Here is a 50,857-nt window from a genome sequence, read left to right on the forward strand (position 1 = left end):
CCCGGCCTGGAACCCTTCGAGCAAAAGCAACTCGAACAAACCCTGCACGCCGCTACGCGATGCGCAGGGTTTGTTCGAGTTGCTTTTGCTCGAAGGGTTCCAGGCCGGGCTGTCGTGGATCACCGTGTTGCGTAAACGCGAGCGCTATCGCGAGGTGTTGTTCGGCTTCGACGTACAGCGCGTGGCGCAGATGAGCGACGCCGAAATCGACGAATTGATGCTCGATCCGGGGATCATCCGCAACCGTCTGAAACTCAACGCCGCCCGGCGCAATGCCCAGGCCTGGCTGGCGCTGGAGGATCCGGTGGCGTTGCTCTGGTCGTTCGTCGGCGACCGACCGATCATCAATCATTTCAAGGATCGCAGCGAAGTCCCGGCGATCACCCCCGAAGCTGTGGCGATGAGCAAAGGCCTGAAAAAGGCTGGCTTCACGTTCGTCGGTCCGACCATTTGCTACGCGTTGATGCAGGCCTCGGGCATGGTCATGGATCACACGCAGGATTGCGACCGCTACGCGCAGCTCGCCAACGGCGGTTAGAATGCCCGCCTCGCGCACCGCACAAGATCAGGAGTGACCTGTGGAAAAGTTTAAAGGCGCCTTGCTGGTAGGCGCTCTGCGGCTGTTTGCCCTGCTGCCATGGCGAGCCGTACAGGCCGTGGGTTCGGCGATCGGCTGGATCATGTGGAAAACCCCCAACCGCTCCCGCGACGTGGTGCGGATCAACCTCGCCAAATGTTTTCCACAGATGGACCCGGTCGAGCGTGAACGTCTGGTCGGGCAGAGCCTGAAAGACATCGGCAAGTCGCTGACCGAAAGCGCCTGCGCGTGGATCTGGCCGGCACAGCGCTCGATCGATCTGGTGCGCGAAGTCGAAGGCCTCGACATCCTCAAGGATGCGCTGGCCTCGGGCAAAGGCGTAGTCGGCATCACCAGCCACCTGGGCAACTGGGAAGTGCTCAACCACTTCTATTGCAGCCAGTGCAAACCGATCATTTTCTATCGCCCGCCAAAGTTGAAGGCTGTGGATGAATTGCTGCGCAAACAGCGCGTGCAACTGGGCAACAAAGTCGCTGCCTCCACCAAGGAAGGCATCCTCAGCGTCATCAAGGAAGTGCGCAAAGGTGGTGCAGTGGGCATTCCCGCTGACCCGGAACCGGCCGAATCCGCCGGGATCTTCGTGCCGTTCTTCGCCACTCAGGCACTGACCAGCAAATTCGTGCCGAACATGTTGGCCGGTGGCAAAGCCGTCGGCGTGTTCCTGCATGCCCTGCGCCTGCCCGATGGTTCCGGCTACAAAGTGATCCTCGAAGCGGCGCCCGAGGCCATGTACAGCACCGATACCGCCGAATCCTGCGCCTCGATGAGTAAAGTCGTCGAGCGCTATGTGGCGGCATATCCGAGCCAGTACATGTGGAGCATGAAGCGCTTCAAGAAACGGCCGCCGGGCGAAGAGCGCTGGTACTGACCCACTTGGCACACTCTGTGGATAACTTGTAGGAGCTGCCGCAGGCCGCGATCTTTTGATCTGGCTTCTGCGGTTATTCACACCCCGTTCATCGAAGGGCGCAGAAAGATGTCCGAACAACGCAAATCCTTCCGCATCAAGATCAGCCACGACAGCTTCGGCGAATGTCTCGGGCAGACGCGTAATCTGACGCCTGTCGGGGTATATGTGCAGCACCCGCGTCTGGCGTCGTTGCCCAAGGGCGCAGTGGTTTATGGCCAGGTGCAGGGTTTACCCACAGGTGCGCCACGGGTGCGGATGGAAGTGGTGACGGTGGATGTCGACGGCATCGGTCTTCGCTACCTTTGACTTACTGCGCCTGACGCTCGAGCTTCTTCAGAAACACCGTCATTTCCTTTTCGGCCTGCTTGTCGCCATGGGCGCGCGCGGCTTCCAGACCGTGTTCCCATGCCTGCCGTGCGGCGGCGTGATCGCCCAGCGCGAGTTGCGCCTTGCCCAACAATTTCCACGCCGCTGAATACTTCGGATCAAAACCGACACAGCGTTCGAAGTGCTCGGCGGCCTTGGCGTTTTCGCCCAGATCCAGATAACCCTTGCCGAGGCCGAAGCGCAGCAGGGAGTTATCCACACCCTTGGCGAGCATTTTTTCCAGGGATTCGAGCATCGGTGGATTCCTTTTCTGGTGTTTCAGGGAAAATCTGTGGCGCCGCCATCGCTGGCAAGCCAGCTCCCACAGGGATCTTTGGTGTGCATCACATCTTTGAACAACCAAAAAAACTGTGGGAGCTGGCTTGCCAGCGATGGGGCCAGTGCAGGCACTGAAAAATCCGGATCAGAAGAAGCTCAACCCAACATGGAACAGCTTCTCCACATCGCGAATATGCTTTTTATCCACAAGGAACAGAATCACATGGTCGCCCGCTTCGATCACCGTGTCGTCATGGGCGATGATCACTTGTGCATTGCGGATCACCGCGCCAATCGTGGTGCCCGGCGGCAAACCGATCTTCTCGATCGGCTTGCCGATGACCTTGCTCGATTTCGCATCACCGTGGGCAATCGCCTCGATGGCCTCCGCCGCGCCGCGGCGCAATGAGTGCACGCTGACGATATCGCCCCGACGCACGTGGGCCAGCAGCGTGCCGATGGTCGCCAGTTGCGGGCTGATGGCGATGTCGATGTCGCCGCCCTGGATCAGGTCGACGTAGGCCGGGTTGTTGATGATCGTCATGACCTTCTTCGCCCCCAGCCGTTTCGCCAGCAGCGACGACATGATGTTGGCTTCGTCATCGTTGGTCAGGGCGAGGAAGATGTCGGCATCGGCGATGTTCTCTTCCAGCAGCAGATCGCGATCCGAAGCGCTGCCCTGCAACACCACGGTGCTGTCGAGGGTATCGGAGAGATAGCGGCAACGTGCCGGGTTCATCTCGATGATTTTCACCTGGTAGCGACTTTCGATGGCCTCGGCCAGACGTTCGCCGATCTGCCCGCCGCCAGCGATGACGATGCGCTTGTAGGTCTCGTCGAGACGACGCATTTCGCTCATGACCGCGCGAATATTCTCACGGGCAGCGATGAAGAAGACTTCGTCATCAGCCTCGATCACCGTGTCGCCCTGCGGCAGGATCGGCCGGTCGCGGCGGAAAATCGCGGCGACGCGGGTCTCGACATTCGGCATGTGCTCGCGTAGCTGGCGCAGTTGCTGGCCTACAAGCGGCCCGCCGTAATAGGCGCGCACTGCCACCAGTTGCGCCGCACCGTCGGCGAAGTCGATCACCTGCAAGGCGCCGGGATGCTGGATCAGGCGCTTGATGTAGTTGGTAACAACCTGCTCGGGACTGATCAGCACGTCGACCGGAATCGCTTCGTTCTGGAACAGCTGCTCTTCGCGATTGAGGTAGGACGCTTCGCGCACGCGGGCGATCTTGGTCGGCGTGTGGAAAAGCGTGTGGGCAACCTGGCAGGCGACCATGTTGGTCTCGTCGCTGTTGGTCACCGCGACCAGCATGTCGGCGTCGTCGGCGCCGGCCTGACGCAGCACCGATGGCAGCGAGCCACGGCCCTGCACGGTGCGGATATCGAGGCGGTCGCCGAGGTCGCGCAGGCGCTCGCCGTCGGTGTCGACCACGGTGATGTCGTTCGCTTCGCTGGCCAGATGTTCCGCCAGCGAACCGCCGACCTGCCCTGCACCGAGGATGATGATTTTCATCCAGTCACTCCATTGAATCCGTTTAGCCGCGCGCGGCAGCGATCTTGATCAGCTTGGCGTAATAGAACCCGTCATGCCCGCCCTGCTGGGCCAGCAATTGGCGACCGTGGGGCTGTTTGATTCCGGCAGTCGTGGCCAGATCCAGCTCCCGGGCTCCTGGCGTGCGCTCAAGGAACGCGGCAATCACCTCGGTGTTCTCGGTCGGCAGCGTCGAGCAGGTGGCGTAAAGCAGGATGCCGCCCACTTCGAGGGTTTTCCACATGGCGTCGAGCAGATCGCCTTGCAGTTGTGCGAGGGCGACGATGTCGTCTGGCTGACGGGTCAGCTTGATGTCCGGATGGCGTCGGATCACGCCAGTGGCCGAGCACGGCGCGTCAAGCAGGATGCGCTGGAACGGTTTGCCGTCCCACCACTTTTCAGTATCGCGACCGTCGGCGGCGATCAGTTCGGCGTTGAGGCCGAGGCGCTCGAGGTTTTCCTTCACGCGCACCAGACGCTTGGCTTCCAGATCTACTGCCACCACACCGGCCAGCGCCGTTTCGGCTTCGAGGATGTGGCAGGTTTTGCCACCCGGCGCGCAGCAGGCGTCGAGCACGCGTTGCCCTGGCGCCAGATCGAGCAGGTCGGCGGCCAGTTGCGCGGCTTCGTCCTGCACGCTGATCCAGCCTTCGGCAAAACCCGGCAGGCTGCGCACATCGGCAGCGGCTTCGAGAATGATGCCGTCGCGGCTGTAGACACATGGCGTTGCGGCGATTCCGGCGTCGGTCAGCAGACCGAGGTAGGCGTCGCGGCTGTGATGGCGGCGGTTGACCCGCAGGATCATTGGTGGATGCGCGTTATTCGCCGCGCAAATGGCTTCCCATTGCTCGGGCCAGAAGGCTTTTAGGGATTTTTGCAGCCAGCGGGGGTGGGCGGTGCGCACTACCGGATCGCGCTCCAGCTCGGCGAAAATCGTTTCGCTTTCGCGCTGGGCGTTGCGCAGCACGGCATTGAGCAGACCCTTGGCCCAGGGCTTTTTCAGCTTGTCGGCGCAACCCACGGTTTCGCCGATGGCGGCGTGGGCTGGCACGCGGGTGTAGAGCAACTGGTAGAGGCCGACCAGCAGCAGCGCCTCGACATCGGCGTCAGCTGCCTTGAACGGCTTCTGCAGGAGTTTTTCTGCCAGTGCCGACAGGCGTGGCTGCCAGCGGGCGGTGCCGAACGCCAGATCCTGAGTGAAGCCGCGATCGCGGTCCTCGACCTTGTCCAGTTGCGTCGGCAGGGAGCTGTTCAGCGAGGCTTTGCCGCTGAGCACGGCGGCGAGTGCCTTGGCGGCGGCCAGACGCGGATTCATTGCGCGTCCACCGCTGCGCCGAGGACGGTGCCAACAGCGAATTTCTCGCGACGGCTGTTGAACAGGTCGCTGAAGTTCAGCGCCTTGCCGCCGGGCAATTGCAGGCGAGTCAGGCAAAGTGCTTGTTCGCCGCAGGCGACGATAAGGCCGTCCTTGCTGGCGCTGAGGATGGTGCCCGGCGCGCCTTTACCGTCGGCGATTGTCGCCGCCAGCACTTTCAGCGCCTCACCGTTGAGGGTGCTGTGGGTAATCGGCCATGGATTGAAGGCGCGGACCAGGCGTTCCAGCTCAACCGCCGGACGGCTCCAGTCGATGCGTGCTTCGTCTTTATTCAATTTGTGCGCGTAGGTCGCGAGTTCGTCATTCTGCACTTCGCCTTCCAGCGTCCCGGCTGCGAGGCCCGCAATCGCTTGCACCACGGCTGGCGGACCCATCTCGGCGAGACGGTCATGCAGGCTTCCGCCGGTATCTTCGGCACTGATTGGCGTAACGACTTTGAGCAGCATCGGCCCGGTGTCGAGACCGGCCTCCATGCGCATCACGGTCACGCCGCTTTCGGCGTCACCGTGTTCCACGGCGCGCTGGATCGGCGCCGCACCGCGCCAGCGCGGTAGCAACGACGCGTGGCTGTTGATGCAGCCCAGGCGCGGAATATCCAGCACCACTTGCGGCAGGATCAGGCCGTAGGCGACCACCACCATCAAATCCGGCTTCAGCGCAGCGAGCTCGGCTTGAGCGTCAGCGTTGCGCAGCGTCGGTGGCTGCAACACCTGGATATTATTTTCCAGCGCCAGCTGTTTAACCGGGCTCGGCATCAGTTTTTGTCCGCGACCGGCCGGACGATCCGGTTGGGTGTAGACCGCAACGATCTCGTAAGGGCTGTTCAGCAGGGCCTTGAGGTGTTCGGCGGCGAATTCCGGGGTGCCGGCAAAAACGATGCGCAGTGGCTCAGTCATGAAGGGGTCTCATAAAAAGAAAAAGGCTTGCCGCAGCAAGCCTTTGAAGGAGGGCATCAAGCGTTCTGGCGATGCAGCTTTTCCAGTTTCTTCTTGATCCGGTCGCGTTTGAGCGTGGACAGGTAATCGACGAACAGTTTGCCGTTGAGGTGGTCGCATTCGTGCTGGATGCACACCGCGAGCAGGCCTTCGGCGATCAGCTCGTAGGGCTTGCCGTCGCGGTCCAGCGCCTTGATCCTGACCTTCTGCGGGCGGTCGACGTTTTCGTAGAAACCCGGCACCGAGAGGCAGCCTTCCTGGTACTGATCCATCTCGTCGGTCAGCGATTCGAACTCGGGGTTGATGAACACCCGGGGTTCGGCGCGGTCTTCGGAAAGGTCCATCACGACGATACGTTTGTGCACGTTGACCTGGGTCGCGGCAAGGCCGATGCCCGGCGCTTCATACATTGTTTCAAACATGTCATCGACCAACTGACGCACTTCGTCGTCCACTACAGCCACAGGCTTGGCGATAGTACGCAGACGCGGGTCCGGAAATTCGAGGATGTTTAAAATGGCCATAGGCTGATTGCTGCACGTATTGAGTAAAGTCGGGTCGATGGCCTGGCAGGTCCGAAGATGCAGGCTACCGTTGTGAAGCGTAGCTAATGCAGTTTGCACTAGCGAGCCACGGGGGCTCTGACGGTTCACGCGAACGCACATGATAAAGGGATTCGCTGCATGAGGAAAACACTACTCGCCCTGCTGCTGTTGGCCTCGGCCGGCGCTGCGCAAGGGCAAGTGCAACTCAGGGATGGTTTTCCACAGCAATACACGGTGGTTTCGGGGGACACGCTCTGGGACATTTCCGGCAAATACCTGCGCGAGCCATGGCAGTGGCCACAACTGTGGCGGGCCAACCCGCAGATCGAAAACCCCAATCTGATCTATCCCGGCGACACGCTGACGCTCAGTTACGTCGATGGCCAGCCGCGCCTGATCGTCAATCGCGGCGAGTCACGTGGCACCATCAAGCTGTCACCCCGTATCCGCACCAGCCCGGTGGCCGAGGCGATTCCGAGCATCCCGCTGAAATCGATCAACAGCTTTCTGCTGAGCAATCGCATCGTCGACAAGGTCGAGGATTTCGACAAGGCGCCGTACATCGTCGCCGGCGATGCCGAACGCGTGCTCAGCGGCACCGGCGACCGGATCTTCGCGCGTGGCCATTTCGACCCGAATCAGCCGGTCTACGGCATCTTCCGCCAGGGCAAGGTCTACACCGATCCGCAGACCAAGGAGTTCCTGGGGATCAACGCCGATGACATCGGCGGTGGTGAGATCGTTGCCACTGAAGGCGATGTCGCCACCCTCGCCCTGCAACGCACCACCCAGGAAGTGCGCCTCGGTGACCGCTTGTTCAGCGGCGAGGAGCGCTCGATCAATTCGACCTTCATGCCCAGCGCGCCGAGCAGCAATATCAACGGCGTGATCATCGACGTGCCGCGCGGCGTTACCCAGATCGGCGTAATGGACGTAGTCACCCTGAACAAGGGCAAACGCGACGGGCTCGCCGAGGGCAATGTGCTGGTGGTCATGAAAACCGGCGAAACCGTGCGCGACCGGGTCACCGGCCAACCACTGAAAATCCCCGACGAACGGGCAGGATTGCTGATGGTTTTCCGCACCTACGACAAACTCAGTTACGGCCTCGTACTCAATGCATCACGCTCGCTGGCGGTGCTCGACAAGGTGCGAAATCCGTAAGCATGCTTCACAAGTTACCAACAGAGTTATCCACAGCTTGTTCCGAATAGTTCGGGGCTTATAACGATCAAGGATGATCCATGACGCTGTCTGTCTGTACGCCGGTTTCCCCTGCGGAACTGGAAGCGCGCCTGCGCCTGCATCGCTTGCCGGAAATCGGTCCGAAGCGATTTGCCAAATTGCTCGAAGCCTTCGGCTCGGCGTCAAAAGCCATCAGCGCGCCGGCGAGCGCCTGGCGCTCACTGGGTTTACCGGCGGTGTCAGCCGAAGCGCGGCGCAGTCCCGAGGTGCGCGACGGCGCCAGCCATGCAATGCGCTGGCTAGAGCGGCCGGGACAACATTTGCTGATGTGGGATCAGGCGGATTATCCGGCGCTGCTGGCGCAGATTACCGATCCGCCACCACTGCTGTTTGTGGCCGGAGATCCGCTGATTCTGGAAAAGCCGCAACTGGCAATGGTCGGCAGCCGCAGTGCTTCGCGGCCGGGAATGGACACCGCCGCAGCGTTTTCCCGCAGCCTGGCAGGGGCCGGTTTTGTCATCACCAGCGGCCTGGCCTTGGGGATTGATGCGGCGGCGCACCAGGCGGCGCTGGATGTCGGCGGGCTCACGGTCGGAGTGTTGGGCACCGGTCTGGAAAAGTTTTATCCACAGCGCAATCGGCGGCTGGCTGACGCGATGATCGCCTCCGGCAGCGCGGTGCTTTCAGAGTTTCCGCTGGACGCCGGGCCGAGCGCGAGCAACTTTCCGCGACGCAACCGGATCATCAGTGGTTTGTCCCTGGGTGTGCTGGTGGTTGAGGCGAGTGTTGCCAGTGGCTCGTTGATCACCGCACGGCTGGCGGCCGAACAGGGGCGAGAGGTTTACGCCATTCCCGGGTCGATCCATCACCCCGGCGCGCGCGGTTGCCACCAGTTGATCCGCGACGGCGCGGTGCTGGTGGAAACCATCGAACATATCCTCGAAGCCCTGCGTGGCTGGCAGCATCTGCCGCACTGCGCAGAAACGTCGAAACCCGATCATCCGTTGCTTGCTCTGCTTCACGCGGCGCCGCACACCAGTGAGGCACTGGCCGACAGCAGTGGCTGGGCTTTGCCCAAAGTCCTGGCGGCCCTTACCGAACTGGAAATGGATGGTCGCGCCGTGAGTGAAAACGGCCGCTGGTTTGCGCGGGTGAGCTAGGTTTTACAAGGAAGATCGGTAAACTGCGCGAAACCTGTTTGTGGAGAGTTTTTTCATGGTCAACAGTTGGCGTGTGCAACAAGCCGCACGAGAGATTCGCGCCGGGGCGGTGATTGCCTATCCAACCGAAGCCGTCTGGGGGCTGGGTTGCGACCCGTGGAACGAAGACGCGGTGGATCGGCTGCTGGCGATCAAGAATCGCTCGGTCGACAAGGGACTGATCCTGGTCGCCGACAACATTCGCCAGTTCGATTTCCTGTTCGAAGACTTCCCGCAAGAGTGGATCGACCGCATGGCCAGCACCTGGCCGGGGCCGAATACCTGGCTGGTGCCCCATCAGAACCTGCTGCCGGAGTGGGTCACCGGAGTGCACGATACCGTGGCGCTGCGAGTCAGTGATCACCCGCAGGTACGTGATTTGTGCTCGATGGTCGGGCCGTTGATCTCCACGTCGGCCAACCCGCAGGGGCGGCCGGCGGCGCGTACGCGGCTGCGGGTCGAGCAGTATTTCCGTGGGCAGATCGATTTGATCCTGGGTGGCCAGTTGGGCGGTCGCAAGAATCCAAGCGTCATCCGTGATCTGGCCACCGGTAATGTCATTCGTCCCGACTGACATCACTTAGAACTTCATGTATTTAGTGCTCTTCGGCTTTTATAGCGAGGAGTACTACGCATGTCTGCGATTTATCCTTCAAGTAATTAACCGAGTTAAACACTTCGTTGTTTTGTTCTTTTCCATACGCGTAAGAATAATCGGTAAGTATTCATTTTCAGTAACTTTTCCCACGTCATTATCAGAAGTCGCGCAGTGGCGATATTTCTAAAAGCATCCATTATTCCAATGCGCCAAGGAAACTTCGATAAGTCAACGTCTGCGGAGAAGGAATGGATACTACGGATTTGCAACTCATGGATTATCTGCAGTCACTTCAGGCAACCTTGAGCAGTCGCCATGAAGATTGTCGCGTCGTTACTCTTGATGCGGGTTCAGACACGCAAGAGTTTGAACGATTCATTGGTCGGCAGTTTCGCCTGCGATTGCAACATTACATGCTGACCTCCCGGGCCCGGATGCTTGAAAAGCGGCTCGGGATCACGTCGCGCAGTACGCACTTCCTGCTTTATCAGCATGACCACCTTGTGGCGGTATTAAGGGTAACGCCTGCGCCGTTCGAGTGGGCGTCACTGGCGCATCGGCATGTTTCTCCCACCATGGCGTTGTCGCGCCATGTCGAGTTCAGCCGCTTGATTACTCACTCGCGAACCCATCTGCCCGTGCCGATCAACTGCCTGCTGGCAGCCGCCACAGCGTGGGCAATCAACCATGGATATCAAGGCGTCACTGCCTTGTGCCGAACGCCGCAACGGCGACTGTTCCAGCGATTCGGCCTGACACCGATCACCTCCGACGCCCTGCAAATCGAGCAACGCGCTCGCGGTGGCTACTGGCTGCTATCCGCGCAATGGCAGCAGATCCTTGCGGCTGTACAACAACCTGACCACGCCACCGTAGACCAACCGGAGCACCACAATGAATGCGCCACTCAGCTTTGAACAACAGTTGATCCAGCTTGATAACCGAATCGAAAAAGCATGGGCCGAGATACTCAATGGTTCTCGCTTGGTGAAAGCCATACGTGAGGGTCGTGTGTCCAAAGCCTTATATGCGATTTACATGATCGAAACCTTTCACTACACCGCGCACAATGCGCGAAACCAGGGACTGGTCGGTGTGCGTCATGCCGATAATCCGGTCTATGCAAAGTTCTGTTTTGAGCACGCAGCGCAAGAAGTAGGTCATGAAAAAATGGCCCTGCATGATGTCATGAGTCTTGGACTCAAGAATGAGAGTTTCGATATACCCCCGGCACTTCCGGCAACCGAAGTATTGATTGCCTATTTGTACTGGATATCGTTCACCGGTAATCCACTACAACGCCTCGGATACAGTTATTGGGCGGAAAATGCCTATCAATTCATCACGCCGCTAATCAATAAACTGAGCGAAACGCTGTCATTGAAACCGGCGCAATTGACGTTCTTCGTTGCTCACTCCGATATTGATGTCGAACACTTCAACGAAATAAAAGTCATCCTGCAACGTACGTGCAAGCGCCAGTGCGACTGGGACGCCATTGCCAATGTGATGGAAACCAGCTTGCGCCTGACCGGCAATATGCTTGAAGCCGTTTATGAGCAATATGAGGCCTGGCAAAACGACCTCGCGCCGCGTTATGACTTTCTCCATGCACTGGCCGACTCATGAGGCTCCTGCGGCGATTTCCCCGATGGGTGCCGGGAGGCAGGCATGGCTGACTACTTCCAGCAATTGAACTACGCACTGGGGGATGAAGACTCCGCACTGGAATACGCGATCCTGCCCGCACGTGCCAGGCATGTGATGGGCATCGCCGGGAGTGGCGGACGGCTGTTGCCGCTGTTGGCCCGCAGTCCGGCGCGCATGACCTGTACCGATATCAGCGCGCCGCAACTGGCGTACACGCGGTTACGATTTGCCCTGCTGGAACAGACCGATCACGAAACGTTCATGGATTTCATGGGGTACCGGGCGGGGACTCTGGTGTCACGACGCCAATCCATCCTGCAGCAACTCAACGTACCGCGAGCCGATCGGCGCTGGCTGGCGGAGTTGTTCCAGGCCCGTCAATGGCAAGCGCCGATCTACATGGGGGCGTTCGAGCAAACCCTACAGCGGTTGGCGAAGATCAACCGGCTATTTACTGGCAAGGCGGGTCGGGAGATTTTTCAGTGCCGGGACCTCGACGAGCAAACGAACTATTACCGAACCCGTTTCCCCCTGAAGCGCTGGCGGGCGGTGATTGCGTTGTTGGGCAACGCAGCGGTGCTCAACTCGCTCCTGTACAAGGGCTCGTTTCCCCGCAACAACCTGGGTATCAGTTCTCGCGAGGTGTACCTGGGGATTTTCCATGCCCTGTTCACCACGCAAGTCGTGCGTGAGAGCTTTTTCCTGCAAATGCTGTTTTTCGGTGAACTGCGCGACCCGCAAGGTTTCCCGCTGGAGTGCGAGCCGGAAATTTTCCACAAGGCCCGTGAAGCTCTTCAACAGTGCGAGTTGCGGGTGGTGCAGGCCGACATCCTCGATTGCGCCGCCAACCACACGGATATCGATTTCGTCTCGCTCTCGGACGTGCCTTCCTTCATGCCCAAGGCCACCGGTGCCAGCGTCTTGCAGCGCTTGCGCCCGTCATTGGCCGAGGAAGCGCTGACGGTCATCCGTGCCCATTTGCATGTTGTCCGGCCCGATTGTGCAGGTTTCTGCGATACCACCGCCGAATACCAGGCAGCGATTGCACGAGAGAAAACCCAGCTCTGGCGTGTGCAGGTCTATCGCCGGACGACATCTTTGCAGGCATCCCGATGAATACTCAGCAACCGACCGTCAATTGGGTAAAAAACCGTGTCAGACAGGCGCGCGCCGATCAGCAGCAGTTGTTCGATTCCGGGCTCAACGGCTTGGAGCTGGTCAGGCGCGAGGGCAAGGACATTGAGTTGAGCAGCGGAGAACGGCTGACCGAGTTCCTCTCATGCTCTTACCTGGGACTGGAGTGTGATCCACGCCTGATTCACAGTGCGGTGAGCGCCGTGAAATCCTTTGGTGTGCAGTTTGCCGCCGCACGCACCCGAGCCCTGCTGCCGCCCATGCTTGAGCTGGATGAGCAGTTGAACCAGATATTTCAGGGGCACACGGTCACCTTCAACTCGGTGGGCAGTGCGCATCTGGGCTGTCTGCCTTTGCTGGGTTCTGGCGAGTTGCCGTCCTACCCGTTACGGCGTGGTCCTTGCTGGATCGTCGACCGGGCGGCGCATGCCTCGATGCAAGTGCTGCAAGGGATTCTGTGGCAGTTCGGGCCCGTCCAGCGTTGCGATTGCAGTGATGTGGAGCAAGTCGAGCAGGCCTGCTCCACTGCGGTAGCCGCTGGCAATACCCCGATCATCCTGACCGACAGCATTGGCTCGATGCGGGGTGTGTATCCGATCAATCGACTGCTGCAACTCGCGGAGCGCTTTGAGGGATATCTGTATGCGGATGATGCTCACGGCACCTCGATCCACGGCACGTCAGGGGGTGGTTATGCACTCGCCGCGGCCGATGCACGACTGCGCCACCGCTTAATCCTTCTGTCTTCGCTGTCCAAGGCATTTGGTGCGACGGGCGGGGCGATTACCGTGCTGACCGCCGCCGATGCCGAGATGATCAGACGCCATGCGTCGACCTATACCTTCGGCGGGCCACTGTCGATGGGCGGCGTTGGCGCGGCGGTCGCCTCCGGGGACATTCACCTGTCGCCTGAGCTCGGGCTATTACAGGCGGCCCTGTGGCGAAATGTGGCCGTGATCGACGCTTTGCTAGGCCCGGTGCTGGGTAACCATGAAGTCGCCTCGCCTATTCGTTTTGTCCGTGTCGGCGCCGAGCGCGATGCGATCAATCTGGCGCTGCACCTGCGGCGGCAGGGCATTGCGGTCACCACCGCACTGTTTCCGGTGGTGGCCAAAGGTGAGGCGATTCTGCGTCTGGCCATCAGTGCGATCCACAGTCAGACCCAGTTGGAATGTCTGGCCAATGCCATCACGGACGGATTCGATGAGTTGGGCATTCGTCAGGGAGGGCGCGGCGATGAACATTGATCCGACAGTCCCGCCCGATAAGGCCTTTGCGCGCAAACTTGCCGATGCGCGGTCACTGCCGTGGTTCTGTAAATTGTGTCCGCAGATCCTGCAGGTGCAGACCCGGGAAGACCTGCATCGCCTGCCGATCCAAGCCGTGGAAGATGAACACGGTGGTGTGTTGTTTTCCGCGCTGGGCGAGGCTTCGCACCGTGCGCCGGGTGGCGGGCTGACCCTGACGTCGGGAGGCAGCACCGGCAACCGTAAACACATCACCCATTCCTGGGCATTCAACGCGAGCATCGTGCCTTTGGGTGCGAGGATGTTCGGTGTGGCGGATGAACGTCCCGGAGTGGTCATCAACTGCCTGACCGCCGGCGAGATGCAGGGCGCTTTTCAGTACGCCGCAGCCATCGTCGAGCACATCGGTGCGCGCCTGTTGCCCGCTGGAGCATTGATGGGCGTCCAGCGGATTGCCAAGCTGATTCAGTCGCAAACGGCCGATGCGTTGATGTGCACCCCTTCCTTTGCGGCGGCTCTTTTCAACCGCGACGATATTGATACAGAGCAATTGGCCAGTCTGCGATGGCTCTACTACATCGGGGAGCCATGCAGTCAGCGGCTGCGCGATCAATTGGCGCGGGACTGGCCCACCATAAAGGTACGGTCGCTGGGCTACAGCTCGACGGAGACCGGCCCCATCGGCTTTCAGTGCGCTCATCTTGAGCACGGGTTCTATCATCTGCACGCCGACGCCATGCTGCTCGAAGTGGTTGATCCACTGACCCTGCAAGCAGTGGCCGAAGGTGAGCGCGGCGAGTTTTTGCTGACATCCCTGCTGCCAGATCACGTGCCGCTGTTGCGGTATCGGATTGGTGATCGTGGGCGGGTGCTGCGTAATGTGGCGAAGTGTGCCTGTGGCAGCACACTGCCCGTGCTGCAACTCGAGGGGAGGGTCGAAACCACGATCAAACTGGGCGGCGCGATCGTCACGCAGCGGCAGGTCATGAGCGTACTCGCCCGGGCGCTGCCTGACCTGGACACCAGCGACGTTCAGGTACAGATCAATCGGCAGGCCAATGGTGCCCGCATGCGACTGGTGATCGCTCAGGACAAACTGCCTGCCCGTGCAGAAGTCGCCCTCGAACAGGCGTTGCAAAGCGAAGCGCAAGCCAGCGCTCTGCTCAGATTGCCTGGCGTGTTGGGATTGCGGATACAGCGTCTTGACCGCAGTGGTTTCGAAACAACCTCTGCCGGCAAGACGCCGTTTTTTGTCGAGCTGGGCATTACCCCGGACTCAACGAGGTAGCGTGGTGTCACGGCAGCAGGACGGTCGAGCCGGTGGTGCGCCGAGCCGACAACTCGGTCTGCGCCTTCGCTGCGTCAGCCAGTGGATAACGCTGGCTGATATCGACCTTGAGCTTGCCGCTGATGATCATTTCGAACAGCTCATCGGCCATGCACTGCAGGTTTTCGGCGTTGTTGGCGTAGGTCGCCAGGGTCGGACGGGTCACGTAGAGCGAGCCCTTCGCCGAAAGGATGCCCAGATTCACGCCGTCCACTGCGCCAGAGGCATTACCGAAACTCACGACCAGACCGCGCGGCGACACGCTGTCCAGCGACGTCAGCCAGGTGTCTTTGCCGACGCCGTCGTAGACCACCGGGACTTTCTTGCCGTCGGTCAACTCCAGTACGCGTTCGGCAACATTTTCGTGGCTGTAGTCGATGGTTGCCCAGGCCCCGTTGGCCTTGGCCAGATCGGCTTTTTCTTTCGAGCTCACTGTGCCGATCAGCTTCACGCCCAACGCCTTGGCCCATTGGCAGGCCAACGAGCCGACGCCCCCGGCAGCGGCGTGGAACAGGATGGTTTCGCCACCCTTGAGTTCGTAGGTCTGGCGCAGCAGGTATTGCACGGTCAGGCCCTTGAGCATCACCCCGGCGGCGGTTTCAAAACTGATCTCGTCCGGCAGCTTCACCAGATTGGCTTCAGGCAGGACGTGCAATTCGCTGTAGGCGCCCAACGGGCCACTGCCGTACGCCACACGATCACCGACCTTGAAACGGGTGACGTCGCTGCCGACCGCATCAACGATGCCGGCGCCTTCAGCGCCCAGGCCAGACGGCAGGGCTGGCGGTGCATAGAGGCCGCTGCGGAAATAGGTGTCGATGAAGTTCAGGCCGATGGCCTTGTTGGCCACACGTACTTGATTGGGACCGGGTGCCGCGGGTTGGTAGTCAACATATTCGAGCACTTCGGGACCGCCGTGGGCGCGGAACTGGATACGCTTTGCCATCTGCCTGCTCTCCTTGGGTCTTTTGCGAGGTCCCTATCCAACTCTCATGCTTGATCTTCGTCAACTGCGGCGCGCTTGCCTGCGGTGGTATGCTACGCGCCCATTTGCGCCGACCCCCGCCTGCGGGGCGCCGCGTAGTTATGCCCCGTTCAAGGTGAAGCCATGACGACCCGCACCGACGCCGTAAAGGCCTATCTGCTCGACCTGCAAGACCGCATCTGCGCCGCACTCGAAAACGAGGACGGCGGCACGCGTTTCGTCGAAGACGCCTGGACCCGGCCTGCCGGCGGTGGTGGTCGCACCCGCGTGATCGAGAACGGCACGCTGATCGAAAAGGGCGGCGTCAACTTTTCCCACGTCTTTGGCAGCGGTCTGCCACCCTCGGCCAGCGCCCATCGTCCGGAACTGGCCGGCCGTGGCTTCGAAGCCCTGGGTGTGTCGCTGGTGATTCACCCGCACAACCCACACGTGCCAACGTCCCACGCCAACGTGCGCTTTTTCATCGCCGAGAAGGAGGGCGAAGAGCCGGTCTGGTGGTTTGGCGGCGGCTTCGACCTGACCCCGTATTACGGCAATGAAGAAGACTGCATTCACTGGCACCGCGTCGCCGAGCAAGCCTGCGCGCCGTTCGGCCCGGACGTGTATCCGCGCTACAAGGCGTGGTGCGACACCTACTTCCACATCAAGCATCGCCACGAACCGCGCGGCATCGGCGGCCTGTTTTTCGATGACCTGAACGAGTGGGATTTCGACACCAGTTTCGCTTTCATGCGTGCCATCGGTGATGCCTACATCGACGCTTATCTGCCGATTGTGCAGCGCCGCAAGAACGATGCGTTCACCGCCCAGCAGCGCGAGTTCCAGGAATTCCGCCGTGGCCGTTACGTCGAGTTCAACCTGGTTTACGACCGTGGCACGCTGTTCGGTCTGCAATCGGGCGGGCGCACCGAGTCGATCCTCATGTCGCTGCCGCCGCAAGTGCGTTGGGGCTACGACTGGAAGGCCGAGCCTGGTAGCGAAGAGGCGCGCCTGACTGAATATTTCCTGCAAGACCGCGACTGGCTGGCCCAGGCCTGAGGACATCTGATGGATCGTTACGTCGTTTTCGGTAACCCGATCGGTCACAGCAAGTCGCCGATGATTCACAAACTGTTCGCTGAACAAACCGGGCAGAGCCTCGACTACAGCACCTTGCTGGCGCCGCTCGACGACTTCGCCGGTTGCGCCACGGCGTTTTTCCAGGAAGGTCGCGGTGCCAACGTCACCGTGCCGTTCAAGGAAGACGCTTACCGCCTGGCCAACAGCCTGACGGCGCGAGCGCAACGCGCCGGCGCGGTGAACACCTTGAGCAAACTGGCTGACGGCTCGCTGCTCGGCGACAACACCGATGGCGCCGGACTGGTGCGTGATCTGACGGTGAATGCCGGGTTCAGTCTGACCGGCAAACGCATCCTGCTGCTCGGTGCTGGTGGCGCGGTGCGTGGGGCGCTGGAGCCGTTGCTCGCGGAGAAACCGGCGTCGGTGATCATCGCCAATCGCACGGTGGATAAAGCCGAGCTGCTGGCGGAACTGTTCTGCGATCTGGGCCCGGTGTCGGCCAGCGGCTTCGACTGGTTGCAGGAGCCGGTGGACGTGATCATCAACGCCACCTCCGCCAGCCTCACCGGTGAGGTGCCGCCGATTTCACCGAGCCTGATCGAGCCGGGCAAGACTCTGTGCTACGACATGATGTACGGCAAGGAACCGACTGCGTTCTGCCGCTGGGCCAGCGAGCATGGCGCGGCGGTGTCGATGGATGGCTTGGGGATGCTGGCCGAGCAGGCCGCAGAGGCATTCTTTCTGTGGCGCGGTGTGCGTCCTGACACGGCGCCTGTGCTTGCAGAATTGCGTCGGCAACTGGCCCTTTAAAAGCATCGCTGGCAAGCCAGCTCCCACAAGGATCTCCTGAATCCCTGTGGGAGCTGGCTTGCCAGCGATTGAGTTCGACACGGATATCAGATCAATCCTCAAACCTGATCGGACATTTCTCTGGCCCTTCAAGCTTCCTCAACTCTTCCACCACCTGCGGCCGCGCCCGGCGCAAGGTCAGGCTGCGATCCTGGCTCAGCAAGCGCCGCGCCTCCTGATGCAGCATCTCCACGCCCGAATAGTCGATGAAGTTGATCTGCTGCGCCTCGATCACCACCCGCGCGCCGTGCAGGCGTTGCAGGCGCACTTGCAGGTAATGGCTGGCGCCGAAAAAGATCGAGCCGCCGACGCGCAGCACATCGTCCTCGCCATCGCGCCAATGCTGCACCCGTGGCTGCGAAGTGCGTTTGAGGTAAAAGAACAACGACGCCAGCACCCCCGCGTAAATCGCCGTCTGCAATTCCAGCAGCAATGTGGCCAGACACGTCAGGGCCATCACCACGAACTCGGCGCGGCTGACACGCAACAGCGCACGGATGCCGCGATGATCCACCAAGCCCCAGGCGATCAACAAAATGCTGCCGGCCATGGCCGGGATCGGGATGTGCGCGATCAACCCGGCGCCGAAAATTGCGAACAGCGCGACCCAGATCGCCGAAAACATCCCGGCCAGCGGCGAGCACGCACCCGCCTCGTAACTCAACCCCGAGCGGGTAAATGATCCGGCGGACAACGATCCGGAAAAAAACGCCCCGACGATATTCGAGAAACCTTGCGCGCGAACTTCCTGATTGGCATCGAGCAACTGCTGCGATCGCGCAGCAATCGAACGGGCAATCGACAGGCTGGTGACCAGTCCGAGCATGCCCACCGCGATCGCACTCGGCAGCAGGCGCAGAATCATGTCGAGATCCAGCGGCAATCCACTGAACGGCGGCAACCGCCCCACAAAAGCACTGACCAGATGCACATGGCCGAACATCGCCGGCCACAGCCACACCACCAGACTGGCCAGCACTAACGTGATCAGCAGGGTCGGCCAGCGTGGCACCATTTGTTTCAGCACCACACCGACGAACACAGTTGCCACGCCCAGCAGCAATGAAGGTTTATCCACCGCCCGCCAATGCCCCAGCAGATCCATCAGGCTGGCGAGCGCCGTGGCTTTCGCTGGCAACTCAAGCCCCAGCAGATTCGGCAACTGCCCAATGGCAATCACCACTGCCGCGCCAAGGGTGAAACCGAGCACCACCGAATGCGAGACGAAATTCACCAGTGCGCCAAAGCGCAGCAAGCCGAGCAACCACTGGAAAATCCCGGCAAGAAAGGTCAGCAGCAGAATCAGGGTGATGTAGTCCTGGGAGGCCGGCACGGCCAACGGACTGACGCTGGCATACAGCACAATCGAAATCGCCGCCGTCGGGCCACAGATCAGGTGCCACGAGGAACCCCACAGACAGGCGATCAGAACCGGGATGATGGCGGCGTAGAGGCCATATTCGGGGGGGAGACCGGCGATCAGGGCGTAGGCAATCGACTGCGGTAACGCGAGAATCGCACCACTGAGGCCGACGATCAGATCCCGTCCGACGCTGGCGCGGGTTTGCCGGGGCAGCCAGGTGAGGAAGGGAAGCAGTGAGCGGCGACTGGGGAAGGCCATGGGTCCTCGCGGTTGGGGTTTTCAACAAGCCTATCAGGACTCAGCAATCATTGTGGCGAGGGGATTTATCCCCGTTCGGCTGCGCAGCAGTCGCAAAACCATCGCATTCGGTTTACCTGATACACCGTGAATACTGGATTTGGGGCCGCTTCGCAGCCCAACGGGGATAAATCCCCTCGCCACAGGAAGTGGGTCAACTGTTGGATACCGTTACAGCTTGGCTTTCACAGCAGGCAACGCATCCTTGCCATCAGCCGTCTTCACTCCATCCAGCCATTTGTCCAACACCGCCGGATTCGCCTTGATCCACGCCTTCGCCGCATCTGCATTGCTGACCTTCTTGTTCACCACCTCGGCCATGATGCTGTTCTCCATCTCCTGAGTGAACGAAAGATTGGTCAGCAATTTACCCACGTTCGGGCAGGCCTCGGCGTAACCCTTGCGCGTGAGAGTAAACACGCTACCGGTGTCACCGAAGTATTTCTCGCCGCCCTTCAGGTAATGCATTTTCAGCTGCACGTTCATCGGGTGCGGCGTCCAGCCGAGGAAGGTCACGAATTTCTGTTTCTTCACCGCCCGCGACACCTCGGCGAGCATCGCCTGTTCGCTGGACTCGATCAGCTTCCATTGACCCAGGTCGAAGTCGTTCTTCTTGATGATTTCCTGCAACGAGATGTTCGCTGGTGCGCCGGAGCCGATGCCGTAGATCTTGCGTTCGAACTTGTCGGCGTATTTGTTCAGGTCGGCAAAGTCATGCACACCCGCGTCCCATACGTAGTCCGGCACCGCCAGGGTGAACTCGGTGCCGTCGAGGTTTTTCGCGAGTTGCGTGACATCCCCGGTCGCGACGAACTTGTCGTAGAAGCCCTGCTGCGCCGGCATCCAGTTGCCGAGGAACACATCGACCTGGCCATCCTTCAAACCGCCGAAGGTGATCGGCACCGCGAGGGTGTCGACCTTGGCCTTGTAACCCATGCCTTCCAGCAGAAACCCGGTGATGGCGTTGGTCGCGGCGATGTCGCTCCAGCCGGGGTCGGCCATTTTCACCGTCTCGCAGCTTTGCTCGGCGAATACCGATCCGCTGGCCAACGCCAATAAGCTGGTCGTCAGTGCTGTGGATAACTTGCGCATGGACTTCCCCTTAACATTATTGGTTTTGGCAGGGTTGTGGATAACGGGCCTTGCGTTCCAGATCGTCGAGGTCGATGTGGTTGCGCATGTACTGCTGACTGGCGTCGACCAGCGGCTGGTGATCCCAGCTCTTCAGCTTGCCGATGGTCAACGCATCGGCGACAAATCGGCGTCGGCGCTGGCTGGCGAGCACAGCGCGGTGAATGGCCGGGATGTCCCACTTGGCTCGCGCTTCGGCGAGAAAATCGTCGAACAGCGAACGATATTGCGGCGAATAGCTGAGTTCTTCCAGTTCACGCGGATCGTTGTGCACATCGAAGATCAGGCAAGGGTCGCTTTCACTGTAGATAAATTTGTAGGCGCCGCGACGGATCATCATCAGCGGGCTGATCGTGCCTTCGGCCATGTATTCGCCGAAAACTTCGTCGTGGCCGCCCTGCCCTTGCAGATGCGGCATCAGCGAACGGCCATCCAGCGGCAAGCCCGGTTCCAGCGTGCCGCCGGCCAGTTCGACGAACGTGGGTAATAGATCGGCGGTGGATACGGCGGCGCTGATGCGGCCGGCATTGAACTGTCCGGGAGCACTTATCAACAGGGGCACGCGGGCCGCCATTTCAAACCAGTGCATTTTGTACCAGAGACCTTTTTCGCCAAGCATGTCGCCGTGATCGCCGGAGAAAACGATGACGGTGTCGTCAATCAGCCCGGTTTCTTCGAGAGTTTGCAGAAGTTTGCCGACGTTGGCGTCGATGTAGCTGCACGCACCGAAGTACGCACGGCGCGCGTCGCGGATCTTATCCACAGGCAGCGGCTTGTCCCATAGGTCGTAGACTTTGAGCAAACGCTGGGAATGCGGATCGAGTTCGTGTTGATCCGGCGTCGTAGGCAAGGGGATATCGGCGTCGTCGTACAAATCCCAGAACGCCTTGGGAATCGTGTACGGGTCGTGTGGGTGCGTCATCGACACCGTCAGGCAGAACGGTTGATCGCCGTCCTCGCGGATGTGATCGAACAGGTATTGCTGAGCCTTGAACACCACCTCTTCATCGAAGTCGAGCTGGTTGGTGCGTACGCACGGCCCGGCTTGCAGTACCGAAGACATGTTGTGATACCAGCTCGGCCGCACATCGGGCTCATCCCAGTTCACTGCCCAGCCGTAATCGGCCGGGTAGATGTCGCTGGTCAGGCGTTCCTCATAGCCGTGCAATTGATCCGGGCCGCAGAAATGCATCTTGCCCGACAGCGCGGTGCGGTAGCCGAGGCGGCGCAGGTAATGGGCGTAAGTTGGAATGTCGGCGGGGAAATCGGCGGCATTGTCGTAGGCGCCGATTTTGCTCGGCAACTGGCCGCTGACCAGGGTGAAGCGCGACGGTGCGCACAACGGGCTGTTGCAGTACGCGGCGTCAAACACCACGCCTTGGGCAGCGAGGCGGGAAAGATTGGGCAGTTTGATCGGCGAAGGGCCGTAGATCGGCAACATTGGCGCGGCCATCTGATCGGCCATGATGAAAAGAATATTCTTGCGCTTCATGTGATCGCGGCATTCCATAGTGAATATTTATGCGACATTGCTGCGATCGAGCATGGAGCCCATGCTGTATCCGGTAAAGCCCGCGCCGGACAATGACTAGGATAAGCACAGCTTATGTATGAAGCCCTTGGTGATCTGTCGCTCGACCTGCTGCGCGCCTTCGAGGCCGCCGCTCGGCATCGCAGCTTTACTGCTGCGTCGGTAGAGCTTGGCACCACGCAACCGGCGATCAGTCAGCAGATCAAACGGTTAGAGGAACAGCTCGGCACTCGACTGTTTGATCGCATCTACAGAGGTATCGAGCTGACTGAAGTCGGAATAATCCTGTTCGAGCAAGTTACCCTCGGGTTGCAGAATATCGACGCAGGCTTGAGCGCAATCAGCGCACAGCAGCAACATGAGGTGCTGCAAGTCGCCACCGATTTCGCTTTCGCGGCCTACTGGCTGATGCCGCGCCTGCACCGATTCCACGAAGCCAATCCTCACGTCGATGTCAGCCTGGTCACCAGTGAGCGCAACCACAATATGCTGCGCACCGATATCGATGTGGCGATTCTGTTTGGTGACGGGCGTTTCAAACAGGGCGAAAGCCATTGGCTGTTCAGCGAGGAAGTGTTCCCGGTGTGCAGCCCGCAATTGCTCAAAAATCGTTCACTACCTCTGCCCGCTCAGGCCTTGCTGGAGTTTCCGCTACTGCACCTGCGCGGTGAGAACAGCAGCAACTGGTTCGACTGGAGTGGATTGTTTCGCGAACTCGGCATCACTACCCCGCCCGCCCCGGGTCAATTGCGTTTCGACAATTACACGCTGTTGATTCAAGCGGCGATTGGCGGCCAAGGCGTGGCGATTGGTTGGCGGCACCTTGTGGATAACTTATTGACCCAGGGTTTGTTATGTCGACCGATTGCCGAAACCACGTTGTCGCGGTTGGGCTATTACGTGGTGTTGCCCCAGCGCAAACGCCGGGGCGCATTGATCCAGCAGTTTGTCGATTGGTTGATGATGGAGCAGGCGAGCAGTGCCGAATCACTCAATGGACTCGCACTGCCTTCCATCGCCGTGTAGCGACCTATTCGCTAGCCGCGACGAAATTCACATGTTGGCCTATATGCAGATTCAGCCGCAGCTCATCGGCAATCCCCACGGCCACCCGATTCAAACGCTCCAGCGGTTCTGCCAGACCCGGTTCGAGATTGCTGCCGACCTGACTGAAATGTTCGATCGTCAAACCTGCAACGCCGCGTGGTGCGTTGACCAGCGTCCAGTGCAGCGGGCTGCTTTGCAGTGCTTCGCGAATTTCCTCGGCGGCGTGGCGTTGCAGACGATCATCCAGATCCTGCTCGTCGAGCACGGCAAAATCACCCACCAGAAACAACCGCGAGACGTTGGCTGCCTGCAAACCATCGACCAATGAATCAACGGCCAATACCTGCTCCACGGGGCCCAGCAACACGGATCGTTCTATATGCTCGCTACTGAATGGCAGGCCCGGCGCATCAAGCAGACAGATCACTGCCGAACTGCCGGCCACGCTTTGATTGACCCGTTCGGAATCGAACAGATCGCCGCTTTTGGTACGTAAACCCGGACGCGGTGCGAGGGCGGTGAGGTCGTCGAGTATTGCGATCACTTCGTGCTGACGGCGCAGCAGTTCAGCCATCAACGCAGCGCCCAGGCTACTCATGGCACCATAGAGCACCACTTTTACCACCGGGGTTTCGGCATTTTTCATGGCTGATCCCTTTTTGTTTTCCCTTGTATGGCGTGTGACACACGCTCAACGTCGAGGGTTCGAACCGATTTGCGAGGCTTTCAGATGCAAGCGATCAAGGGCTATCACGCCCACGTTTATTTCGATGCCGGCACGCTTGAGCAGGCGCGGGCCTTATGTGAGCAGGCAGCACAATTGTTTGCGTTGAAAATGGGCCGCGTTCACGAGCGCCCGGTCGGCCCGCACCCGGACTGGAGCTGCCAACTGGCCTTCGGCCCGGAGCTGATCGGCGAGGTGTTGCCGTGGCTGGAGCTCAATCGCAACGGCCTGGTGGTGTTCCTGCACCCGGACACCGGCGACGACTTGCTCGACCACACCGAGCACGCGATCTGGATGGGCGCGATCCGGCCGCTGGATCTGTCTATTTTTTGAGCACTCTTTAGCCCGGCTAAAGCGTTTCCTCCGGCTCGCCCGGCAGGTGTTCGTCCAGATGCAGCCAAGGCAGTTGGCTATCCGTCCAGATATGCCGCTCGGCCGCTGCCTGCTCCGGGTGATCCAGCGTGGCAATGGTCACGTCGATGCTCTCAGGGCTGAGCAACGTCACCAGCGCCAGTTGCGCGCCGCAATCCGAGCAGAAGAACCGCGCACAGCTACTCGACGAGTCATAGCGCGAAGGTGTGCCGGCCAACCATTGGAAATTCGCCGCCGGTACGGTGATCCACGTCGTGACGATACCGCCGCTGACCTTGCGGCAGATCGAACAGTGGCAGTGCGCGATGTCGTGCAGCGCACCGCTGAACTGATAACGAATGTGTCCGCAATGGCAGCCACCGCTGTGCAATTCGCTCATCCTCAAAGCCCTCCTCCCTATGTTCATTGACTCTAGTTCGCATCCGACGATCGGTTGACCGTTCATTCAAAGCTTTCATCAGCGAAAGCTGGCTGAAAGCTTGCCCCATTAGGATCGCCTCACTTCCGGCAAAAGACCGGTTGGCCAACGCATGTGATTGCTCGCACGCCAGGCCCAATTAACAACAACAATGGTGATTCTGATGTCCTCTGTAGCCCGCCTCCTCGCTCCCACTCCGCCCGTACGTCTCGTGCTTCCCGTTCTGCGCTGATCCGCCCGATCTGCTCATTCCCTAGCCGCGCTACGCCTGGAGTATTCCCATGCTGACTTTCCTTGGCTTCGCCATGGTCATCACGTTCATGTTCCTGATCATGACCAAGCGCCTGTCCGCGCTGATCGCCCTGATCATCATTCCGATCATCTTCGCCCTGTTTGGCGGTTTCGCGCCGAAGATCGGCCCGATGATGCTCGAAGGTATTACCAAGCTCGCGCCGACCGGCGTGATGTTGATGTTCGCCATTCTCTACTTTGCCTTGATGATCGACTCCGGCCTGTTCGACCCGGCCGTGCGCAAGATCCTCAAACTGGTCAAGGGTGACCCGCTGAAGGTGTCGGTCGGTACCGCTGTACTGGCGCTGGTGGTTTCCCTCGACGGTGACGGCGCGACCACTTACATGATCTGCGTGGCCGCCATGCTGCCGCTGTACAGCCGTATCGGCATGAGCCCGCGAATCATGGCCGGCCTGATCATTCTGGCCGGTGGCGTGATGAACATGACCCCATGGGGCGGCCCGACTGCCCGTGCGGCGAGTGCGCTGCATGTCGATCCGTCGGATATCTTCGTACCGATGATCCCGGCCATGGCCGCCGGTGTGGTGGCGATCCTGGTGATTGCCTACTTCTACGGCAAGCGTGAGCGTGCGCGTCTGGGTGAGTTGCACCTGGCGGGCGACGAAATCGATCACAGTGAAATCAGCGTCTCGCAATTCCCGGATGCCCGTCGTCCGAAACTGATCTGGTTCAACGGTGCGTTGACCTTCGGCCTGATGTGCACGCTGATCGCCGGCCTGCTGCCGCTGCCGGTGCTGTTCATGGTCGCGTTCAGTATCGCGATGATCGTCAACTACCCGTGCCTGCAAATGCAGAAGGATCGCGTCGCCGCCCACGCCGGTAGCGTGCTGGCAGTGGTCGGGCTGATCTTTGCCGCCGGTATCTTCACCGGTATCCTGTCGGGCACCGGCATGGTTGATGCGATGTCGAAAAGCCTGTTGGCGGTGATCCCGGATTTCCTCGGCCCGTATCTGGCCGTGATCACGGCGCTGGTGAGCATGCCGTTCACCTTCTTCATGTCCAACGACGCTTTTTACTATGGCGTGTTGCCGGTGTTGGCCGAGGCTGCCAGCCACTACGGAATCACTGCAGTGGAAATGGCCCGTGCCTCGATCGTCGGTCAGCCCGTCCATTTGCTGAGCCCATTGGTGCCATCGACCTATCTGTTGGTGGCCCTGGCCGGCATCGATTTCGGTGACCACCAGCGTTTCACCCTGAAATGGGCGATTCTGGTTTGTATCTGCATCCTGATTGCTGCACTGCTGTTGGGGACTTTCCCGGTGTTCAGCACTCTATAACCCCAAGACTCACCGTTTCGGGTCCTGGCTTCGCGGTTTGAAGCCCGGACCTTTTTCGGTTTAACACTCGTACAAAGGAATACACATGGATTGGCTGACCAACCCCGAAATCTGGGTTGCCTTCTTTACCCTGACTGCCCTGGAGATCGTCCTCGGCATCGATAACATCATCATGATTTCGATCCTGGTCAGCCGCATGCCCAAGCACATGCAGCAGCGCACCCGGATCTTCGGTCTTGGCCTGGCCATGATCACGCGAATCCTGTTGCTGCTGTCGATCACCTGGGTCATGCGTCTCACCGCCGACCTCTTCGAGGTGTTCGGCCAGGGCATTTCCGGCCGCGACCTGATCCTGTTCTTCGGTGGTCTGTTCCTGCTGTGGAAGAGCTCGCAAGAGATGTACCACGCACTGGAAGGCGAAGACGAAAGCGACGACACGCCTGGCGGCAAGGGCGGCAACTTTCTCTACACCATCATCCAGATCGCGATCATCGACATCGTCTTCTCGCTGGACTCGGTGATCACCGCGGTCGGCATGGTCTCCCATGTGCCGGTGATGATTGCAGCGATCATCGTTGCCGTGCTGGTGATGATGCTGGCGTCGGGCAAGATCAGCGAGTTCATCGACAAGCATCCGTCGCTGAAGATGTTGGCGCTGTCGTTCCTGCTGGTGGTCGGTACGGTGCTGATTGCCGAGTCGTTCGACGTGCATGTACCGAAAGGCTACGTCTACTTCGCGATGGCGTTCTCGCTGGCGGTCGAGGCAATCAACATCAAGCTGCGCGGCGCAATGGCCAAGAAGAAAAAGCAGCAGGATCCGGTAAAACTGCGCAAGGACATCCCGGGGCAGTAATCGGGATTTCCAGCAGCGAGTACAAAACCTGTGGGAGCTGGCAAGCCAGACTCCCACAGGTTTTTTCATGCACCGATAAATTTGCGTCAGTGCGCAAAACCTGTAGGAGTGAGCCTGCTCGCGATAGCGGTCTGTCAGTCAACAGCAATGTTGAGGCTGATGGCCCTATCGCGAGCAGGCTCACTCCTACATTTGCTTTGGGCAACATTCAAACACCGCGATCCCTGTGGGAGCTGGCTTGCCAGCGATAGTGGAGTGTCAGCGACGTCAATGTTTGCTGGACGGACGCCATCGCTGGCAAGCCAGCTCCCACAAGTGGCGGCGTTGATTTGGAAGGGGATGCATGAAGCTGTTTTCATGACACTTTTGTTTCAATCGGCACTTTAGCTGTGCAATGCTGGCGCCCAGTCCGTTCGCCAACTACAGCTTAAGTATCAGAACGTAGAAACCGTGCGGTACCGTCAACTTGCTCCTCTGGAGCGCTGCTATTACAGGGGGTCTGCATGCTCACCCTGCTCAATCTGCTTTCCGCCGTCGCCCTGCTGATCTGGGGCACGCACATCGTCCGAACCGGCATCCTGCGGGTGTACGGCACCAATCTGCGCCATGTGATTGGCCAGAACATGTCCAAACGCTGGCTGGCCTTTGTCGCCGGCATCGTCGTCACGGCGATGGTGCAGAGCAGCAACGCCACCGCCATGCTCGTTACTTCTTTTGTCGGCCAGGGCCTGATGGCGCTGACCCCGGCGCTGGCAACCATGCTTGGTGCCGACGTCGGCACGGCGCTGATGGCGCGGGTGCTGACGTTTGACTTGTCGTGGCTGTCGCCGCTGCTGATTTTCCTCGGGGTGATTTTCTTTCTGTCGCGCAAACAGACGCGGCTCGGGCAGATGGGCCGGGTCAGCATCGGTCTGGGGTTGATCATTCTCGCGTTGCAGCTGATCGTCGAAGCCGCTGCGCCGATCACCCATGCACAGGGCGTGAAAGTGATTTTCGCCTCGCTCACCGGTGACATCCTTCTCGACGCCCTGGTCGGCGCGCTGTTCGCGATGATTTCCTACTCCAGCCTCGCTGCCGTGTTGCTCACCGCCACACTGGCCGGGGCCGCCGTGATCAGCCTGCCAGTGGCGATCGGTCTGGTCATCGGTGCCAACATCGGCAGCGGCGTGCTGGCGTTCATGAGCACCAGCATGCAGAACGCCGCCGGCCGGCAAGTGGCGTTGGGCAGCCTGTTGTACAAACTGATCGGCCTGCTGCTGATCATTCCGGTGCTCGATCCGTTGGTGCACTGGATCGACAGCCTCGATTTCAGCCCGCAGGAAATGGTCATCGGCTTCCATCTGCTCTACAACACCGCGCGCTGTCTGATTCTGCTGCCGAGTGTCGGGCCGATGGCGCGGCTCTGCGCCTGGCTGCTGCCGGAGCGACCGGAGGTCAACGGCACCGCCAAACCCCGCCACCTCGACGCCACCGCATTGGTCACGCCGAGCCTGGCCTTGGCCAACGCCGCGCGGGAAACCCTGCGCATGGGTGATCTGCTCGACAACATGCTCGATGCGACGCTTGATGTGCTGCGCGGCAAGCAGACCGCCGTCACCCAGGAAATGCGCCGGCTGACCGACGACGTCGAAGCGCTGTACAGCGCGATCAAGCTGTATCTGGCGCAGATGCCTCGCGAGGACCTCGGCGAGCACGACAGTCGACGCTGGGCCGAGATCATCGAACTGGCGATCAACCTGAAGCTGGCCGCCGACCTGATCGAACGCATGCTGCGCAAGATCCAGCAGCAGAAGACTTCGCAGCGCCGCTCGTTTTCCGAAGAAGGCCTGGAGGATCTGGCCGGGCTGCAGCAGCAACTGATCGCCAACCTGCGTCTGGGCTTGTCGGTGTTTCTCAGCGGTGATCGCGAAAGTGCCCGGCAATTGCTCCGGGAGAAACGTCGCTTTCGCGCCCAGGAACGCCGTTTGGCCCATGCGCATGTCAGTCGTCTGCAACGCAAGATCGTGCAGAGTATCGAGACCAGTTCGCTGCATCTGGAGTTGATTGCGGACATGAAGCGGCTTAACTCGCTGTTTTGTGGCAGCGCGTATGTGGTGCTGGAAACGACGGATACCGGCGCACTGGCAGCGGATGATATTGCTGACATCACGCATTCGCCTTGAACGTCTGGGGCCAGGGTCAGTCAGTAACACAGAGTTCAGCCTCAAAGGCCCCATCGCTGGCAAGCCAACTGCCACAGGGTTTTGTGAGCGCCGCAAATCCTTGTGGGAGCTGGCCTGCCAGCGATGGGGCCCTGACTGACGACACGGATCTCCAAATCAGCCGTATGGAAGCCTGTTATGCGTTGCCTGTTGTTCGCTTGTCTGTTGCTCGGTTCCCTGCCCGCCTTCGCCCTGGATCGTTTCCAGGTCGAAGGTTATGCGCTGCCCAACGGTTTGCAGTTGCTGCTCAAACCCGGCACGGAACGCGGGCATGTGGCGATCCGACTGGTGGTCGGCGTCGGTCTCGACGATTTCGATTGTGATGAAAAAGAGCTGCCGCACCTGCTTGAGCACTTGCTGTTCAGCGGCATCGACGCCACTGGCGAAGGTGGCCTCGAAGAACGCATGCAGGCGCTGGGCGGCGAGTGGAATGCCTTCACCAGCAACGCCGACACCACATTCGTGATCGAAGCGCCGGCGAAAAACCAGCGCAAGGTGCTCGACCTGTTGCTTGATCTGTTGACCCAGACCCGCATCGACGACAATGCCATCAACGCCGCCAAACGCGTGGTCGAGCGCGAGGACGGCGGCCATTACACCAAGTTGCAACGTTTTCTCGACCGTCAGGACCTGGGCCACACCGCGAGCAATCAACTGGCGGTGGAACTGGGCCTGAAATGCCCGCAGCGGGCTGAAGTCGGCCACCTGACTCAGGCGCAACTGGAGAAGGTACGCAAGGCCTGGTACGCGCCAAACAACATGACCCTGATCGTCGTCGGCGAACTCGACAAGCTGCTGCCGGCTTATCTGGAACGCACCTGGGGCGCCCTCGAAGCGGTTGACCCGAGCGAACACCGACCTTTGCCGGACATCCGCATCAGTGCCGCCCATGAACGCACCCTCACCCGTGGTTTTATCGGCGACAGCGCCAAGCTGCACTGGCTGGTGCCGGAGCCGGTGCTGGACGATCAGTACGACGAGACCTTCGATATCCTCAAGGACTACCTCGACTGGGCGCTGTACCGGCAAATCCGCCTGAACCATGGTTTGTCCTACGGGCCATGGGCCGAGCGTGAAGTGTTTGGTGGCGTCGGCTTCATGAGCCTGAATGCCGATCTGGATCGCGATGACGTCGACGAAGCCATCCAGGTGCTGGAAGACCTCAAGGCCGACCTGCTGAAAAACGGCCTCGATGCCGACACCTTCGCCCGGATCAAACAGGCCGCCATCGCTCATCAGGCCTGGGCGGTGCAAGGCAACAGCGCGCTGGCCGATTATTACTGGAGCGCGCTGGGGGATTACGAGGATGGCCGCTTCGCCAATCCGGCGCGGGAGCTGCAAGGCGTGACGCTGGAAACGGCGAACAAAGCCATGCGCGAGTTGCTGCTGCAACCGGGGTATCTGCGGATCGAGAAGCCGTTGATCAGTGATGATCAGGTGTTGTGGCTGGTGGCGGGCGGGCTCGGTGTGGTGCTGCTGATCCTGATCGGCTGGCGGTTGCGCCGCCGCCACAAATCTGCCACGAGATCCAGACCCAGTGATGAATGAAACCTGTGAGGAAAATCTAGGATGAGAAGGTTCCTGTGGTGAGGGGATTTATCCCCGATGGGCTGCGCAGCGGCCCCTACCCCGATAAACCCATTCCTCCAGACAAAACGCATTCGCCGGATTTGCGACGGCTGCGCCGCCGATCGGGGATAAATCCCCTCGCCACAGGGGTTATGTGGCGGTAACCTTTCCGAGTTTTTTCCTACAGTGTCGTGACCCCCCAAAATGCCAAAACTGACCCTGCTGATCCAGCGCATTCTCGAACTGATGAAGCGCTACCCCGGGGTCATTGCGCTGGGTGGTTTCATCTCCGGGGTCGGCAGTTTCATTCTGGTCGACCGCCAGCAGGGTCTGGCGAGCTGGATCACCATCATCATGCTGCTGAGCTGGATCTGGCTGATGCTGGAAAACACCCTCACCGGCCTGTTCACCCGCGTGTTCAAACGGGAAATCCCCCAGCCGCTGCTGCGTTACGCGACGCAGATGATCCATCAGGAAAGCCTGTTTTTCGTTCTGCCCTTTTTCTTCATCACCACGACGTGGAACAGCGGCCAGTTGATTTTCACCGGCCTGCTCAGCGTCGCGGCGTTGATCTCGATCGTTGATCCGCTCTATTACAAATGGCTGGCGCCACGGCGCTGGGCCTTTCTCGCGTTGCACACGCTGACCCTGTTCGCCGCCCTGCTCACCGCGCTGCCGGTGATCATGCACCTGACCACCTCGCAGAGCTTCAAATGGGCGCTGGGCATTTCCGTGTTGTTGTCGTTCCCGAGTCTGGCGTCGATCTTCCCGATCCGCACTGTGCGTAACGCCTTGGCGATTCTGTGCATCACCGTCGGCATCGGCGGCGTCGGTTGGGTGCTGCGTTCGTGGGTGCCGCCGGCGACGCTGTGGATGACCGACGTGGCGATCAGCACGCAATTGCAGGATCGCACCCCCGGCGCCAGCCTCGACGAGGTCAGCGCCGAGCAGATCCGCTACGGCGGGCTCTACGCCTATACCGCGATCAATGCGCCGCGCGGCCTGGACGAGCGGATTTATCATGTCTGGCAGTTCAACGGCAAAGAGGTCGACCGCATCGCCCTCGACATCCACGGTGGGCGCAAGGAAGGCTACCGGGCGTGGACGCACAAGCAGAATTTCCCCGGCAACCCGGCGGGCAAATGGCAAGTCCGGGTGCTCACCGAGGACGGCCAAGTGATCGGCGTGCTGCGTTTCGAAGTGACGGACAGCACAGCGACCAAAGAAAAGTAATCGGGTTCGTGCTATTACGTATGCCAGCGTATTTAGCCGATAAAGCACGGAGCTTATGACCAGCAGCTCGATGACAGGCAGTGCCCAACTGGACACGTCGATCAGCCCTGCCCGCCTGCGGGTTTCCGGGGACTGGACGCTTGCCCATTACGCCGAGCTCAAGCAACTGACCGAAAAGCTCCACGGCCAATACGACACCGCTACCTCGATCGATCTCAACGGTCTCGGCGCCCTCGACACCGCTGGCGCCTCCTTGCTGGTCGAGCTGCTCGGTTCCGAGCGCCTCGGCAAATCCGCCGAACACCCCGATTGCACGATTTCCCAGGCTGACCGCGCCCTGCTGCAAACCGTGTATCAGTCGATGACCGACTTCTGCGTGCCGATCAAAGAGCCGGAAGTCAGCGTCAGCGTGCAACTGCTGACGCGCATCGGCCGCGCCGTGGACACGGTCTGGCAGGACACCCTGCAAGTGCTGGGCTTCATCGGCCTGATCCTCGAAACCATCGCCCGTGGACTGTTCCGGCCCAAGCGCTGGCGGATCACGCCGATGATTGCCCACATTGAACAGACCGGCCTCGATGCCGCACCGATTGTGGCGTTGCTGACCTTTCTGGTCGGCGCCGTGGTGGCCTTTCTCGGCGCGACGGTGCTGGCCAGTTTCGGCGCGACGATTTTCACCGTGGACCTGGTGGGATTTTCGTTTTTACGCGAGTTCGGCGTGTTGCTGACGGCGATCCTGATGGCCGGGCGCACCGCCAGTGCCTTTACCGCGCAGATCGGCTCGATGAAGGCCAACGAAGAGATCGACGCGATTCGCACGCTGGGCCTCGACCCCGTCGAGTTGCTGGTGGTGCCACGGGTGCTGGCGATGCTGGTGGCGCTGCCGATGCTGACGTTTCTGGCGATGCTCTGCGGGATCATTGGCGGCGGCGTGGTCTGCGCGGTGTCGCTGGGGATTTCCCCGGCGATGTTCCTCTCGGTGCTGCAAGCCGACATCGGCATTCAGCACTTTCTGGTGGGGCTGGTGAAGGCTCCGATCTTCGCCTTCCTTATCGCGACGATTGGCTGTCTGGAAGGCTTCAAGGTCAGCGGCAGCGCCGAATCGGTCGGTGCTCACACCACCTCGGCGGTGGTGCAGTCGATTTTCGTGGTGATCGTGCTTGATGCGGTGGCCGCGCTGTTCTTCATGGAGATGGGCTGGTGAGTCGTCTACCCCGCGCGCCTTCGGAGGCGGTGATTGAAGTCCGTGGCCTGTGCAATCGCTTCGGCAGCCAGAGCGTGCACGAGAACCTCGATCTGGATTTGTACAAAGGCGAGATTCTCGCCGTGGTCGGCGGCTCCGGCAGCGGCAAGTCGGTGTTGCTGCGCAGCATCGTCGGCCTGCGCCGGCCCAGCGAAGGTCTGGTCAAAGTGTTCGGGCAAAACCTGCCGAGCCTGTCCGAGCATGAGCGTTCGCTGGTCGAACGGCGTTTTGGCGTGCTGTTCCAGAAAGGCGCGCTGTTCTCTTCGCTGACCGTCACCGAGAACGTCGCCCTGCCCCTCATCGAACACGCCGGCCTCAGCCGCGAAGACGCCGAACATCTTGCGGCAGTCAAACTGGCGCTGGCCGGGCTGCCGCTGTCGGCGGCGGACAAGTACCCGGCCTCGCTGTCCGGCGGCATGATCAAACGTGCGGCGCTGGCCCGGGCGCTGGCGCTGGATCCGGACATTCTGTTTCTCGATGAACCCACCGCCGGCCTCGATCCGATCGGCGCGGCGCAGTTCGATCAACTGATCCTGACCCTGCGCGATGCGCTGGGCCTGAGCGTGTTTCTGGTGACCCACGACCTCGACACGCTCTACACCATCACCGACCGCGTGGCGGTGCTGGCGCAGAAGAAAGTACTGGTTGCCGGCCCCATCGACGTTGTTTCCGAAACCAACGACGCGTGGATTCACGAATACTTCCACGGCCCGCGCGGCCGCTCGGCGCTGGACGCCGCCAAATTGCTCAACGAGGTCTGACATGGAAACCCGAGCCCATCATGTGTTGATCGGCCTGTTCTCGGTTATTGTCGTGGCGGGCGCCCTGCTCTTCGGCCTGTGGCTGGCCAAGTCCAGCGTCGACTCTGAGTTCAAGGATTACGAAATCGTCTTCAACGAGGCGGTCAGCGGCCTGTCCAAGGGCAGCCCGGTGCAGTACAGCGGGATCAAGGTCGGCGACGTGGTCAGCCTGCGCCTCGACCCCAAGGACCCGCGCCGGGTGCTGGCGCGGATTCGGCTGGGCGGCGACACGCCGGTCAAGGAAGACACCCAGGCCAAACTGGCGCTGGCCGGGATCACCGGCACCTCAATCATCCAGCTCAGCGGCGGCACGCCAGACAGTCCGCAACTACGTGGGCATGACGGCAAGCTGCCGATCATCGTCGCCTCGCCCTCGCCTATTTCGCGGCTGCTCAACGACAGCAACGACTTGATGAGCGGTATCAGTTCTTTGCTGGGCAACGCCAATCAGATGTTCTCCGCCGAGAATGTCGAGCGCGTCAGCAAAACCCTGGCGCATCTGGAGCAGACCACCGGCTCGATCAATGATCAGCGCGGCGATCTGCGTCAGGCCATGCAGCAACTGGCGGCAGTCGGCAAACAGGCCGGCAGCATGCTCGAACAGACCTCGGCGTTGATGCGCAACGCCAATGGCTTGCTCAACGATCAGGGCAAACAAGCGCTGGGAAGCGCCGAGCAGGCGATGAAATCGCTGGAACAGAGCAGCGCCACGATCAATGGCTTGCTGAGCAAAAACCAGAACTCCCTCGATAATGGCATGCAGGGCCTCAATGGTCTGGCTCCGGCGATTCGCGAATTGCGCGAAACCCTGACCTCGCTGCGCGCCATCTCTCAACGCCTGGAGGCCAACCCGAGCGGTTACCTGCTGGGCAGTGACAAGAACAAGGAGTTCACGCCATGAAGCTGACTCGCCTCGCCCTCCTCGCCGGTTTTGTGCTGATCAGTTCGTGCTCGATTCTGCCCAAGTCGGAACCGGCGGATGTTTATCGCCTGCCGATCACTCAGACGCCCGCCTCGACCAGTGCGGCGGCCACTCAGCACTGGTCGCTGCGTTTGAACAAGTTGCAGGCCAGCGAAGCGTTGAACCGAGCGAACATCGCCGTCATCCCGCAAGGCGATGTGATCAGCAGCTACAAGGCTTCGCGCTGGAGCGATCCGGCGCCGGTGCTGCTGCGCAATCGCTTGCTGGACGGCTTTGCCCGTGATGGTCGGGTGACGTTGCTGAGTACCGATGACAGCAATTTTGCGGCGGATCTGGAACTGGGCGGGAATTTGCAGGCGTTTCAGACGGAATATCAGGGGAATCAGGCCAGCGTGGTGGTGCGCCTTGATGCGTTGATCGTGCGTGGCTATGACCAGCGAATTCTCGCCAGTCAGCGCTTTGAGGAGCGTCAGCCACTGAGTGATGTGCAGGTGCCAGCGGTGGTCGCCGGGTTTGGTCAGGCCAGTGATCGCCTGACCGCGAAAGTCGTAGCGTGGGCCGTGGGCCAAGGCCAAAAATTGGCCCCGCAAAAGCCTTAAGACCAACACAATCCCTGTGGGAGCGGGCTTGCCCGCGATGGCGGTGTGTCAGTCACCAGAGGTTCTGGCTGTGCTGTCCTCATCGCTGGCAAGCCAGCTCCCACAGGGTTTTCTATTAGCCGAAGAACCAGTAGCAGACTGCAATGGCGCCAATTACGCCGGCCAGCTCCGCCAGCAACGCACACCCCACGGCATGCCGCGCCCGCTGAATCCCTACCGCGCCGAAATACACCGCCAGCACATAAAACGTGGTCTCGGTACTGCCCTGAATCGTCGCCGCCACCAGCGCCGGGAAGCTATCGACCCCCGACGTCTTCATGGTTTCAATCAGCATCGCCCTCGCGGCGCTACCGGAGAACGGTTTGACCATCGCTGTCGGCAACGCATCGACAAATCGCGTGTCCCAACCGGCCCACTCGACCAGATGGCGAATCCCGTCCAGGCCAAAGTCCAGCGCCCCGGAGGCACGCAGCACGCCGATGGCGCAGAGCATCGCCACCAGATACGGCAAAAGGTTCTTGGCGACGTCGAAGCCTTCCTTCGCGCCCTCGACGAACGCTTCGTAGACCTTGACCTTGCGCAGCGCACCGATCAGCAGAAACAGCATGATCAGGCCGAACAGCGTCAGGTTGCCAAGGATCGACGAAAGCCCCGCCAGCGCTGTCGCCGACATCGTCGCCAGCAACGCCATGAAGCCACCCAGGATCAGCGCGCCGGGAATCAGATAAGCCAGCACCACCGGATCCCAGATCCGCAGGCGCTGCATGAACGCCACCGAGAGGAAGCCGACGATGGTCGAGCAACTGGTCGCCAGCAGAATCGGCAGGAACACCAGCGTCGGGTCCGGCGCGCCTTGCTGGGCGCGGTACATGAAGATCGTCACCGGCAGCAGCGTCAGCGAGGAGGCGTTGAGCACCAGAAAGAGGATTTGCGCATTGCTGGCGATGGTGCTGCTGGGATTAAGCTCCTGCAGCGCCTTCATGGCTTTCAGGCCGATCGGCGTAGCAGCGTTGTCGAGACCCAGGCCATTGGCGGCGAAGTTCAGGGTGATCAGGCCAAGGGCCGGGTGACCCGCCGGGACTTCCGGCATCAAGCGCAGAAACAGCGGCCCCAACACCTTGGCCAGCCATTCGACGATCCCGGCCTTCTCGGCGATGCGCAGAAAGCCCAGCCAGAGGGTGAGGGTGCCGAACAGCAGCACCATGACTTCGACCGACAGCTTGGCCATGGCAAAAATGCTTTCCACCATCGCCGCGAAGATTCCGGCGTTACCGCCGACCAGCCACTGCACCAGCGCAGATATTGCTGCCACGACGAAGAAGCCAAGCCACAGGCCATTAAGCATCAGTCAAATCCCCCGGAAGATGCGGCGAATGATAGCGGGGTCGCCAGAAACGACAAACCCCGGATTTCTCCGGGGTTCGTTTAGAACGGTTGGCAGCGATCACTGTGGGAGCGGGCTTGCCCGCGATGGCGGAGTGTCAGTCACCAGAGATTCTGGATGTGCGGACCTCATCGCTGGCAAGCCAGCTCCCACAGGGTTGTGTATCAGTTCTTGGAAGTCTCGCCAGCCGGCAGTTTTTCCTTGCTGCGCCAGTGTGGCAGGGAGTTCCAGTAGCGCTGGCCCTTGGCGTCGTCGTACATGCCTTCCCAGCGTGCGATAACCAGCACGGCGAGGGCGTTGCCGATCACGTTCAGTGCGGTACGCGCCATGTCCATGATGCGGTCGACACCGGCGATGAACGCCAGGCCTTCCAGCGGGATACCGACGCTGCCCAAAGTGGCCAGCAGCACCACGAAGGAAACGCCCGGTACGCCGGCGATACCTTTGGAGGTAACCATCAGGGTCAGCACCAGCAGCAGTTGCTGGCTGATCGACAGGTCGATGCCGTACAGCTGGGCAATGAAGATCGCCGCGATGGACTGGTACAGGGTCGAACCGTCGAGGTTGAACGAGTAACCGGTTGGCACCACGAAGCTGCAGATGGCTTTCGGCGCACCGTAGGCTTCCATCTTCTCGATCACCCGTGGCAGCACGGTTTCGGACGAAGCGGTGGAGTAGGCCAGCACCAGCTCATCCTTGAAGATGCGCATCAGCTTGAGCACCGAGAAGCCGAACAGCTTGGCGATCAGGCCCAGGACCACGAAGGCGAAGAAGGCGATGGCGACGTAAACCAGGATCACCAGCTTGGCCAGCGGCAGCAGCGAGGCGAAGCCGAAGTTGGCGACAGTCACCGCGATCAGAGCGAATACGCCGATCGGGGCGTAGTTCATGATCATGTGGGTGACTTTGAACATGCTCTCCGAAACGCCCTGGAACATCTTCACCAGCGGCTCGCGCAGGTCCGACTGCAGGCTCGACAGACCGAGACCGAACAGCACGGAGAAGAAGATGATCGGCAGCATCTCACCGCGGGCCATGGCCGCGAAGATGTTCGACGGGATCAGGTTGAGGATGGTCTCGATGAACGCGTGTTCATGCTGTACTTCGGCGGCGGTCGCCTGGTACTTGGAGATGTCCACCGTGCCCAGGGTGCTCATGTCGATGCCGGTGCCCGGATGGAACAGGTTGGCCAGCAGCAGGCCGACAACGATGGCGATGGTGGTGACGATTTCGAAATAGATGATCGTCTTCAGGCCGATACGCCCGAGCTTCTTGGCGTCGCCCACGCCGGCGATGCCGACGATGAGGGAGGAGATGACGATCGGGATCACGATCATCTTGATCAGACGGATAAAGATATCGCCTGCCGGTTGCAGGACGTTGCTGATCCACCAGGCTTTCTCGGCACTGAAGTGGTTGAGCAACGCACCAATTGCAATCCCTAGAACCAGACCGATGAGGATCTGCCAGGCGAGGCTGAGTTTTGCCTTCTTCATTATCTTTACCCTTACTTGCGTTTGACTCAGGCACATGCAGGAACTGGAACGCTCTTTAGCGGAAAAGTCTGTGCATCTGCCTCCGTATAAGGTGCCCCGAAGCGCGTATTTACGGCTCTTCGGCAGGCGAAAAAAGGCGCAACTATTCCGATGCAGGGTTGCGCCGTCTAATGCCGTAAACGCCTACCCTATGCCGAATCGGCATGAGCTTTTTTAAATGAAACTGACGTCCCAACCGGTTCGATTGCGACATTTCAGCCGGCATAAGTGCCGTGAACCGGCCATCACAGCGTAGATTGGTTATTTTCTGAACGAAAATTTTCGGCGGAAATTTTAGGAAAAAGCCTACATAAAGGAGCGAGAAGTCCCACAGATAAAGTGGTCTCTTTGTCGATATACGGTCGCCACGAAACACCGCGTAATGTTTTCGCGCGCAGTGTGAGCGATAAAAAGAAGGGTTGAAACGCTCTGGATCAATGTTTTGATCGGTTTAAAGCTCAGCGCAAGTCCGTCGAACCGCTGTGGGCCGGCGAACCTGCGACGCAGCTTTTACCCTGACCCGGCCCTCATCGCAGGCACTCCCTGTACCCGTAGGTCACTCCGACCCTGAAACAGTCAGAACGTCCCGGCCCCCTGGTCATGCGCCTGCCTTCCTCAGGTGAGCGCAATGGAAGGCAGCAGGGCTGCTGCCTTCATGTTCGAATCAATACCACTTGGGATCTTTTTTCAGGGTTTCCATCAAAAGATCCTGCATGCCCTGATCAGGTTTGCCGAGGAAGCGGTAGGTGGCATGTCGCGTTGGCGACTTGTCGGCCGGCAGTCCTTCGGGCACATCGACGAGCATGGCGTAAGCGTCTTTCTTGTCGAAACTGAACGCGACGATCAAGCGGTGGTTCAGGCACTTGTCTGCAGATTCACACAGGGGGCCAACCAGATACTTGTCGCCATCTTCAGTCACGGCATTCATCTGTTGGTCCGGCGTGCCGGACAGGTTCATCACCCATTCCGGCAGGCGTTCTTCCTTTTTCACCACGCCTTCCCAGGTCTCCCGGTATTGCGGGTCGGAACTCAACAGCTCGTTGACTCGGGTCTGGCCATCATTGGCCGCCATCGCCATGGCACTACCGCCCAGAAGCAGGGCGGCTGCCAGTGTCTTTAAAGCGATCATCGTTAACCTCGGCCGCGACGGCCAAAGAAGAAGGAAGCGATGAACATCACCAGGAACACGACAAACAGAATCTTGGCGATACCCGTGGCGGTGCCCGCGATACCACCGAAGCCCAGTACTGCAGCGATGATGGCAATGATCAAGAATGTAATTGCCCAGCTCAACATGGTGATTCTCCTTACTTCTCTATTTAGGGATGCTGCTTGTTCCGGCGCATCGCGCCCGAATTTGTTCAATCAGTCAGAAAACCCAGCGCTCTTCACGCGGCATCTGGTCCAGTGGTTGCGCTTGGTCGACGTCCATCATGCGCATCGAGGCGCTCTCGGCCTGGCTGCTGCTGACGGCGCTGAAATGCTTTTGCGTGCTGTGCTGGATCGAGATCAGCGGCTCAGGCTTCTGGCTGTTTTCCCAGCTCAGGTATTGCTGGCACACGATCAGGGTGATCAACAGCGCAAGTACGCCAAACAGGCCTTGCTGGAGATGCAGTGGCGAGATACGCACTTGGGCGGCACGTTGGCGAGTCATCCTGGGTTCCTCACTCTTATTCGGTTGGGGCAGTGCTGATCTGCCCGGGCTGAATGAGGTATTGCAGGCTGCATGCCAATTTTTTATTTAAAAAATATTCAATAAATTCAATGGCTTATAAGCTTTTGAAAAACTGTCTGCGACGCATCCTGCACGATGGGTTATCCAGGGTCGTGCGGAATGCACGATTATTTCGTAGGAGAATTCATTCTTATGGAATTGAGAGCGGGGCGCGGATGTCAGAAAAGTACGCAGGGAATACCCTGCAAATCGGCTTTTGTTTAAAAAACCAACAAAATCAGTGAATTAGCCGTAAAGGCAGGAGAGAGCTACCCTCCTATGGCTGGCATCGTTCAGAATCAACCATGCAACTTGCCCGATTTCTCCGGGACTAACCCAAGACCAATCTTTATGGAGCGTAGGAAAAATGGAATCTGCCACTGAGCATCAAGGCCGCATTCTGCTGGTGGATGATGAATCCGCCATCCTGCGAACTTTCCGTTATTGCCTCGAAGACGAAGGTTATACGGTGGCCACCGCCAACAGCGCAGCGCAGGCCGACGCACTGTTGCAGCGTCAGGTGTTCGATTTGTGCTTTCTGGATTTGCGTCTGGGCGAAGACAACGGCCTCGACGTATTGGCACAAATGCGCATTCAGGCGCCATGGATGCGGGTGGTGATCGTCACCGCCCACTCGGCGGTCGATACCGCTGTGGATGCCATCCAGGCTGGCGCCGCCGACTATCTGGTCAAGCCGTGCAGCCCCGATCAACTGCGTCTGGCGACGGCCAAGCAACTGGAAGTGCGTCAACTCTCGGCACGTCTCGAAGCCCTTGAAGGTGAGATCCGCAAACCGAATGACGGCCTCGATTCCCACAGCCCGGCGATGAAAGTCGTGCTGGAGACTGCGCGCCAGGTGGCGAGCACTGACGCCAACATTCTTATTCTCGGCGAGTCCGGTACCGGTAAAGGCGAGCTGGCCCGGGCGATTCACGGCTGGAGCAAGCGCGAGAAGAAATCCTGCGTGACCATCAACTGCCCGTCGTTGACTGCCGAACTGATGGAAAGCGAGCTGTTCGGCCACAGCCGTGGTGCGTTTACCGGCGCCAGCGAAAGTACGCTGGGCCGAGTCAACCAAGCCGACGGCGGCACGCTGTTTCTCGACGAGATCGGCGATTTTCCATTGACGTTGCAGCCAAAGTTACTGCGTTTTATTCAGGACAAGGAATACGAGCGGGTAGGCGATCCGGTCACCCGTCGCGCTGATGTGCGCATTCTGGCGGCAACCAACCTCAATCTCGAAGACATGGTCCGTGACGGTCGTTTCCGTGAAGACCTGCTCTATCGCCTGAACGTCATCACCCTGCACCTGCCGCCGCTGCGTGAGCGCGCCGAGGACATACTGACCCTGGCGGACCGCTTTCTTGCCCGCTTCGTCAAAGAGTACGCGCGCCCGGCTCGCGGTTTCAGCGACGAGGCTCGCGAGGCACTGCTCGGCTACCGCTGGCCCGGTAACATTCGTGAGCTGCGCAACGTGGTCGAGCGGGCGAGCATCATCTGCCCGCAGGAACGTGTCGAAATCAGCCACCTGGGCATGGCCGAACAACCGGCCAACAACGCCCCCCGGGTCGGCGCAGCACTGAGCCTGGACGAGTTGGAAAAGGCCCACATCGGCGCCGTCCTCGCCACCGCTGGCACGCTGGATCAAGCCGCGAAAACCCTGGGCATCGACGCCTCGACCCTGTATCGCAAGCGCAAGCAGTACAACCTGTGAGCGCGCCACGATGAAACTGGCGATGAAGTTGCGGACCCGGTTGTTCCTGAGCATTTCCGCACTGATCACCGTGGCCTTGCTTGGGCTGTTGCTCGGGCTGGTCAGCGTGATGCAGATGGCCGGAACCCAGGAAGCGCTGGTGCGCAGCAACTTCGTCACCCTCGATCTGGGGCTCAAGCTGCGCCAGACCTTGGGCGATCAGCTGATCATCATGCTCGCGGAAAAGCCTGATGCCGTTGCATTCGAAGCCTCCAAGCAGCATTACTTTCAGCTCCTCGACGAAGGCATTGCCCAGGAGCAGGAGGGTGATGGCCGCTTGTATGGCTTCACTCAGGCCAAGGCGGATTACCTGAGTTTTCTGCAGGCGTTCGACCTGTCCCGTGATCCAGCCACGTCGTTGAGCAGCAATGCCGACTTCCGTGAGCGCTTCAACACCCTGCGCAACGGACTGATTACCGAACACAAGCACGCACTCGACAACATCAATCTGGTTCAACATGATGCCCGCGACCGGGCGCTGTTGGTGGCTGGTCTGCTTGGGTTGGTCGGGCTGGCGGTGTTGATCATCGGCTTCGTCACGGCACACGGTATTGCCCGTCGTTTTGGCGCGCCGATCGAGGCGCTGGCGCATGCGGCGGACAACATCGGTCAAGGCAATTTCGAAGTGACCCTGCCGATTTCCTCGGCGATGGAAATGAATCAACTGACCAAGCGGTTCGGGCTGATGGCCGAAGCGTTGCGCGAACATCAGGCGACCAACATCGACGAACTGCTGGCCGGCCAGCAACGCTTGCAAGCGGTACTCGACAGCATCGACGACGGCTTGCTGATGATTGATCGCCAGGGGCATCTGGAACACCTCAACCCGGTGGCCCAGCGCCAATTGGGCTGGGACGACGACCGTCTCGGTCAAGGTCTGGGCGCGGCCCTTGAACGACCGGAGCTGGATGCGCAGCTGCAACTGGTGCTGCGCGGCGGAACCCTGGAGCGAGCGCCGGAGGACCTGAGCATCGAAGTCGACGGCGAATCGCGCCTGCTGACGTACAGCCTGACGCCGGTCAGCCACACGCAGGGCCACATCCTCGGCGCGGTGATGGTGCTGCACGACGTGACTGAGCAGCGCGCTTTCGAGCGGGTTCGCAGCGAGTTCGTGCTACGTGCCTCCCATGAGCTGCGCACGCCAGTTACCGGCATGCACATGGCGTTCGGTCTGTTCCGTGAGCGGGCGAAGTTTGCGCCGGACTCACGCGAGGCGGACCTGCTCGACACGGTCAACGAAGAAATGCAGCGCCTGATGCAGTTGATCAACGACTTGCTCAACTTTTCGCGCTACCAGAACGGTTTGCAGAAGCTGACACTGGCGCCGTGCTCCATCGAGGACTTGCTGGAGCAGGCGCAGTCGCGCTTTGCCGAGACAGCAGCGGAGAGAGGCATCGCCCTGAAGGTGGAAGTGCAGGGGCCGCTGCCGCGCTTGCAGGCGGATCAGGCGCAACTGGATCGGGTACTCGACAATTTGATCGACAACGCCATGCGCCACACCGCCCGCGACGGCCAGATCCGTTTGCAGGCGCGTCGCCATGGCGAACGGGTGATCATCAGCGTCGAAGACAACGGCGAAGGCATTGCCTATGGCCAGCAAGGGCGGATCTTCGAACCGTTCGTGCAGGTCGGGCGCAAGAAGGGGGGTGCCGGGTTGGGACTGGCGTTGTGCAAGGAGATCGTCCAGTTGCATGGTGGGCGGATGGGCGTTTATTCGCGGCCGGGGCAGGGCACGCAGTTTTATATGGCGCTTGCCGTTTAAGCCTCGTCATCCATGCGGCGCCCTGCGAGGCGGCGCCCGCGAGTGATCAGCTCAATGAACTGCACTGCGCTCAGGGCATGGGCGAACAGCCAGCCCTGACCGAATTTCACCCCTTCGCTGCTGAGCAATTCGGCTTGCGACTCAAGCTCGATCCCTTCGGCAATCACCTTCAGGTCCAGTGCCTGCGCCATGTGAATGATGTGTGGTGCGACGCCACTGCTGGCGGCGTCATGGCCGAGGGCGTCGATGAACGCCTTGTCGATTTTCAGGCAGTCCACCGGCAGCGTTTGCAGGTAGGCGAGGCTGCAATAACCGGTGCCGAAGTCGTCGATCAGTACCTGATGGCCGACATCGCGCAACGCTTGCAGGTTTTCCCGCGCCACCACCACATCAATCAAGCCGCGTTCGGTGACCTCGAAGGCAATCTGCTTGGCCGCGACTCTGTGCAGGCTCAGCAGCCGCGCCATGACTTGACCGATGCGCGGCACCATCACGTCGCAGGCCGCGAGGTTGACCGAGATATACAACTGCGGATTGGCGCGCAGCACCGGCCCCAATTGCTCGAGTAAACGCTGGAGGACGAAGTCGGTCATCTGGCGGATCTGCCCGGTATTTTCCGCCAGCGGAATGAACAAGTCAGGGCTGGTCAATGTGCCGTCCGGACGGCGCCAGCGCAGCAAGGCCTCGGCACCGACGCAGTTGCGGCTGTCGAGGTCGAAGATCGGTTGATAGAGCACCTGCAACTCACCGCGGCGGATGGCACCGTGCAGTTCGGCGTCCAGTGACTGGCGCTGGCGCACCAGCAGGAACACAAAGAAACCGACGAAGGCGCCGAGCCCCAGACAGACCGGAACCATCCACCACCAGATGGCGGGGATGTGCATGCCGGTGCGTGGTGTGATCAGCACCAGCTGATATTCCGGGTTGTCGGTGGGCATGCGATAGATCAGCCGGGTCTGGGTGACTTGCAAGGCGTCGCGGCTTTTCGGTGGCCAGTGTTCGCTCGGTGGCCAGACCTGATCTGCACCGAGAACCGGAATCGCCCGGGTGCCGTGATCCAGCACCACCAGCAGACTGCTGCCGGGCGACAGATCGACCATGTCGGTCAGATGCCCGCGCGAGGTGGCGACGCGGAAATTGCCGCGACCGAGCATCAGCGCGGCGCGGTTTTCATCGGGTTCGGTGGTGGTGTTCAGCCAGTAACTGTAGGTCGGGCCTTTGATGTCGGGTGCGCGGACAACCGACATGCCTTCCTGACGCGGACGGTTGGAGCAGATCCGCGAGGCGTCCATGTAGGCGGCTTCATAGACGAAGCGATAGTTGAAGGTGACTTGTCGCAGTGTGGCGATCATTTCGTCATCGCAACTGCGCAGGGGCTGGGCTTCCAAATCGTCGAGGCTTTCGCGTAACTGGCCGAACAGTTGCTCGAGGCGGGCGAGGAATCGCTCGCCCTGGGCATTCATGACCTGGCTTTCGCTTTGCTCGACCTGACGCATGGCCACGAACATCCCGCCGGCGATCAGCAGGCTGGCACTGAGGACAGCCGCGATCATCGCCAAAAACCACGGGCGATAAAACCAGCTACGCAGCGTCGCTCGGGTAGCAACCATCATGGAATATCCGAAGAATTACCAATGAGTTATAGCTGCTGATTGCAATCTCGCCCTGACCGTCGGGCGGGCGTCATTATTTTGTCTGATTGAGTACCAGCAGTAACGCGGCCGTTTGCGCATCTGGCGTTCCGTCGAAGCGCGAAGGGCGGAAGTGCATCTGGAACGCCGCGAGGACATGGCGGGTGGCGACATCCAGTTCGCCGGTCTGCGGTGTGTCGTAACCCAAATGCGCCAGTTGCGCCTGGAACCAGCCGATGCTGGGTAATTCGCTACTGTTGAACAGCGCTTGCTGGCGGGCAACGGCTTGCTCGTTCGGCCAGATACCCAAGCCTTCGGCGGCGAGACGCTTCCAGGGGAATAACGGCCCCGGATCGAGTTTGCGCAACGGTGCAATATCGCTGTGACCGATGATGTGGCGGGGGCTGATGCCGTTGCGCTGGCTGATGTCCTTGAGCAGGGCGATCAGCGCCTGAATCTGCGCTTCGCTGTAGGGATACCACAGGCGCCCGGTCGGCGTGTCCTTGAAGCCCGGGTTGACGATTTCAATACCGATCGAGCTGGAGTTGAGCCAGGTACGGCCCTGCCACTGGCTTTCGCCGGCGTGCCAGGCGCGCTGGTTTTCGTCCATCAGCTTGTAGACGGTGGCGCGATTGTCGTCGCCGATCAGGTAATGGCTGCTGACCTCACCGTGGGTCAGCAACTGCAGCGAGCGCTCAAGCGACGCCGAGGTGTAATGCACGATCACGAACTGGATGCGGCTGTCGTGATTGGCGGAAGGATGGCTAGTGTCATAACGCGGGCCGCTGGCACAACCGGCCAGAACGAGCAGGGACGCGAGGAGGGCAAAAAATTTCATGGCAGAAGGCAGTACACGCAAGACAATAATGCAACAGTGTAACGTAATGCCTTGCGTGCAGACGGTCAGCGGGCGGATTTAAACAAAATCGAACAATTTCCTTAGCCCAGCTCGACCCGATTGCGTCCTGCGTTTTTAGCCCTGTACAGCGCCTGATCGGCTCTTTTAAGCACTAGATCGCTGTGTTCTCCCGCCCTGAACGAAGCCAGGCCCATGGAAATCGTAATGGTCACGCGCTCGCCCTTGAAGTGAAACGGGCAGGCCTCGATCGCCGCGCGCAGGGTTTCCAGCAATTTCGCCCCGACTGCGGGCGGCGTCGCCGGCAGCAGCAGAACGAATTCTTCGCCGCCAAAACGGGCGATGAAATCGGAGCCGCGCAGGCGCTTGCGCAGCACGGTGGCGATGATCTTCAGGACCTTGTCACCCGCCAGGTGCCCGTAGTTGTCATTGATCCGTTTGAAATGATCGAGGTCGAGCATCGCCAGGCTCAACGTATTGCCGTGTTGCTGCCATTGCTTCATCTCATGCTCCAGACGTTCGCTCCACGCTGCGCGGTTGGGCAGGCCGGTGAGGGGGTCGATCAGGGCTTTCTGGCGTTGTTCTTCAAGGTGCTCGCGGAAGCCTTGCGCCTCCTGTTCCATATGCGCGACGCGCTCGGACAGGCCTTTAAGTCGCGCCGCCACTTCTTGCTCGCGGGCATCGCGTTGTTTCTGGTGCTGGTCCATGGTGCCGAGCAGGCCTTCGAGATGGTTCTCCAGCACTTGCTTGAGGTCCTCCAGATCCGCCGCTTCCTGGACGCTGGTCTGCAAGCCGTCGACCTGCTCACGGATCTGCGTGTCCATCGCCCGCGCCGCCGAGCTGTTGTCGGCATGTCCTTCGCTGGCGGCCTGCAGATTGCTTTGAAACGCTTCGAGGCGTTCGTTGAGTTGTTGCAGATACGCTTCGAACTCATGCTGGCCGCTGTCGGTGATCGCCAGCATCAACGTCGCCAGATCGTCGAGGATCGGGATCAGTTCGTACCAGTTCAAACCATGTTTTAGCCGTTCACGCATGGCTTCTGCTTGCGGACGGTGACGTTCGGGCAGCGTCAGGTCGTCGAGCAGGCCGATCAGTGTTTCTTCGATGTGTTTGGCTACAGAGCTGTAGGACGGCTCCGGAGAATCCGGCAGGGCAAAGAGGACGTCGTGCTCGGATTGCTCCGGGTCGATGGCCGCCAGTGCCTGAGCGATGGGCTCGGGCAGGGGCAGGCTGTCGAGGAACAGCGGGGCAGGATCGCCGGGGTGGATCAATTCGTCGGGGTTGAAAGCGACCGGTACGACTGGAGCCGGAGCTAGAGTGGGAGCTGCAACGGTTTCAGGTTCGGGCGCGGTGGCTTCCACTGCACTCGGGGAGGCCGCTTCAGTGGCGACGACCGGCGCAACGAAGGCACCTACGTCCGGTTCCGGCTGGGCTTGAGGCGCTGGCGCTTCCACTGCTGTGATGGGTGCAGTTTCTTTGATAACCGTAGCGGCCACTGCCGGTTCAGCGATGGCGACAGGGGCTGCTTGCACGGGTTCGGACTCAGGCACGGGAGCGACAGGTATCTGTTCGACTGGCGCCACGTGCTCCGGCGCCGGCGCCTCGTCACTGTCACGGCTACCAAACAGGCGCTGCAACAATCCCGGGCGTCCGGGCTCCGGCGGCGCTTCCAGTTGACTCAACGCCTTGCCCTGCAAGCCGCTCAGCTCACTCAACAGCAGCGGCATTTCCCGGGCCTGACCGACACGGCTGTCCAGTTGCTTGGCGAATTTCTTCAGTGGCTGAGCGACTTCTCGCGGTAGCGGCAGCGCTTGCAACTGGGTCACCAGCGAGGTCAGCGCAGTGCTGACCTGATCAATGCGGGTCTCGCGGCGTTGCTCGGAATCGAGCACGGCTTTTTCCAGACGCGGCAACAGGGCGGCGAGGCCGGCATCCATGTCGTCGGTGCGCACCACGTCGCGCATCTCTTTCATGCATTGATCAACGACTTTATCGGTGCCCTCAGCGGCCAATGTGCTGCGCACCAGGCCGCGCCGCAGCAAGTCGAGCCTGGCAGCCCAGCGACGTTCAAGCTTGTCCTGCTGTTCGATGCTTTTGAGGTATTTCTCTTTCCAGCGCTGGGCGTCGTCGCTCATTCAGGGGTTCCGCGAGGGGCAGGACTCAACGCGGGCAATGCATCGGCCGTGAGCGAACCCGGCAGACGAATCTCTACCGCGACCGGCAGGTGATCGGAAATCGGTTGTGCCAGCACTTCGACCTTTTCCAGGGTCAGGGTCGGGCTGAGCAAAATATGATCAAGGCAACGCTGAGGACGCCAGCTGGGGAATGTCGCTTCCACCTGCGGGGCCAGCAGGCCGAGATCGCGTAACGGAGAATGTTGTAGCAGATCGCTGGCATGGGTGTTCATGTCGCCCATCAACACCTGGTGTTTATAGCCGCCGATCAGATCACGGATATAGGCCAGTTGCAGCGTGCGCACACGTGCCCCCAGGGCCAGGTGCATCATCACCACCACCAGCGCTTCCGGACCTTCACCGAAACGCAGGAGTATGGCGCCACGACCTTTCGGGCCGGGTAACGGGTGATCTTCGATCGCCCACGGGCGCAGACGGCTGAGCACGCCATTGCTGTGCTGAGCCAGTCGGCCGAGATTGCGATTGAGTTGTTGATACCAGTAGGGGAAGGCACCGAGGTGGGCCAGGTGTTCGACCTGATTGACGTAGCCCGAGCGCAGGCTGCCGCCATCGGCTTCCTGCAAGGCGACCAGATCGAAGTCGCCGAGCAGGTCGCCGATCTTCTGCAGATTGCCTGAGCGCCCGGTGTGCGGCAGCAGATGCTGCCAGCTGCGAGTCAGGTAATGCCGATAGCGCTCGGTGCTGATGCCGACCTGGATATTGAAACTGAGCAGGCGCAGACGCTGATCCGCTGGCAGGCCTGTGGACGCCAGGTGATGTTCGTTGACCTGCGGATCATGCAGGCCAACGATGCGTTCGGTCTTCCAGCGGCGCATGGCGATTGCCGCGCTTAGTTGGCAGCGGCCTTGTTGGTCGCTCGCTCTTTGGCCACCAGTTGGTCAGCCAGTTGCAAGGCTTGTTCGGCACCACCGGCAGAGCCGATGTCGAAGCGGTACTTGCCGTTGACGATCATGGTTGGAACGCCAGTGATCTGATATTTCTTGGCCAGTTCACGAGCTTTGACGATCTGGCCTTTGATGGCGAACGAGTCGAAAGTGGCGAGGAACTTGTCCTTGTCCACGCCTTGGGTGGCGAGGAAGTCAGCCATGTCGTTCTTGTCGGTCAGCTTCTTGTGTTCTTTCTGGATGGCATTGAACACGGCGTTGTGCACCTTGTGCTCGACACCCATGGCTTCCAGGGTCAGGAACATTTGACCGTGAGCGTCCCATGGGCCGCCGAACATGGCAGGAATGCGCACGAAGTTGACGTCGGAAGGCAGTTTTTCGACCCATGGATTGATCACCGGCTCGAAGGCGTAGCAGTGCGGGCAGCCGTACCAGAACAGCTCGACCACTTCGATCTTGCCAGGCTCGGCAACCGGTACCGGGTTGGCCAGTTCTACATAAGGAGCGGCAGGGGCTTCGGCGGCCTGGGCGGTCACGCCAAACAGGCTGGCAGCGACGAGAGCGGCGCTGATGATCAGATTACGCATGCTTTACTCCTGGACAATTTTGATCGCCTCGCGCGACCTGTTTTCAGACAGATCCTGGCGGGCATGAGTTCTGTAGTGTAACGGCAGCGGCCACAAAAAAGGGCGGCCAAAGCCACCCTTTTTATACTTGCTGCGCCGGATTAATCGAGCGTTAACGTTGCAGGAGATGTCCCTCGCCGGCAACGCTCTATCCGTGGGTCTTAGTGCAGGCCTTGAATGTAGCTGGAGACGGCTGCGATGTCTTCGTCGCTCAGGCGTTTGGCGATGGTCTGCATGGTCATGGTGTCGCCGTCGTTGGTGCGACCGCCTTCTTCCTTGCGGAAGTCGGTCAGTTGTTTGGCGATGTATTGCGCGTGTTGGCCACCCAGATGCGGGAAACCGGCAGCGGCGTTGCCAGCACCGTTCGGCGAGTGGCAACCGGTGCAGGCGGGCAGGCCTTTGGCGAGGTTGCCGCCACGGAACAGGGCTTCACCGCGCGCGACGATCTTCGGATCGGCGGCGCCGACGCTGCCTTTCTGGCTGGCGAAGTAGGCGGCGATGTCGGCCAGATCCTGATCGCTCAGGTTGGTCAGCAGGCCCGTCATTTCCAGTACGGTGCGCTTGCCCGACTTGATGTCGTGCAGTTGCTTGGTCAGGTAGCGTTCACCTTGACCGGCCAGTTTTGGAAAGTTTGGTGCCATGCTGTTACCGTCCGGGCCATGGCAGGCTCCGCAGACGGCGGCTTTTGCCTGGCCTGCTGCGGCATCACCGGCAGCATGGGCGAAGCCTGAGATTCCCACGGTCAACAGCAGACTCACGATCAATTTGTTCATCAGCTAATCCAACTACGGCTAAGGGTTAAGAGTTATGGACCGGGTTTACTCTCGCTCATCCAAAGGATGAT

48 protein-coding genes are annotated in these 50,857 nt (G+C 60.3%); 26 read left to right on the forward strand and 22 right to left on the reverse strand.

Features of this window, described 5'->3' with window-relative positions:
- From tag to ACIONG_RS20025, 3 genes are all read left to right on the forward strand, one after another.
- A partial coding sequence (gene tag / locus ACIONG_RS20015) for a DNA-3-methyladenine glycosylase I (protein ID WP_401302246.1) occupies positions 1–538 on the forward strand: 538 nt, incomplete at its 5' end.
- A gap of 40 nt (positions 539–578) precedes the next feature.
- The gene (locus tag ACIONG_RS20020) at positions 579–1,466 is read left to right on the forward strand and encodes a lysophospholipid acyltransferase (RefSeq protein WP_401302249.1); all 888 of its coding nucleotides are present in this window, start codon (positions 579–581) and stop codon (positions 1,464–1,466) included.
- Between the two features lie 108 nt (positions 1,467–1,574).
- Positions 1,575–1,814 (forward strand): PilZ domain-containing protein, encoded by a 240-nt coding sequence (locus tag ACIONG_RS20025; RefSeq protein ID WP_401302252.1) that lies wholly within the window; start codon positions 1,575–1,577, stop codon positions 1,812–1,814.
- Position 1,815: 1 nt separating this feature from the next.
- Here the strand turns inward: ACIONG_RS20025 and ACIONG_RS20030 are convergent, their stop codons facing one another.
- From ACIONG_RS20030 to def, 5 genes are all read right to left on the reverse strand, one after another.
- Positions 1,816–2,130, reverse strand: coding sequence for a tetratricopeptide repeat protein (locus ACIONG_RS20030; protein WP_103302879.1), 315 nt, complete (start codon positions 2,128–2,130; stop codon positions 1,816–1,818).
- Positions 2,131–2,298: 168 nt separating this feature from the next.
- Positions 2,299–3,675: a Trk system potassium transporter TrkA gene (gene trkA / locus ACIONG_RS20035; RefSeq protein WP_103302880.1), complete on the reverse strand. Its 1,377-nt coding sequence runs from the start codon at positions 3,673–3,675 to the stop codon at positions 2,299–2,301.
- Between the two features lie 22 nt (positions 3,676–3,697).
- Entirely contained in the window at positions 3,698–5,008 is a 1,311-nt protein-coding gene (gene rsmB / locus ACIONG_RS20040) for a 16S rRNA (cytosine(967)-C(5))-methyltransferase RsmB (protein ID WP_401302255.1), read from the reverse strand.
- Positions 5,005–5,964, reverse strand: coding sequence for a methionyl-tRNA formyltransferase (fmt, locus tag ACIONG_RS20045; RefSeq protein ID WP_401302257.1), 960 nt, complete (start codon positions 5,962–5,964; stop codon positions 5,005–5,007). Before fmt ends, rsmB begins: the two co-directional genes overlap by 4 nt.
- Before the next feature lie 56 nt (positions 5,965–6,020).
- Positions 6,021–6,527, reverse strand: a complete 507-nt coding sequence (gene def / locus ACIONG_RS20050) for a peptide deformylase (RefSeq protein ID WP_401302259.1) — start codon at positions 6,525–6,527, stop codon at positions 6,021–6,023.
- A 159-nt stretch (positions 6,528–6,686) separates the two neighbouring features.
- On the opposite strand from def, the gene ACIONG_RS20055 reads away from it, so the two are divergent.
- The 8 genes from ACIONG_RS20055 (at position 6,687) to ACIONG_RS20090 (ending at position 14,849) form a co-directional block, all read left to right on the forward strand.
- Entirely contained in the window at positions 6,687–7,712 is a 1,026-nt protein-coding gene (locus tag ACIONG_RS20055) for a LysM peptidoglycan-binding domain-containing protein (RefSeq protein ID WP_401302261.1), read from the forward strand.
- Between the two features lie 80 nt (positions 7,713–7,792).
- On the forward strand, positions 7,793–8,893 hold the full coding sequence (dprA, locus tag ACIONG_RS20060; protein WP_401302263.1) for a DNA-processing protein DprA: 1,101 nt from the start codon (positions 7,793–7,795) through the stop codon (positions 8,891–8,893).
- 55 nt (positions 8,894–8,948) lie between these two features.
- Positions 8,949–9,506, forward strand: a complete 558-nt coding sequence (locus tag ACIONG_RS20065; protein WP_103302885.1) for an L-threonylcarbamoyladenylate synthase — start codon at positions 8,949–8,951, stop codon at positions 9,504–9,506.
- A gap of 272 nt (positions 9,507–9,778) precedes the next feature.
- Entirely contained in the window at positions 9,779–10,447 is a 669-nt protein-coding gene (locus ACIONG_RS20070; RefSeq protein ID WP_213027100.1) for a hypothetical protein, read from the forward strand.
- Positions 10,425–11,159, forward strand: coding sequence for an iron-containing redox enzyme family protein (locus ACIONG_RS20075; RefSeq protein ID WP_401302266.1), 735 nt, complete (start codon positions 10,425–10,427; stop codon positions 11,157–11,159). The genes ACIONG_RS20070 and ACIONG_RS20075 overlap by 23 nt, the downstream gene beginning before the upstream one ends.
- Positions 11,160–11,201: 42 nt before the next feature.
- Positions 11,202–12,296 carry a DUF3419 family protein gene (locus ACIONG_RS20080; RefSeq protein ID WP_213027102.1) on the forward strand — a complete coding sequence of 365 codons (1,095 nt, stop codon included), beginning with the start codon at positions 11,202–11,204 and terminating at the stop codon, positions 12,294–12,296.
- Positions 12,293–13,561 carry an aminotransferase class I/II-fold pyridoxal phosphate-dependent enzyme gene (locus ACIONG_RS20085; RefSeq protein ID WP_213027103.1) on the forward strand — a complete coding sequence of 423 codons (1,269 nt, stop codon included), beginning with the start codon at positions 12,293–12,295 and terminating at the stop codon, positions 13,559–13,561. Before ACIONG_RS20080 ends, ACIONG_RS20085 begins: the two co-directional genes overlap by 4 nt.
- Positions 13,518–14,849, forward strand: coding sequence for a phenylacetate--CoA ligase family protein (locus tag ACIONG_RS20090; RefSeq protein WP_401302269.1), 1,332 nt, complete (start codon positions 13,518–13,520; stop codon positions 14,847–14,849). The genes ACIONG_RS20085 and ACIONG_RS20090 overlap by 44 nt, the downstream gene beginning before the upstream one ends.
- 7 nt (positions 14,850–14,856) lie before the next feature.
- Here the strand turns inward: ACIONG_RS20090 and ACIONG_RS20095 are convergent, their stop codons facing one another.
- Entirely contained in the window at positions 14,857–15,834 is a 978-nt protein-coding gene (locus ACIONG_RS20095; protein WP_401302271.1) for an NADPH:quinone reductase, read from the reverse strand.
- A 162-nt stretch (positions 15,835–15,996) separates the two neighbouring features.
- Here ACIONG_RS20095 and hemF point away from each other — a divergent pair, with 162 nt between their 5' ends.
- Together hemF and aroE are read left to right on the forward strand one after the other, a co-directional pair.
- Entirely contained in the window at positions 15,997–16,911 is a 915-nt protein-coding gene (gene hemF / locus ACIONG_RS20100; RefSeq protein WP_103302891.1) for an oxygen-dependent coproporphyrinogen oxidase, read from the forward strand.
- 9 nt (positions 16,912–16,920) lie between these two features.
- Positions 16,921–17,742, forward strand: coding sequence for a shikimate dehydrogenase (gene aroE, locus ACIONG_RS20105; protein WP_315444894.1), 822 nt, complete (start codon positions 16,921–16,923; stop codon positions 17,740–17,742).
- Positions 17,743–17,833: 91 nt separating this feature from the next.
- Here the strand turns inward: aroE and ACIONG_RS20110 are convergent, their stop codons facing one another.
- From ACIONG_RS20110 to betC, 3 genes are all read right to left on the reverse strand, one after another.
- Positions 17,834–19,402, reverse strand: coding sequence for a SulP family inorganic anion transporter (locus ACIONG_RS20110; protein ID WP_401302274.1), 1,569 nt, complete (start codon positions 19,400–19,402; stop codon positions 17,834–17,836).
- A 210-nt stretch (positions 19,403–19,612) separates the two neighbouring features.
- Entirely contained in the window at positions 19,613–20,533 is a 921-nt protein-coding gene (gene choX, locus ACIONG_RS20115) for a choline ABC transporter substrate-binding protein (protein WP_401302276.1), read from the reverse strand.
- A gap of 16 nt (positions 20,534–20,549) precedes the next feature.
- Positions 20,550–22,064 carry a choline-sulfatase gene (gene betC, locus ACIONG_RS20120; protein ID WP_401302278.1) on the reverse strand — a complete coding sequence of 505 codons (1,515 nt, stop codon included), beginning with the start codon at positions 22,062–22,064 and terminating at the stop codon, positions 20,550–20,552.
- 114 nt (positions 22,065–22,178) lie between these two features.
- Here betC and ACIONG_RS20125 point away from each other — a divergent pair, with 114 nt between their 5' ends.
- Entirely contained in the window at positions 22,179–23,129 is a 951-nt protein-coding gene (locus ACIONG_RS20125) for a choline sulfate utilization transcriptional regulator (RefSeq protein WP_103302896.1), read from the forward strand.
- Positions 23,130–23,133: 4 nt separating this feature from the next.
- Here ACIONG_RS20125 and ACIONG_RS20130 read toward each other — a convergent pair whose 3' ends face one another.
- On the reverse strand, positions 23,134–23,796 hold the full coding sequence (locus tag ACIONG_RS20130; protein WP_401302280.1) for an NAD(P)-dependent oxidoreductase: 663 nt from the start codon (positions 23,794–23,796) through the stop codon (positions 23,134–23,136).
- A gap of 84 nt (positions 23,797–23,880) precedes the next feature.
- On the opposite strand from ACIONG_RS20130, the gene ACIONG_RS20135 reads away from it, so the two are divergent.
- Positions 23,881–24,207 carry a DOPA 4,5-dioxygenase family protein gene (locus ACIONG_RS20135; RefSeq protein WP_401302282.1) on the forward strand — a complete coding sequence of 109 codons (327 nt, stop codon included), beginning with the start codon at positions 23,881–23,883 and terminating at the stop codon, positions 24,205–24,207.
- A 16-nt stretch (positions 24,208–24,223) separates the two neighbouring features.
- Here ACIONG_RS20135 and ACIONG_RS20140 read toward each other — a convergent pair whose 3' ends face one another.
- The gene (locus ACIONG_RS20140) at positions 24,224–24,625 is read right to left on the reverse strand and encodes a GFA family protein (RefSeq protein ID WP_401302284.1); all 402 of its coding nucleotides are present in this window, start codon (positions 24,623–24,625) and stop codon (positions 24,224–24,226) included.
- Positions 24,626–24,945: 320 nt separating this feature from the next.
- On the opposite strand from ACIONG_RS20140, the gene ACIONG_RS20145 reads away from it, so the two are divergent.
- The 9 genes from ACIONG_RS20145 (at position 24,946) to ACIONG_RS20185 (ending at position 35,673) form a co-directional block, all read left to right on the forward strand.
- The gene (locus tag ACIONG_RS20145; protein ID WP_103302900.1) at positions 24,946–26,253 is read left to right on the forward strand and encodes a CitMHS family transporter; all 1,308 of its coding nucleotides are present in this window, start codon (positions 24,946–24,948) and stop codon (positions 26,251–26,253) included.
- Positions 26,254–26,338: 85 nt separating this feature from the next.
- Positions 26,339–27,106 (forward strand): TerC family protein, encoded by a 768-nt coding sequence (locus ACIONG_RS20150; RefSeq protein WP_103302901.1) that lies wholly within the window; start codon positions 26,339–26,341, stop codon positions 27,104–27,106.
- Positions 27,107–27,609: 503 nt separating this feature from the next.
- Positions 27,610–29,268, forward strand: coding sequence for a Na/Pi cotransporter family protein (locus tag ACIONG_RS20155; RefSeq protein WP_103302903.1), 1,659 nt, complete (start codon positions 27,610–27,612; stop codon positions 29,266–29,268).
- A gap of 177 nt (positions 29,269–29,445) precedes the next feature.
- On the forward strand, positions 29,446–30,855 hold the full coding sequence (locus ACIONG_RS20160) for an insulinase family protein (RefSeq protein ID WP_315444889.1): 1,410 nt from the start codon (positions 29,446–29,448) through the stop codon (positions 30,853–30,855).
- Positions 30,856–31,080: 225 nt separating this feature from the next.
- Entirely contained in the window at positions 31,081–32,109 is a 1,029-nt protein-coding gene (locus ACIONG_RS20165) for a DUF5924 family protein (RefSeq protein WP_401302287.1), read from the forward strand.
- Positions 32,110–32,164: 55 nt separating this feature from the next.
- Positions 32,165–33,313, forward strand: coding sequence for an ABC transporter permease (locus ACIONG_RS20170; RefSeq protein WP_401302289.1), 1,149 nt, complete (start codon positions 32,165–32,167; stop codon positions 33,311–33,313).
- Positions 33,310–34,113, forward strand: coding sequence for an ABC transporter ATP-binding protein (locus ACIONG_RS20175; protein ID WP_103302907.1), 804 nt, complete (start codon positions 33,310–33,312; stop codon positions 34,111–34,113). The genes ACIONG_RS20170 and ACIONG_RS20175 overlap by 4 nt, the downstream gene beginning before the upstream one ends.
- Position 34,114: 1 nt before the next feature.
- Positions 34,115–35,053 carry an MlaD family protein gene (locus tag ACIONG_RS20180; RefSeq protein ID WP_401302291.1) on the forward strand — a complete coding sequence of 313 codons (939 nt, stop codon included), beginning with the start codon at positions 34,115–34,117 and terminating at the stop codon, positions 35,051–35,053.
- Positions 35,050–35,673 carry an ABC-type transport auxiliary lipoprotein family protein gene (locus tag ACIONG_RS20185; protein ID WP_401302293.1) on the forward strand — a complete coding sequence of 208 codons (624 nt, stop codon included), beginning with the start codon at positions 35,050–35,052 and terminating at the stop codon, positions 35,671–35,673. The genes ACIONG_RS20180 and ACIONG_RS20185 overlap by 4 nt, the downstream gene beginning before the upstream one ends.
- Positions 35,674–35,788: 115 nt before the next feature.
- Here ACIONG_RS20185 and ACIONG_RS20190 read toward each other — a convergent pair whose 3' ends face one another.
- From ACIONG_RS20190 to ACIONG_RS20210, 5 genes are all read right to left on the reverse strand, one after another.
- The gene (locus ACIONG_RS20190) at positions 35,789–37,018 is read right to left on the reverse strand and encodes a nucleoside recognition domain-containing protein (RefSeq protein WP_103302910.1); all 1,230 of its coding nucleotides are present in this window, start codon (positions 37,016–37,018) and stop codon (positions 35,789–35,791) included.
- A gap of 203 nt (positions 37,019–37,221) precedes the next feature.
- Complete coding sequence (gene gltP / locus ACIONG_RS20195; protein ID WP_401302296.1) at positions 37,222–38,553, reverse strand: glutamate/aspartate:proton symporter GltP; 1,332 nt, start codon at positions 38,551–38,553, stop codon at positions 37,222–37,224.
- Positions 38,554–39,256: 703 nt separating this feature from the next.
- Complete coding sequence (locus ACIONG_RS20200; protein ID WP_103302912.1) at positions 39,257–39,721, reverse strand: inhibitor of vertebrate lysozyme family protein; 465 nt, start codon at positions 39,719–39,721, stop codon at positions 39,257–39,259.
- Positions 39,722–39,723: 2 nt separating this feature from the next.
- Entirely contained in the window at positions 39,724–39,888 is a 165-nt protein-coding gene (locus ACIONG_RS20205; RefSeq protein WP_003177151.1) for a DUF1328 domain-containing protein, read from the reverse strand.
- Positions 39,889–39,961: 73 nt separating this feature from the next.
- Entirely contained in the window at positions 39,962–40,246 is a 285-nt protein-coding gene (locus tag ACIONG_RS20210; RefSeq protein ID WP_103302913.1) for a hypothetical protein, read from the reverse strand.
- Between the two features lie 427 nt (positions 40,247–40,673).
- Here ACIONG_RS20210 and algB point away from each other — a divergent pair, with 427 nt between their 5' ends.
- Entirely contained in the window at positions 40,674–42,020 is a 1,347-nt protein-coding gene (gene algB / locus ACIONG_RS20215) for a sigma-54-dependent response regulator transcription factor AlgB (protein ID WP_401302299.1), read from the forward strand.
- Positions 42,021–42,030: 10 nt separating this feature from the next.
- Complete coding sequence (locus ACIONG_RS20220; protein WP_401302301.1) at positions 42,031–43,821, forward strand: KinB sensor domain-containing domain; 1,791 nt, start codon at positions 42,031–42,033, stop codon at positions 43,819–43,821.
- Here ACIONG_RS20220 and ACIONG_RS20225 read toward each other — a convergent pair.
- The 6 genes from ACIONG_RS20225 to ACIONG_RS20250 form a co-directional block, all read right to left on the reverse strand.
- Entirely contained in the window at positions 43,818–45,431 is a 1,614-nt protein-coding gene (locus ACIONG_RS20225; protein ID WP_401302308.1) for an EAL domain-containing protein, read from the reverse strand. The genes ACIONG_RS20220 and ACIONG_RS20225 overlap by 4 nt on opposite strands.
- A 76-nt stretch (positions 45,432–45,507) precedes the next feature.
- The gene (locus ACIONG_RS20230) at positions 45,508–46,290 is read right to left on the reverse strand and encodes an N-acetylmuramoyl-L-alanine amidase (RefSeq protein WP_401302303.1); all 783 of its coding nucleotides are present in this window, start codon (positions 46,288–46,290) and stop codon (positions 45,508–45,510) included.
- Between the two features lie 101 nt (positions 46,291–46,391).
- Positions 46,392–48,443, reverse strand: coding sequence for a diguanylate cyclase (locus ACIONG_RS20235; RefSeq protein ID WP_401302305.1), 2,052 nt, complete (start codon positions 48,441–48,443; stop codon positions 46,392–46,394).
- A complete protein-coding gene (locus ACIONG_RS20240) occupies positions 48,440–49,318 on the reverse strand; it encodes an endonuclease/exonuclease/phosphatase family protein (protein WP_103302918.1) in 879 nt (292 codons plus the stop codon). Before ACIONG_RS20240 ends, ACIONG_RS20235 begins: the two co-directional genes overlap by 4 nt.
- Before the next feature lie 14 nt (positions 49,319–49,332).
- Positions 49,333–49,974, reverse strand: a complete 642-nt coding sequence (locus ACIONG_RS20245) for a thiol:disulfide interchange protein DsbA/DsbL (RefSeq protein ID WP_103302919.1) — start codon at positions 49,972–49,974, stop codon at positions 49,333–49,335.
- A 200-nt stretch (positions 49,975–50,174) separates the two neighbouring features.
- Positions 50,175–50,786: a cytochrome c gene (locus ACIONG_RS20250; protein WP_008081240.1), complete on the reverse strand. Its 612-nt coding sequence runs from the start codon at positions 50,784–50,786 to the stop codon at positions 50,175–50,177.
- Positions 50,787–50,857: the final 71 nt, after the last annotated feature.

The organism is Pseudomonas sp. NPDC087817, from assembly GCF_044742875.1.
GTDB lineage: Bacteria > Pseudomonadota > Gammaproteobacteria > Pseudomonadales > Pseudomonadaceae > Aquipseudomonas.

What these genes read in the sequence shown, in the direction of transcription:
- ACIONG_RS20025 (WP_401302252.1), top strand. Translation starts at nt 1,575, where the DNA reads ATGTCCGAACAACGCAAATCCTTCCGCATCAAGATCAGCCACGACAGC.
- ACIONG_RS20030 (WP_103302879.1), bottom strand. Translation starts at nt 2,130, where the DNA reads ATGCTCGAATCCCTGGAAAAAATGCTCGCCAAGGGTGTGGATAACTCC.
- trkA (WP_103302880.1), bottom strand. Translation starts at nt 3,675, where the DNA reads ATGAAAATCATCATCCTCGGTGCAGGGCAGGTCGGCGGTTCGCTGGCG.
- rsmB (WP_401302255.1), bottom strand. Translation starts at nt 5,008, where the DNA reads ATGAATCCGCGTCTGGCCGCCGCCAAGGCACTCGCCGCCGTGCTCAGC.
- fmt (WP_401302257.1), bottom strand. Translation starts at nt 5,964, where the DNA reads ATGACTGAGCCACTGCGCATCGTTTTTGCCGGCACCCCGGAATTCGCC.
- def (WP_401302259.1), bottom strand. Translation starts at nt 6,527, where the DNA reads ATGGCCATTTTAAACATCCTCGAATTTCCGGACCCGCGTCTGCGTACT.
- ACIONG_RS20055 (WP_401302261.1), top strand. Translation starts at nt 6,687, where the DNA reads ATGAGGAAAACACTACTCGCCCTGCTGCTGTTGGCCTCGGCCGGCGCT.
- dprA (WP_401302263.1), top strand. Translation starts at nt 7,793, where the DNA reads ATGACGCTGTCTGTCTGTACGCCGGTTTCCCCTGCGGAACTGGAAGCG.
- ACIONG_RS20065 (WP_103302885.1), top strand. Translation starts at nt 8,949, where the DNA reads ATGGTCAACAGTTGGCGTGTGCAACAAGCCGCACGAGAGATTCGCGCC.
- ACIONG_RS20070 (WP_213027100.1), top strand. Translation starts at nt 9,779, where the DNA reads ATGGATACTACGGATTTGCAACTCATGGATTATCTGCAGTCACTTCAG.
- ACIONG_RS20075 (WP_401302266.1), top strand. Translation starts at nt 10,425, where the DNA reads ATGAATGCGCCACTCAGCTTTGAACAACAGTTGATCCAGCTTGATAAC.
- ACIONG_RS20080 (WP_213027102.1), top strand. Translation starts at nt 11,202, where the DNA reads ATGGCTGACTACTTCCAGCAATTGAACTACGCACTGGGGGATGAAGAC.
- ACIONG_RS20085 (WP_213027103.1), top strand. Translation starts at nt 12,293, where the DNA reads ATGAATACTCAGCAACCGACCGTCAATTGGGTAAAAAACCGTGTCAGA.
- ACIONG_RS20090 (WP_401302269.1), top strand. Translation starts at nt 13,518, where the DNA reads ATGAGTTGGGCATTCGTCAGGGAGGGCGCGGCGATGAACATTGATCCG.
- ACIONG_RS20095 (WP_401302271.1), bottom strand. Translation starts at nt 15,834, where the DNA reads ATGGCAAAGCGTATCCAGTTCCGCGCCCACGGCGGTCCCGAAGTGCTC.
- hemF (WP_103302891.1), top strand. Translation starts at nt 15,997, where the DNA reads ATGACGACCCGCACCGACGCCGTAAAGGCCTATCTGCTCGACCTGCAA.
- aroE (WP_315444894.1), top strand. Translation starts at nt 16,921, where the DNA reads ATGGATCGTTACGTCGTTTTCGGTAACCCGATCGGTCACAGCAAGTCG.
- ACIONG_RS20110 (WP_401302274.1), bottom strand. Translation starts at nt 19,402, where the DNA reads ATGGCCTTCCCCAGTCGCCGCTCACTGCTTCCCTTCCTCACCTGGCTG.
- choX (WP_401302276.1), bottom strand. Translation starts at nt 20,533, where the DNA reads ATGCGCAAGTTATCCACAGCACTGACGACCAGCTTATTGGCGTTGGCC.
- betC (WP_401302278.1), bottom strand. Translation starts at nt 22,064, where the DNA reads ATGAAGCGCAAGAATATTCTTTTCATCATGGCCGATCAGATGGCCGCG.
- ACIONG_RS20125 (WP_103302896.1), top strand. Translation starts at nt 22,179, where the DNA reads ATGTATGAAGCCCTTGGTGATCTGTCGCTCGACCTGCTGCGCGCCTTC.
- ACIONG_RS20130 (WP_401302280.1), bottom strand. Translation starts at nt 23,796, where the DNA reads ATGAAAAATGCCGAAACCCCGGTGGTAAAAGTGGTGCTCTATGGTGCC.
- ACIONG_RS20135 (WP_401302282.1), top strand. Translation starts at nt 23,881, where the DNA reads ATGCAAGCGATCAAGGGCTATCACGCCCACGTTTATTTCGATGCCGGC.
- ACIONG_RS20140 (WP_401302284.1), bottom strand. Translation starts at nt 24,625, where the DNA reads ATGAGCGAATTGCACAGCGGTGGCTGCCATTGCGGACACATTCGTTAT.
- ACIONG_RS20145 (WP_103302900.1), top strand. Translation starts at nt 24,946, where the DNA reads ATGCTGACTTTCCTTGGCTTCGCCATGGTCATCACGTTCATGTTCCTG.
- ACIONG_RS20150 (WP_103302901.1), top strand. Translation starts at nt 26,339, where the DNA reads ATGGATTGGCTGACCAACCCCGAAATCTGGGTTGCCTTCTTTACCCTG.
- ACIONG_RS20155 (WP_103302903.1), top strand. Translation starts at nt 27,610, where the DNA reads ATGCTCACCCTGCTCAATCTGCTTTCCGCCGTCGCCCTGCTGATCTGG.
- ACIONG_RS20160 (WP_315444889.1), top strand. Translation starts at nt 29,446, where the DNA reads ATGCGTTGCCTGTTGTTCGCTTGTCTGTTGCTCGGTTCCCTGCCCGCC.
- ACIONG_RS20165 (WP_401302287.1), top strand. Translation starts at nt 31,081, where the DNA reads ATGCCAAAACTGACCCTGCTGATCCAGCGCATTCTCGAACTGATGAAG.
- ACIONG_RS20170 (WP_401302289.1), top strand. Translation starts at nt 32,165, where the DNA reads ATGACCAGCAGCTCGATGACAGGCAGTGCCCAACTGGACACGTCGATC.
- ACIONG_RS20180 (WP_401302291.1), top strand. Translation starts at nt 34,115, where the DNA reads ATGGAAACCCGAGCCCATCATGTGTTGATCGGCCTGTTCTCGGTTATT.
- ACIONG_RS20185 (WP_401302293.1), top strand. Translation starts at nt 35,050, where the DNA reads ATGAAGCTGACTCGCCTCGCCCTCCTCGCCGGTTTTGTGCTGATCAGT.
- ACIONG_RS20190 (WP_103302910.1), bottom strand. Translation starts at nt 37,018, where the DNA reads ATGCTTAATGGCCTGTGGCTTGGCTTCTTCGTCGTGGCAGCAATATCT.
- gltP (WP_401302296.1), bottom strand. Translation starts at nt 38,553, where the DNA reads ATGAAGAAGGCAAAACTCAGCCTCGCCTGGCAGATCCTCATCGGTCTG.
- ACIONG_RS20200 (WP_103302912.1), bottom strand. Translation starts at nt 39,721, where the DNA reads ATGATCGCTTTAAAGACACTGGCAGCCGCCCTGCTTCTGGGCGGTAGT.
- ACIONG_RS20205 (WP_003177151.1), bottom strand. Translation starts at nt 39,888, where the DNA reads ATGTTGAGCTGGGCAATTACATTCTTGATCATTGCCATCATCGCTGCA.
- ACIONG_RS20210 (WP_103302913.1), bottom strand. Translation starts at nt 40,246, where the DNA reads ATGACTCGCCAACGTGCCGCCCAAGTGCGTATCTCGCCACTGCATCTC.
- algB (WP_401302299.1), top strand. Translation starts at nt 40,674, where the DNA reads ATGGAATCTGCCACTGAGCATCAAGGCCGCATTCTGCTGGTGGATGAT.
- ACIONG_RS20220 (WP_401302301.1), top strand. Translation starts at nt 42,031, where the DNA reads ATGAAACTGGCGATGAAGTTGCGGACCCGGTTGTTCCTGAGCATTTCC.
- ACIONG_RS20225 (WP_401302308.1), bottom strand. Translation starts at nt 45,431, where the DNA reads ATGGTTGCTACCCGAGCGACGCTGCGTAGCTGGTTTTATCGCCCGTGG.
- ACIONG_RS20230 (WP_401302303.1), bottom strand. Translation starts at nt 46,290, where the DNA reads ATGAAATTTTTTGCCCTCCTCGCGTCCCTGCTCGTTCTGGCCGGTTGT.
- ACIONG_RS20235 (WP_401302305.1), bottom strand. Translation starts at nt 48,443, where the DNA reads ATGAGCGACGACGCCCAGCGCTGGAAAGAGAAATACCTCAAAAGCATC.
- ACIONG_RS20240 (WP_103302918.1), bottom strand. Translation starts at nt 49,318, where the DNA reads ATGCGCCGCTGGAAGACCGAACGCATCGTTGGCCTGCATGATCCGCAG.
- ACIONG_RS20245 (WP_103302919.1), bottom strand. Translation starts at nt 49,974, where the DNA reads ATGCGTAATCTGATCATCAGCGCCGCTCTCGTCGCTGCCAGCCTGTTT.
- ACIONG_RS20250 (WP_008081240.1), bottom strand. Translation starts at nt 50,786, where the DNA reads ATGAACAAATTGATCGTGAGTCTGCTGTTGACCGTGGGAATCTCAGGC.